Raw genomic sequence first — 57671 nt, forward strand, 5'->3', positions numbered from 1 at the left:
TTGACAAACTTTTCAAAGAACTCATTTTATTTACTGCCAGAGCCGCTTAGGCGTGGCGAATTTTTAACGAACTATTGATAAAATAAAAGATGTTTTGAATTTATTCATGGTAAATGGTTTTGCAGTTTCATACATGAACTTGGCTAGAAGAAGTTATTCATGTAAATCTGGTAAAGTTGACCAGGCTATTATCTCATATAATGGAGATGTATATAAATGTAGTGGTAGAGATTTTACCAATGAATTGCGAGAAGGAGTTTTGCAGGATAATGGCTGTATCAAGTGGGATAACCTAAAGTTGGAGAAAAGATTATCGCAAACAACGTATGATAATGAGTACTGTATATCATGTAAATTATTACCTTTGTGTTGGGGACCTTGCAATCAAAAATTGTTAGAAACTCCAGGGAATATTCTAAGGTATTGCCAATTGAGGAATATGGAATTGAGTCTGGATGAATATGTGGAGTATCGATTTAATAACGAACTACTTAAAATGAATATGTATGAAAGCACGCCTTGACAAACTAATCATATTGATAGCAGTCTGTTGTTGCCCGTTGGTTGTTTTCTCCCAATACACCTTGTCAGGGACAGTAAAGAATGATAAATCTTTGGTGATGCCTGAAACGGTTGTGACCTTGCAACAGGCCGATTCATTGGTAGGCATGACACTGGTAGATTCGAAAGGGAGATATAAATTTACTGATTTGCACAAAGGGAAATACACTTTAAGCTTGTCGTGCCCCGAGTATCAGCCGATAGAGGAAACCTTTGATTTGACAGGTGATAAAAGGATAGTCTATGTGATTTATCCGGTGAAAAACATACAGTTGAAAGAAGTTTCTATTGTTGCCGACAAAAGTCATCTGATCTCTCATACGGCAAATAGTGATATCTTTTATTTGTCGGCAGAAGCCAGGAAAAAACAGAATCCTTATGAGGCATTGAGAGAAATTCCCAAATTGGTGGTGAATGAATCGGATCGTTCTATAAAGATGGTGGATGGGGCTACTCCTTTAATCTTGATAAATGGACATAAGGTCAATTCGGGCATTAATAGCATTGATCCGAAAGAGGTGGAGGCGGTGGAGGTGATCAATAACCCTTCTGCACGCTACCTGAAAGACGGGGTACAATGTGTGGTCAATATTAAGATGAAACAGAAAACTGCCGCTTATCAGACATACAATATGAATACACGCCACATGATTCCGGTTTTGTTTGGGTATACGGGAGGTTATTATGAATTAGGCAACAGCAAGGCGTCTTTAAGCCTAAATGCTTCTCATTTCTATTTTCATCATGATGATTCGGAGTGGAATACGATACAACAGAATACGGGGTATGAGAAAACCGCTGTCAGTAAAAAACGTTCTAATATAAGTAATCCTTATGTGGCTTTGAACGGTGACTGGATTTGTTCGCCCAAAGATTATCTGGCTATGAGTGCCATCTATTACCATTATTCTTCTAAAAGTGAAGAGGAGGGTGGGGGAATTCTGACCCAAAATAAAGAGAGAGAAGCATATAAATCTTTTGTGGATAATAAATCAACCAGTTATGTAGGAAGTTTTAACTTGTATCATAAGCATACCTTTCATAAAAGTAAAACATTGGAAACGACTCTGCATCTGAACATGAATGGGAATGATATGAAAGGGATTAGAAAAGAGGAATATCCATCCTTGGAGTATAGAAATCAATATGATTTTGACAACTTTCGCTGGTCCGGAGGATTGGAACTGGATTATTCTTTTGATTGGCTCGGCCAGAATTTTGATTTCGGAAGTTATACTCGTTTTTTGAAAGACCGTATTAAACAGATTAGTGCGGGATATCCTACTTTCTATCATAGGGAATGGAGTGAATATGCTTATGTTTCGATGAATGGAAATATCAAGAGCAGTTTTTTTTATATGCTTTCGTTAGGTACGGATCTTATTTTCAAGAAAGCAGGTGAAGTGAAACACGATTATAGCAAATTGACTGCTGCTGTATCAGGAACTTATAAATTTAATGGCATACACTCTGTACGTTTGAATTATAATCTTTCCAATCTGTCTCCTGAGGTAATGTATCTGAATCCCTACAACACTTCTACCGACAGTTTGGAAGTGACTCGGGGAAATCCTTTTTTAATGCCTGCCCGGAATCATATTTTTAGATTTTGCTATATGTATAATCAGCATGGATTTTATGTGGAACCTTTTGTGAAATACAGGTTGTCGGTAGACCGGATTGTGCCGATAGGGTATACAGAGGACAATATATATACGCAGACATATAAAAACACGGATACTTTCCGGCAACTGGATGCCGGTATCAATATGAACTATAATAATCAAAAATGGGGAGGTGTAGGTGGAAATATAGGGTATGATACTCATTTCTATACTCATCAGCATGGAAAGGGCTCTCTTTATGTTAATCTTAATACGTATGGACATTATAAAAGATTGTCATGGAATCTTTATGGGAATTATCGGCCTTTCAGCTATGGTGTGAATAACAAACGGAAACATTATGGGTCTGAATCGGAACTGACGGTAACTTGGTGTGTGAACAAACATTTGGGAATTACTGGAAATATGAGGTATTTGTTGGGCACTTTGGGATATGATTCCACTACGCACGAAGGAACTTATTACAATTTCTTATCCGGCAGGATGAAGGACCGAAGTTTCTGCTTTTCATTAGGATTCAATTATTATATGCAAGGAAAGAATTTCAAATATAGGAATAAGAAGAGTTTGCAGAGTACGGAGCAGGGGATAAAGTTGTGAAATAATTTTTGTTTGATATGTTGCAGGCACGGGATGCGTATGATATTAGAATCGCGGGAACGTTTACGAAGAGCGCATGAGGAATGCGCGAAACTTGAGAGTGTCATCTGATGTCATAGTACAGGCTACAGGGCTTCCTGAAGAAGAAATAAAAGCCCTTTAATTGAATTGCAAAGGGTTTGGCCGGAAAGAATAGTTTCTATTCGTATTCGTGTTTCCGTTTCGGATTCATCGGAAACCAGCCTTTCAGCACGCGTTCGCGTTGCTCGAATATCTCCTTGATAGTCCAGAAAGAAGAGAAGGAGAAGACACCCAATAAAGAGGAAATCAGGATGTCACTGATAAGCACAGTCCCTATAATGCCTGCTATGCCCAGTACCAAAAATATCCACCAGCACCGTGTACCCCAATAATATTCGGCCTTGACCACGATGGGGTGGAAAAGACCGATTATTAAAAAGGTACAAATGCCGATGGCAATACCGCCTAAATGGTATTCATTCAGCCATTCCATTCTTTCTTAGCTTTGAATGGGTATTTCTTTTTTGATGCTCTGCTCCAGAGAGATCAGGGTCTCGGTAGCCGTAACGCCGGGAATTTCCTGAATCTTTGAGTTCAGCAAGTCCATCAAATGCTCGTTATCGCGTGAATAAAGTTTGGTCAGCATGGTATAGGGACCTGTAGTGAAGTGGCATTCCACAATTTCGGGAATCTTCTTCAGTTCTGCCACTACGTTTTTGTACATGGAACCTTTTTCCAGCTTGATTCCTACGTATGTACAGGTTCTATACCCTAAACTCTTAGGGTTCACATGATATCCTGAACCGATAATAACTCCCAAATCAATTAATCTTTGCACACGCTGATGAATGGCTGCGCGTGAAACTCCACATTCTGCTGCGACATCTTTAAACGGGATGCGGGCATTTTGGGATATAATTTCTAGAATTTGTCTGTCGAGGCTATCAATTTTCTCCATAATATACCGATTTTAATGTTATCAATCTGTAAGCAAATATAGGAATACTTTTTAATTTATCTACTATTTTGCAAGAAAAAACAGGATTTCTTTGAAAAAAAGTGCAATAAGAGGAGCTAATCACCTATTTTCTTCTCTATTTCGCCGATTTTCCCTCTTCTTTCAAATGAGAAGGTATCGCTATGTGTATCTAAATAGTTCAACAGGAATAGCGATTTTCTTAACAAATATTTTTGTTCTTCGGACTCTTTCAACAAAGCATCCTGATAGAGCAGTTCGGATAACATGTCGATGCGCGTGAGCAATTCCTCGCCACCATAGTTCTGTCCCATCTCGTTCAGTATATATTCCGCATCCTGATCATAATAGAAGGTGGAAGGATGATTGAAGTAGGCACGATAAATGCTTTGAAGTTGCAATTGCAGCTCGGGACCGTCCTTTTTATCTCTTTCTTCTACCAACTTTTCCAATGCTTCGAAAAATTGTTGAAGCAACCGCATAATGTAATCTCTTTGCAGCATGTTAATTGTCCTCTTCGTTTTTATGGGTTAGTGTTACTAATACTTTATCTATCCGGGCTCCGTCCATGTCGACTATTTCCAGTGTGAAGTCATTCCATTCCATGGATTCACCGGTCTTGGGAATGTGGCCTAGTTGTTGCAGGATGAGACCGCTCAACGTGTTGTAATTATAATCGGGGTATAAATCCTCCATTTCGAAATGACTCAGAAAGTCATAGAAAGAACATTGGCCGTCTATCAACCAGCTTCCGTCCTTGCGGGGAACGATATCGGGGTCTTCCGAGTCACTGGGCAAGGTGCCTACCAGGGCTTCCAGAATGTCCTTCATGGTGATGATGCCTTGCAGACTGCCGAATTCATCACAGATTAATCCGTATTTGATGTTGTGCTGGCGTATTTGTTCCAATACTTTATATACATCCATGTTTTCGTGGAAGTATTGTGCCGGACGGATCACATCACGCAGATTGAATTCGCAACTGTTCAGCTTCCCGAAGAGGTCTTTCAGGTAAACTACTCCGATGATGTTGTCCAGGGTGTTTCCTTGAGTTACAGGGTAAACTTGGTACAGGTGTTGGCATACGATGTCATACAGCTGCTTGTTGTTCATGTCTATGTCAATGGATACGATGTCGCTGCGATAGGTCATGATGGTGTTGATACTGCGGTCGCCCAGGGAGAAGACGCGGTCCACAATATCCTGTTCCACTTCCTGCACTTCACCGTTCTCGGTTCCTTCGTCTATCATGGATTTGATTTCCTCTTCAGTCACTTTTTCTTCCGCTGTATTGATATGCAGCAGGTTGAAGATAAGTGAAGTGCTTTTGGCAAGTATCCATACAAAAGGAGAGGCGATGACGGACAGCCAGTACATGGGACGTGCCAATAGCTTGGCAGCACGGGTGGAGGCACTCATGCCAATGCGTTTGGGCACCAGCTCGCCAAAGATAATAGTGAGGTAAGTGACCAGGATGACAATCAGGGTTTGAGCCAATAAATAGGCATATGTGGCGGGTACGCCGGCGTCAGTCAGTATGTTCCCAAAATCGGTGGCCAGCACGTCGCCGGAGTAAATACCGGTCAATATACCAATCAGGGTGATTCCGATTTGGATGGTGGATAAAAACTTGTCCGGGTCATTGGCAAGCTTTAAAGCGATACGCGCTGTAGAGCTTCCATGACGGATATCATTGGACAAACTACTTTTACGCGCTGAGATCAGGGCGATTTCGGACATGGCGAATACCCCGTTTAATAAGATAAGTGCGATAATAATGGCAATTTCCATGTAAGAATTTACGTTTTGTTTTGCTAACAAATGTACTAAGAATTGTGTTTTCTCTTTCTTCTTTTAGATTTAATTAATGAATTATCTGTCATTTGCGCTATCTTTGCGGTGTCTATACTTAGAAAGGAGTAATTATGCATCCGTTGGAACTATTCAAATATTGTCCGAAGTGTGGTTCGCCGCACTTTGAAGTGAACAATGAGAAATCAAAGCGTTGTGCCGATTGTGGCTTTGTGTATTATTTCAATTCCAGTGCCGCTACTGTAGCTTTTATCTTGAATGATAAGAATGAGTTGTTGGTGTGCCGCAGGGGAAAAGAACCGGCGAAGGGAACATTGGACCTGTCCGGCGGGTTTATTGATATGCATGAAACCGGCGAGGAAGGTGTGGCACGCGAGGTGTTGGAAGAAACCGGCTTGCAGGTGGAGGAGGCTGTTTATCAGTTCTCATTGCCCAACACTTATCTTTATTCAGGATTTCTGGTACATACATTGGATCTGTTCTTTCTTTGTAAAGTGAAAGATACCAGCCGGATAAAGGCGATGGATGATGTGGCGGAGTCTTTCTGGCTTCCCTTGAATGAAGTGAATCCCGAAGAATTCGGGCTGGATTCTGTGCGTGAAGGAGTCCGGCGTTTTTTGAAAGAACATAAACTTTAATGATAAGATATGAAAAGAAAAACCTTATTGATGGCCGCATTGATGGGAGGCTGTTCCTTGCAGGGAATGGCGCAGCAGATCACTCCCAAGGATGTGGCAGGTGACAAGGAATATAACCGGGTATGCCGGGAATATGAGTTGAAAGGCGGGGACAGCATGGAGCTGTTACAGGCTTATCTGGACAAATATCCTGATTCCCGCCATAAAAACAGGGTGCTGTCACTGATTGCCTCTGCTTATTTTATGGAGGGAAAATACAAGGAGGCCATTGCCCTGTTCCGGTCGTGTGATCTGGAGGCTTTGCCTGATAAGGAAAGAGATGATTGTGCCATGCGTCTGGCCACCTCTTATCTGAAAGAAGACAATCTGCGTGAAGCGGCTGTATGGTTTACCTTGCTGAAAGAGGTAAGCCCATTGTATCAGGATGACGCTGTCTATAATCTGGCTTATATTGATTATGTGGAGAAACGCTATGACAAGGCGCTGAAAAGTTTCCAGTCTTTGCAGAATGATGCCGTATATGCAGCATTGGTTCCTTATTATATAGGAGAGATTTATTTGGTGAAAGGAAATTATCAGCAGGCCCGTACTGTGGCAAAAGCGTATCTGGAGCAATATCCGGCTAAAAAGGATGTTCCTCAGATGGAACGGATTTGGGGAGAGGCTTGTTTCGGATTGAATGATTACCAAGCGGCGATACCTCCTTTGGAAAGATACCGTGAAAGTGTTTCCCACCCGCAGCGTAAGCCTTTGTATGAACTCGGTATGAGTTATTATTATACTGGTGTTTATTCCAAGGCTGCCGCTACTTTGGGGGAAATGGCTTCGGTACATGATGCCTTGTCACAGAATGCTTATCTACACATGGGGCTGGCTTATTTGAACTTGAAGGAGAGGAACAGGGCACGCATGGCATTCGAGCAGGCTGCCAATTTCAGTTTTGATCCGAAAGTAAAGGAACAGGCTCTTTATAATTATGCTTTGTGTATTCATGAAACCTCTTATTCTCCATTTGCCGAATCGGTAACCGTGTTTGAGCGTTTTCTGAATGAGTTCCCGAATTCACCTTATACGGAGCGTGTCAATGATTATTTGATAGAGGTGTATATGAATACCCGCAGTTATGAAGCTGCTTTAAAATCTATAGCAAAGATTGAGCATCCGGGCACACGCATTATGGAGGCCAAGCAGAAGATTTTGTTCCGGCTGGGCACACAGGCATTTGCGAATGCCCGTTTCCAGGAGGCTCTGGAGTTCTTCAACCAATCGCTTGCTGTGGGGCAATACAATCAGGCGACAAAGGCGGACGCTTATTTCTGGAGGGGGGAATCCAATTATCGTCTGGACCGTTTTCCGCAGGCGGGTAACGATTACCGCTTGTATCTGGAATTTGCCACCAGCAAGAACGGACAGGAATATGGTTTGGCGCTCTATAACTTGGGATATACTTATTTCAAACAGAAAAATTATGGAAATGCGGGCACTTGGTTTACCCGTTTTGTGGACAGGGGAAGTATCAATGAGCGCACCATGCAGGCAGATGCCTATAACCGCATAGGTGACTGCAACTTCTATGACCGCCGTTTTGAGCAGGCTCGTCAGGATTATGCCCGTGCGGTGGAGATTGATCCGTCACTGGGGGATTACTCTTTGTATCAGGAGGCGTTTGTGCGTGGTTTGCAACGTGATTACAATGGAAAAGTGCAGACGTTGAACCGCTTGATTTCGGATTATCCGGAATCACAATACATGGATGATGCCCTTTACGAGCAGGGACGTGCTTTTGTGCAGATGGAGGATAATGCCAATGCCATTGCCCGTTTCAATATTCTGGTGAAGAAATTTCCGGAGAGCAATGTCGCACGGCGGGCGGCTAACGAGATCGGTTTGCTATACTATCAGGATGACAAGTATCCTGAAGCCATCCAGGCTTATAAGCAGGTCATAGCCGGTTATCCGGGCAGTGAGGAGGCGCGTTTGGCGCAGCGTGACTTGAAATCGATCTATATTGATTTGAATAAGGTGGATGAGTATGCCAATTTTGCTTCAACTATCCCCGGCGGTGCCAACTTTGATGTGAATGAGCGTGACTCATTGACCTATGTGGCTGCCGAAAGGGTATATATGCGGGGTGAGGTCGCCGAGGCCCGCAACAGCTTTACCCGTTATTTACAGACTTTCCCCGAAGGTGCTTTCAGTCTGAATGCCAACTATTATATCGGTTTGATAGACTATAATCAGAAAGCTTATGAAAGTGCAGCCCGGCATTTGGATAAAGTATTGGAATATCCCAACAACAAATATTCTGAAGATGCCATGTTGATGGGGGCCGAAATGGCTTATACGGCGAAGGATTATGAAAAAGCCTTGCATATTTACAAGCAATTGAAAGATAAAGCCGCTTCTATGGAGCGTCGCCGGCTTGCAAAAACCGGAATGTTACGCAGTGCGCATATGCTGGGAAATGAGGAAGAGATTATCTTTGCCGCAACAGATTTGCTGGCCGATACTAAACTGGCGCCGGAATTGTCTAACGAGGCACATTATTACCGTGCAAAAGCTTATTTGGATGCCGGCAAGACGGATGGAGCTATGGAAGATTTGAAGGTCTTGGCGAAAGACACCCGTAATGTATATGGAGCGGAGGCCAAATATAAAGTCGCCCAGATTTACTTTGACGGCGGACAAACGGATAAGGCGGAGCAGGAGGTGCTGAATTACATTGAGGTAAGTACACCGCATACCTATTGGCTGGCACGCAGCTTTGTGTTATTGGCTGATGTGTATATGAAGTTGGGGCGTAACTTGGATGCTAAACAATATTTGCTTTCATTGAAGCAGAACTATCAGGCCGATGATGATATTGCCGGAATGATTGAAAGCAGACTGGAGAAATTGAAAACAGAGAATTAAAAATTAAAAAATAAGTGCTGAATATGATAAGTAAGAAATTGTCAATTGTCCATTGTCAATTGTCCATTATATTGGCTTTTTTGCCTCTGTCTGTTGCATATGCGCAGCAAGATAGTACGTTGAACCGCACTGTGGTGGTAGAGAATGAGTATAATCCCAATATCATGGATGCCTCAAAGATTAATGTCCTGCCTAGGGTGGAGGAGCCGGCTGTAATGAAGAAAGGCATAGAATATGCTACAGCCTTGCGCCCTGTTTCGGCCTGGACGTATGAAAGTATGTCTCCTATAACCCGTGAATGGGCTATGAACCGCGCGAAACGTGGATATGTCCGTGCCGGATATGGAAATTATGGGAATGTGGATTTTAAGGCTGGGTATCTGTGGGATATCACCGGAAAGGACCGTCTGAAAGTCGGGGTATCTCTGGATGGCATGAACGGAAAGCTGAAGCATTGGAATGCTGAGGATTGGAAATCACGTTTTTATTCTACTGAGTTCCGTTTGGACTATTCTCATGATTTCAGCAAGGTAACTTTGAATTTAGGTGGCGGCCTGCAATCACAAGTGTTTAACTATATGCCTGATTCCGAAATGCATACGGCTTCTGCCAGAGCTACTGATAAACAGCATCATACTTTAGGCGATTTTCACATAGGTGTTTCTTCCAGAGATGAATCGCTTCCTTTGCAATTCACTTTGCAGACCGGATTGAAGTATTTTGGTATCAAATATCCGCTGGATTATTCAGGCAATGCATCTACAGGTAAGGAGAAGATTGTCCACACTGAAGGAGATGTATGGGGCAAGCTGGATAATGAGCAACGGGTAGGCATCCGTTTCGAGATGGATAACCTGTTTTATTCTTCGGACAGTTTAATGGGCAACTATACTTCACTGGGTTTGAATCCTTATTATATGTTGGAAAGTGATGACTGGCGGGTCCGTGTCGGTGCTCATGTGGATTGGCAGTCGGGAGAGGACAGTGGTATTGATGTGTCTCCTGACGTGAAAGCCGAATACTTGTTCTCGGAGAGTTATGTGCTTTATTTACATGCGCTGGGAGGGCGTGAACTGAATGATTATCGCCGGTTGAATGCTTTTTCACCTTATTGGTCTTTAAACGCCCGGATGCCTTCTACCTATGTGCCACTGAATGCTACATTGGGTTTTAAAGCATCTCCGGTAAATGGTTTGTGGTTTAATGTCTTTGGTGGATATCGGATCAGTAAAGATGAGTTGTTTTGCAATCTGGTGGATGCGGACGGGTATTATTTTACTCATTTCTTGCAGGATAAAGCGAAAACCGCGTATGGAGGTGCTGAATTGAAATACGGTTATAAGGACTGGTTTGACGCTTCATTGAAAGGTACATTTTATAGCTGGAAGACAGACAATGAAAATGAAGAGCTGTATTTAGTGACCAAGCCCAAGTTTGAATTGAATTTCTATGCTGAGGCTAAGGTGTTTGAAGGATTGAAGGTTAATTTGGGCTATGAATATGTACAGCGGAAAGAATATGTGATAGAAGAAGGGAATAGCAGCAAGGATTTTGGTTTGGGCAAAATCAGCAATTTGAGTGTGGGAGCCAGTTATACTTTCCTGAAAGATCTGTCTGTTTTTGGGCGTGTGAATAATCTGTTGAATAAACAATATTATTATGAGTACGGTTATCCTGCTGAAAAACTGAATGTTCTAGCCGGGCTTTCTTTGGCTTTTTAGTTAAATAGGCACTCGGAAAGGATTTTTTTAAGAAAAAAAAGCAGAAACATACCTTATTATATAGGTGTGCTTCTGCTTTTTTTCTACTTTTGCCCCAAAATAAAATGGAATACATAGTATTATGCAAAAAAATCTAGTAATAGTTGAGTCACCCGCCAAGGCTAAAACCATTGAGAAATTCTTGGGCAATGATTATAAAGTCCTTTCCAGTTACGGGCATATCCGGGATTTGAAAAAGAAGGAGTTTAGTATCGATGTAGAGAATGGGTTTGAGCCGACTTACGAGATACCGGCAGATAAAAAGAAATTGGTAGCCGAATTGAAAGCGGAGGCAAAGAAAGCTGATATGGTATGGCTTGCATCCGATGAGGACCGTGAAGGAGAAGCTATTTCATGGCACTTGTTTGAAGTCTTGGGGCTGGACCCTGAGAAGACCAAGCGCATTGTATTCCACGAGATAACCAAAACAGCGATACTAAAGGCCATCGAAAATCCGCGTGACATTGATGTGAATCTGGTAAATGCCCAGCAGGCACGCCGTATTCTGGATAGAATTGTAGGTTTTGAACTCTCACCGGTATTGTGGAAGAAGGTAAAGCCTGCTCTTTCTGCCGGACGTGTGCAATCTGTTGCCGTTCGTTTGATTGTGGAACGTGAACGTGAGGTGCATGCTTTTGTCAGTGAGCCGTCTTATCGCGTTACAGCAGTGTTTGAAGTACCTGATGTCGATGGAAATGAAGTTGAAGTGAAAGCGGAATTGTCCAACCGTTTCAAGACCAAGGAAGAAGCACAGGCTTTCCTTGAAACTTGTAAGGATGCGCAGTTCTCTATTGAAGATATAACAACCCGCCCTGTGAAGAAATCGCCGGCGGCACCGTTTACTACTTCTACGTTGCAGCAGGAAGCTGCCCGTAAGTTGGGATTTACAGTAGCGCAGACCATGATGGTGGCACAGCGTCTGTATGAAAACGGACAAATTACCTATATGCGTACGGATTCGGTGAACCTTTCGGATCTGGCTTTGAATACCAGCAAGCAGACTATCTTGTCCCTGATGGGAGAAAGATACGTCAAAGTCCGTAAGTTTGCCACCAAGACTAAAGGAGCACAGGAAGCACATGAGGCTATCCGTCCTACCTATATGGAGAATGAAACGGTGAACGGAACCGGTCAGGAACAGAAATTGTATGAACTGATCTGGAAACGTACCATCGCTTCACAGATGGCAGATGCGGAGTTGGAGAAAACAACGGCTACTATTGTAATCAGCAACAGTAGCGAGAAATTTATCGCTACCGGCGAGGTGATTACTTTTGACGGTTTCCTGCGTGTATACAAGGAATCATACGATGATGACAATGAGCAGGAAGACGAGGGCCGTCTGTTGCCGCCTCTGAGCAAAGGGGAAAAACTGATAAGAAAAGAAATCCTGGCGACTCAGCGCTTTACCCAATGTCCGCCCCGTTATACGGAAGCCAGCCTGGTACGCAAACTGGAAGAGTTGGGCATCGGTCGTCCATCTACATATGCACCTACCATTTCTACTGTGCAGCAACGCGGTTATGTAGAAAAAGGAAACAGTGAAGGTGTGAAACGCCCGTATGATATCTTGAAACTGAAAGGCGGCAAGATTACGGAAACTACCAAGACAGAGATGACGGGAAATGAAAAGGCCAAGTTGTTGCCTACTGATACCGGTATCGTGGTAAACGATTTCCTGATGGAATACTTTCCTGAAATCATGGACTTTAATTTTACAGCGAATGTGGAGAAAGAGTTCGATGAAGTGGCGGAAGGAGAAAAGGAATGGACTGGTATGATGGACAGTTTCTATAAAGGCTTCCATCCGTTGGTAGATAAGACCATTCACTCTAAGACTGAGCATAAGGTGGGTGAGAGGGTATTGGGAACAGATCCTGTAAGCGGTAAGCCGGTATCGGTTAAGATCGGTCGTTTCGGTCCGGTTATTCAGATTGGTACTGCCGATGATGAGGAAAAACCGCGTTTTGCGCAGTTGGCAAAGGGATTGTCGATGGAAACCATTACGTTGGAAGAAGCATTGGATGCGTTCAAGCTTCCCCGTACGTTGGGGGATTATGACGGACATACGGTAACGGTAGGAGTAGGGCGTTTCGGACCATACGTGCGCTATGACAAACTGTTTGTTTCTATTCCTAAAGGAACGGATCCGATGGAGATTTCTTTGGATGAGGCGGTAGAGTTGATCAAGAATAAGATAGAAGCGCAGGAGAAGAAGTTTATTAAAGTATTCGATGCTGACCCTGATATGCAGGTCTTGAACGGACGTTACGGCCCATACATCAGTTATCAGAAAAAGAATTATAAGATTCCTGAGAATGTAGAACCGGCAGATTTAAGTCTGGAGGCTTGTTTTAAGGTGATTGAATTGCAGAAAAGCAAGGCGGAAACGCGTAAAACGAAAGCGGCTTCAAGAAACAGGGGAACCGTGAATATGGAAGAGGAGTCCGAAAAGCCCGAAGAATCCGCAAAAAGTAAGGCGGCTTCCAAGGTAAAGGGCACTGCAAAAGCAAAAAAATGACACGTATATTTTTAATAGGATATATGGGCGCGGGCAAAACGACTCTAGGTAAGGCGTTTGCCCGTGAAATGAGTCTGAATTTCATTGATTTGGACTGGTTTATCGAGGAACGTTTCCATAAAACCGTTCAACAGCTGTTCTTGGAACGCGGAGAAGACGGATTCCGGGAACTGGAACGGAAAATGTTGCACGAAGTGGCCGAGTTTGAAGATGTGGTTGTTTCGACCGGTGGAGGAACACCTTGTTTTTTTGATAACATGGAGTATATGAATGATTGCGGTGATACGGTGTTTCTGGATGTGGAACCTGCCGTATTGTTCCGCCGTCTGAGAGTGGCCAAGCAGCAACGTCCATTGTTAGCAAATAAAAGTGATGAGGAACTGATGGATTTTATCTGTGAGGCGTTACAGAAAAGACATCCGTTTTATTCAAAGGCGAAACATCTGTTTAAGGCTGATGAGCTGGAGGATAAAAGACAAATTCAAGCCTCTGTTGACAGCTTGAGAAAGAAATTGAATAAATAATTATATATAGTAAAATACACACTCTTTGTACAGAAGAAGAAATGAGAAAATGGCGTATTGAAGATTCGGAAGAACTCTACAACATAACAGGGTGGGGAACTTCGTACTTTGGTATCAATGACAAAGGTCATGTAGTGGTAACTCCTCGTAAGGACGGCGTTGAGGTCGATTTGAAAGAGTTGGTCGATGAGTTGCAATTGCGGGATGTGGCAGCTCCTATGCTGGTCCGTTTTCCGGATATTCTGGATAATCGTATTGAAAAAATCGCGAACTGCTTTAAGCAGGCATCTGATGAGTATGGGTATAAGGCCCAGAATTTTATCATTTATCCTATCAAGGTAAATCAGATGCGTCCTGTAGTGGAAGAAATCATCAGTCATGGAAAGAAATTCAATTTGGGACTGGAAGCCGGTTCCAAACCTGAACTTCATGCGGTGATAGCTGTGAATACAGATTCGGATTCATTGATTATCTGTAACGGATATAAGGACGAAAGTTATATCGAGCTGGCTCTGCTGGCACAGAAGATGGGGAAACGCATTTTCTTGGTAGTGGAGAAAATGAATGAATTACGCCTGATAGCCAAAATGGCAAAGCAGCTGAATGTGCGTCCTAACATAGGTATCCGCATTAAGCTGGCTTCTTCGGGAAGTGGTAAATGGGAAGATAGCGGAGGAGATGCCAGTAAGTTTGGCTTGACATCCAGTGAATTGCTGGAAGCGCTTGATTTTCTGGAAAAGAAAGACATGAAGGACTGTCTGAAACTGATTCATTTTCATATAGGCAGCCAGGTGACTAAAATACGCCGTATCAAGACAGCTCTGCGTGAGGCATCGCAATTCTATGTGCAGTTGCATGTGATGGGATTTAATGTGGAATTTGTGGATATCGGCGGCGGTTTGGGTGTGGATTACGACGGAACTCGTTCTGCCAATAGTGAAAGCAGTGTGAACTACTCTATTCAGGAGTATGTGAATGACTCTATCTCTACACTGGTGGATGCCAGTGACAAGAATGGAATTCCTCATCCGAATATTATTACCGAAAGCGGACGTTCACTGACCGCCCATCACTCCGTGCTGATTTTCGAGGTGCTGGAAACGGCGACTCTGCCCGAAATGGATGAGGATTTCGAAGTGGGTGAAAATGATCATGAACTGGTACATGAACTTTATGAGATATGGGATAATCTGAATCAGAGCCGTATGGTGGAGGCTTGGCACGATGCACAGCAGATACGTGAGGAAGCACTTGATTTATTCAGCCACGGTATTGTGGATTTGAAGACCCGTGCCCAGATAGAGCGTCTGTACTGGTCGGTGACCCGTGAGATCAATCAGATTGCTTCGGGGCTGAAACATGCGCCCGATGAGTTCCGCAAACTGGACAAACTGCTGGCTGATAAATATTTTTGTAATTTCTCGTTGTTCCAGTCGTTGCCGGACTCGTGGGCGATAGATCAGATATTCCCTATCATGCCTATCCAGCGTCTGGATGAGAAGCCCGACAGAAATGCTACCTTGCAGGATATCACTTGTGATTCGGATGGAAAGATTGCCAATTTTATCTCTACCCGTTATGTATCGCATGACCTGCCGGTACATTCGTTGAAGGGAAAAGACGCTTATTATATAGGTGTATTTTTGGTTGGTGCTTATCAGGAGATTCTGGGTGATATGCACAATTTGTTTGGAGATACCAATGCGGTGCATGTTACGGTGGATGACAAAGGGTATTCTATTGATCAGGTAATTGATGGTGAAACGGTGGCCGAGGTTTTGGATTATGTACAATATAACCCGAAGAAATTGGTGCGTACACTGGAAACCTGGGTGACCAAATCAGTGAAGGAAGGAAGAATTTCTGTAGAGGAAGGAAAAGAATTCCTCTCTAATTATCGTTCCGGGTTGTACGGATATACTTATTTGGAATAATAGCATGAAAGAGAAACTGACTATCATAAAAGTAGGTGGAAAAATTGTAGAGGAAGAGTCTACACTTAATCAGTTGTTGGCTGATTTCTCTGCTATAGAAGGTTATAAGTTGTTGGTACACGGTGGCGGGCGCTCTGCTACCAGACTGGCGGCACAACTAGGGATTGAAAGCAAGATGGTGAATGGCCGCCGCATTACGGATGCAGAAACGCTGAAAGTGGTAACCATGGTATATGGCGGACTGGTGAACAAGAATATTGTAGCCGGTCTTCAGGCAAAAGGTGTGAATGCCATTGGACTGACCGGAGCCGATATGAATGTGATCCGTTCGGTAAAGCGTCCGGTAAAAGATGTGGACTATGGCTTTGTTGGTGATGTGGAGAAAGTAAATGCCGGTTTTCTGGCGACATTGATCCGTCAGGGCATTGTGCCTGTTATGGCTCCATTGACCCATGACGGTAAAGGAAGCATGCTGAATACCAATGCTGATACCATTGCCGGAGAAACCGCCAAAGCATTGGCGTCCTTGTTTGATGTGACATTGGTTTATTGCTTTGAGAAAAAGGGCGTATTGCGTGACGAAAATGATGATGACAGTGTAATTCCTGTCATTACTCCTGAAGAGTTTAAAGAATTTGTAGCGCAAGGCATTATTCAAGGAGGGATGATTCCCAAGCTGGAAAATTCTTTTTCTGCTATTGATGCAGGAGTCAGTCAGGTGGTAATAACCTTAGCATCAGCCATTAATGAAGGAAGTGGAACCGTAATCAAAAAATAATTCAAAAAAAACAGGCGGGTGAGTGTAACTTTAGTGTAACTCACCCGTCATTATTACAGAGCAATGCGAGAGATCAGTTTCCGAAACGATATTCTGCCCCTGAAAGACAAGCTCTACAGGTTGGCGCTTCGTATTACGCTGAATAGTGCTGAAGCGGAGGATGTGGTGCAGGATACGATGATCAGGGTATGGAACAAGCGGGATGAATGGCCGCAGTTTGAATCCATCGAGGCATATTGCCTGACCATTGCTCGTAACTTGGCAATTGACCGCAGCCAGAAGATGGAAGCGCAGAATTTGCAACTGACCTCTGAAGTGCGGGAGATGCCTGATACATTGACGCCTTATGACCGGTTGGCGCAGAACGAACAAATACAGTTGGTTCACCGTCTGGTCAATGAGCTTCCCGAAAGACAGCGTACAACTATGCAGTTGAGGGATGTGGAAGGAAAGAGTTATAAAGAGATTGCAGATATTCTGCAGATTACGGAAGAACAGGTGAAAGTAACCCTTTTCCGTGCCCGGCAGAAGATAAAACAAAGATACACTGAAATAGAGGATTATGGATTATAAATATATTGAACAGCTTTTGGAACGTTATTGGAATTGCGAAACTTCATTGGAAGAAGAGCAAATACTACGTTCATTCTTTCGTCAGAAGGAAGTGCCTGCTCATTTACTCCGTTACAAGCAGTTGTTTGCTTATCAGGATGTGGAGAAGGAGAAAGGTTTGGGCGATGATTTTGATACCAGAATCCTGACCCGGATAGAAAGACCGGTGGTAAAAGCGCAACGTCTGACTATGCGTACGCGCTTTATGCCTCTGTTTAAAGCGGCTGCAATGATTGCCGTGTTGTTTCTTATGGGTACAGTGATGCAACACGCTATGGAAGGCGGTGATAGTGATACGGTATCGGTACACGATGAGTATCAGGATTCTACTACCGATCCCCAAGTGGCATACGAACCTGTATTGCCTACAGATACGGTGACAAAGATTACCGCTGATGATACCGGTACAGGGACAGGGAAAACAAATTAGAACATTTTCATTTGCTTTTATATAAATATGATAGTTAGTGCTTATTAAAACAACTTTTTAATTCGAGGCTGTGAAGTTTCAATTCTCTCAAATTTTAAATTAACTAACTAAATAATTTTAAAAAGGATTACCGCGTGAGCAGTAATCCTTTTTTGCTTGGTAGATAATTTAATGTAAAGAGAGAGTTATGAAATGAGTTATTTGCTCTTAACGCTTCCGATTCCGGATTTTTTTAGTCCGGTAACCCGAGGGTCACCGTAGTAGTTTACACTTCCTACTCCCTGGGCACTGATATTTATCGTCCCGGATGCATAACAAGAAACACTTCCCACACCGTTTTGTTCAACTACAACATCAGAAACAATCATGTCTTTTGCTTTCAGGCTGCCTACTCCTTCCAAATAATATGTCGCATGACCGGCCTGTCCCTTTAAATTGATACTGCCTACTCCTTCTTGGGATACTTTGATGCAACGTGCCATTAATGCATTTGCTTCAATACTCCCCACACCTTCGGCACTGATAGAAAGATCTGTTACTTTCACGCTGTCTTTCAGATAAATACTTCCTACACCTCTTTGCTTGATATTGCATAAAACCGGACTGGTAATTGAGATATTGATTTTTGAACTTTTGAAGTTTTTGAATTTGTCTTTATCCATACTGATACTCAGCGTACTGTCTTTGACCATGACAATGAGTTGGGGGATGTAATTATCCGGACCGTCGGCTTCTACTTTGGTCACATTCCCTTGAGTAAAGACAATGTTGGCAGGTGCTTTGTTCTCTATCTTATTGAAAGGAGTTACGCTATATTTTTTGGTCATTTTACTCTTGCTGGGTTTCGGGCCTGATGATATGTGGAAACAGCCTGTCATCATTGTGATTGTCAGAAAAAGACTGAAAAAATAAATAGTTTTTGTTCTCATGGTAATATATATATTTAATTGGTTTCTGTTAATTAGACGGTGAAGATTCCTGGAAAGTTGCAAATCTCTGCCTTTTTTTATTGGAAAGCTGTATCTTTGTATCCGTATGGCAACTAAAAGAGTACTTCCGGATAAAGATTTTGACCGTATTATAGTGCGTACACACAAGCTGGCGCGTAATGTTACTATGCGGGTAAAGCCCGATGGACTGCATGTTACTGTTCCTCCTTATAGTTTAAGCAGCAAAGTGCTGGAGGTGGTGGAGCAATACAGGCAACGTCTGTTGGAGGACTGGAGGAAAGTGAGCAAGAAACCGATTGATCTAAATTTTCGTATTCACACTCCCTGTTTCCGTTTATGGCTGGAGCAAGGTAACTTTACTTGCTTTTCCGTACGTTTTACCGAGGAGGGAGTCAAGATTATCTGTCCGCGGAATGTGGATTTTTCTTTACCTGAAGTACAAAGGCTGGTACGTAATGCCATCATCCGTGCCATGAAGAAAAATGCACAAGAGTATCTGCCACCTCTTTTATCTGCCTTGTCCGAACAGTATCATTTGCCATTTAAACGTGTGAAGATTACCGGCAGCAGGGGAAGATGGGGAAGTTGTTCGGGGACAGGCAGTATCAATCTTTCCTGTTATTTGATGTTGTTGCCTCCCCATTTGATGGACTATGTACTGTTACACGAATTGTCTCATACCAAGGAAATGAATCACGGTCCTCGTTTTTGGGAATTGCTGGATAGTATGACAGGAGGGAGAGCTCGTGCCTTGCGTGCGGAGTTACGCAGATTTAATACTGATTTTTAGAACCATTAAATAGAATTACAATGAAAAACAGATTTTTAAGCATGCTTATTGGGGCTGTCTTGTTCGTTCTTTCAGCAGCGGCCGAAAATTATCCTTATCGGAGTGATGTGCTTTGGGTAACTGTACCCGATCATGCCGACTGGTTGTACAAGACAGGCGAGAAAGCGAAGATCGAGGTTCAGTTCTATAAATATGGTATTCCGCAAGATGGTGTGGAGGTTTTATATGAGTTGGGAGGCGACATGATGCCTTCGGATACCAAGGGAACTGTAAAACTGAAGAATGGAAAAGCGGTTATTTCTATGGGGACAATGAAAGAGCCCGGTTTTCGTGATTGTCGTCTGACGGCTAAACTAGGAGGTAAAACTTATTCCCACCATATCAAAGTCGGCTTCTCTCCTGAGAAGCTTCAACCCTATACCCAGTTGCCTTCTGATTTTAATGAATTCTGGAATAAGACTAAGGCGGAAGCAGCCCGGTTCCCTCTGACTTATACCAAAGAGTACGTAGAGAAATATTCTACGGACAAAATAGACTGTTACTTGATCAGACTTCAGCTGAATAAGCAGAACCAGTGTATTTATGGTTATCTGTTCTATCCTAAGGCGGAAGGAAAGTATCCGGTAGTACTGTGTCCTCCGGGAGCAGGTATCAAGACGATCAAAGGGCCTATGAGGCATAAATATTATGCGGAAGAAGGCTGTATCCGCTTTGAGATAGAAATCCACGGCTTGAATCCGGAGCTGGATGAGGACACTTTCGGCGAAATAAGCCGCGCTTTCAGTAGTCGGGAAAACGGTTATTTGGTAAACGGCTTGGATAGCCGTGAAAATTATTATATGAAACGGGTTTATCTGGCTTGTGTCCGCAGCATTGATTTGCTGACTTCATTACCTGAATGGGATGGTAAAAATGTTATTGTGCAAGGGGGGAGCCAAGGGGGAGCTTTGGCTTTGATTACGGCAGGACTTGACAAGCGTGTTACGGCATGTGTGGCAAACCATCCCGCTTTAAGTGATATGGCAGGTTACAAAGCCGGTCGTGCCGGGGGATATCCTCATCTTTTTAAGAATACGGTAGATATGGATACACCTGCCAAGATGAAGACCCTTGCATATTATGATGTGGTGAATTTTGCCAAACAGATTACTGTTCCTGTTTATATGACATGGGGATTCAATGACAATACTTGTCCTCCTACTACCAGTTACATTGTCTATAATGTACTGAACTGTCCGAAAGAGGCGTTGATTACTCCAGTCAACGAGCACTGGACTTCTGAAGACACAGAATACGGGCATTTGCTTTGGATAAAGAAACACTTGAAATAAATCGATGGAAATAGATGTTTTTAAGATTATAATTGCTATATTTGTTTAGCATAGTGTAGCAACTATCTGTATTTTGATGTTGAACCCTTAAATCGCAAACAGATATGACCGACCTCACCATTCTAATCGCTGTTATTGCATTGGCATTGTGGCCGCTTGCATTTTTAGTTCTTCGCATCCGTCATGAGCGTAAAAAACGTAGAGACCGTTTGGACCGTATGACAAAGGAAGACTTGGAGGATATCGGTACGGAAGAGCTGGTTATAGCTGTGCTCAAAAAGATAGGCTGTCAGCCGGAAACCAATGAGGAAGGACATATTGTCTTTAAATATCAAGGTGATGATTTTTATATTGCGGTGGAAGATGAGGCCCGGTTCATCATGATATGGAATCCGTGGTGGGCGTCTATCAGTATGGATAATCCGGCTTTACCTTACTTAAAAGAGATTGTCAATCTGGTCAATGTGGATTCGTTGGTGACCACTGTCTTTACGGCGGATGAGGATGAGAAAAACGTGGGGCTTCATTCCAAATGTCATACGGTCTTTACTCCCAAAGAAGGCCAATTGGACGAATATCTGAAAGCTATGCTCGATCATTTCTTTGTTACTCACGATGCTATCAAGCAAAATTTGCAGCAACTGGGTAGTGCCGCTTCGGAAAGTGTTAATAAGGAACGGACAAAGGTGAAAGGATTTGCTGCTTATAAAGAGAACAGTACGCCACTGTCTTCTGTCGAAGAAGAGAAAAAATAAGGAATGTTTTCATTCGTTCCGGCTTTTATGAAAGTTGCTTTGATGTATGGTTCAAAGCAACTTTATTTGTGTTTATACTTATGCTAAATCCTTTTTCTCTTAAGGATTTTTTTTCTTATCTTTAAGTCCTTGCTTCTTGAAATCCTGAAGTTCAACAAGAAGGAAGATAAGATGGAGGGCATGTTTGACAAATGCCTGTTCGTTCTGCGTAATCTATCTTCCCTTCTTGAGCGTCTGTGTGCGTTGCAGAGCCGTGTATTCGATCGTTTTTTCGAGGCTGCCGAGATTGCGAAATTCACCTCTAGGGAGTTTGGTGAACATTGGGAAAATTTGAAGAGCTTCCGTGATTGGTATAGCGTAATGTCTACCCAATTGAAGAAAGGACGTGAGGAGGACCTTAAAGAGGGACTCGAAACAGGTCTTTAGGAAGGATTTGAAACAGGTCGTAAGGAAGAATGCTAAAAATGAAACAGGTCGGTATTGCATTTGATGTAAATTGCCCAAGTTACCGGTTTATCGGCTCAGGAAATAATGTTTCTTTAAGTTCTTTTCTGGAGAAATTGACTTCGTAAAGTGATTAAGTTGGCTTGATGCTTGAAACTTGTTGACCGATTTCCGTTCAAAGAGTTTGTTCAAATTATTTCGGTGAATCTTTTTTAAGGAGAGAATCTCTTTTTTGTGATAGTAATCAATTGATTAACAATTGATTGTTTCCTTCTTTTATATATGCTTATTTGTATATCTCTTACCAAGAGATATACATTTTCTGTGCAAAAATAAGCAAAGTTTTGAGAACTAATACATTTTTGGCAAAAAAAATAGGAATTTATATAAAAAATAAGCTTCCAAGTCCATTTTTATACTCCTTTATCCTATTTGAAATAGGATATAATATGTTGATATATTGTTCATTAGTTACTTTCTATAGATCTCTTGGTAAGAGATCTATAGAAAATGTCGTTTTTAAGTTCCTTTATTATATGATAAAGTATGTCTTTGAAGCGATGAGAATGAATGAAATTAACATAGAGCAGATGGAATATCTATTTCTAAGACGTAAACGAAGTAGCGCCGTTTCCGAGCGGCAGAAGAACTTGCTTTTCAAGGCCGCCCAGCGGCATTGGGAGGAGGAGTTTGTCGGCAAGGAAGCGAATATTCGTAAAGTGGACTGCCGTATATATAAAGCTATATTGTACCAGCTTGAGATACGTCAGATATTCCTTGACACTTCGCTTTCGCTGAAAAAACTGAGCGATTTGCTTGAAACAAACCAGACCTACCTGAGTAATGTAGTAAACAAATACTTTGGCTGTAACTTGAAGGAGCTTGTGAACGGCTATCGTGTGGAATATGCCAAGGAGCTTCTTAGTTTCGGTCGTTGTGCATTGAATGACTTGCCTCGTAGTTGCGGTTTCGCTTCTAAAAGCGCTTTCTATTCAGCTTTCAGTAAGGTTGCGGGTGTGTCACCTTTGTCTTATCAGTCACGGGAAAGGAGGAAACGGGAACTACAGGTAATAAACGAACTAAGATATTAATAATGAGATTAATATGTATAATCAATTTTAGTTTTTTAAATTTATAAATTTAAAGTTTTTCTATTATGAACAAAAAGTTTTTAAGTGCAATCCTGTTCGGAGCCTTGATGGTTTCGTCAACGGGAACATTTGTGTCTTGTAAAGACTATGATGATGACATTGACAACATCAATAAAGAGTTGTCGACTCTTAAAGGAGATCTGAGTGCTTTACAGGCAAAAGTAAATGAAGGCAAATGGATTACAAGTTTGGCTCCAACTACTGGTGGTTTTACCGTAACTTTTTCGGATAACACTTCTTATACCATTACGAATGGTAAAGATGGTGCTGCTGGTGCTGATGCTGTGAAATGGGAGATTGGTACTGACGGTTTCTGGTATAAGAATGATGTAAAGACCGAGTATCAGGCTGTTGGTCAAGCTGGCGAAGCTGGTGTTGCTGGTGTATCTCCTTATATCGGTGAAAACGGTAACTGGTTTGCTTATAACACCGAGACAAAAGAAGTGGAAGATACAGGTATCTCTGCTGCCGGAACCAGTACCTACGTGGTGAAGAATGGTGATAACTATGAATTGCATGTGTATAACCAGACTACCGGGGAATATGAGTCAATCGTTCTTCCTGCTACTGCCGCTGCAGCTGCTTTGAACGTGGTGTTTATGCCGACATATAGTGATATGCAGACTAAAGTAGTTGCTATCAATATTTCTGTTGGTGACGATCTTAACGATAAGAACCATTTGTGGGATAATAATGTTTCATTGACTAACGATATTGTTTTCAACTATCGTGTTTCTCCTGCAAGTATTGATTTGGCAAAAGCAAATATTGGTTTCTTGGTAAATGAAGTACAGTCAAGAGCTGCAGGTTCTATCTTAGATGTTGCTGACAAATCGTTTGCTGATGGTGTTTTGACTGTAAAAGCTAAAGCTGGTGAAGCATTCTCTTTGAAGAATAAGAAATATGCTGTGGCTTTACAGGTTCAGAATGATGCACAGAGCGCAATTTCTACTTACCATTTGCTTACATCTCAAACAATCGATCGTAGAAACTTGACAGTATTCGAAGCTCGTAAGGATGATAATGGAGATGAATCCTATATGAATTGGAGTACCACTATTCCGATGAACCTTTTATATACAGGTGAACTGAATGTTGCTGATACTTTAAGTGTTGGCGACTACACTTCTTATAATTCATACAAAGATTTGAGAAAATACGGTTTTGCTCCTTACTACGAAGTAGCTAAGAAAGCTGGTGAAGACAAAGGCAATTATTTCACTGTAGAAAATGGTGTTATCAAAACGAATGGACAAATTTCTTCTGTAGGTCATAATTGTACTTTCATCGTATCTGTATATGATAAGAAAGACGGATATAAATTGGCTGAAAAAGAATTGACTGTATCGTCAGTTGAGAAGATTGCTACTACTAAGACTTATACCAAATCTGAAACTCATGAATTAACTCTTGAATCAAAAGATTATAGATTCAAGTTTGATATGAATGATGTATATAATACATTGGGCATGTCTTCTCAAACATTCTGGAGTGCAGGATATACTCGTGAATATTATATTTGGGATGCAGAAAGAAGTGAATATGTACAAACAATCAGTAGTAATGGTGTTATTTCTGCTGGCACAGCATATGAAAACAATGAAAACTTCTTGTATGTAGATGTTAAGAATATCTTGACTAAGGAGCAGCTTGGCAAGTACAAAGTAGTATTTAAGATTGGTAATACAGGTGCAGAAGTTGTTTATGAGGTTAAGGTAGTATATCCTGAAGTAACTTTGGTTAAAGACAATGATTACTGGAAAGACGGTTATATGATTAATGCCGGTAAACTTGTAGGTTCTAATTATGTCATGTCTGGTGACTTACGTCGCGGATATAAGAATAAAGACCTTGATTTGGTATTTGAAACAGTAGCTGGTGAAACTCGTACAGATTTTGATTTGACTAACAATATCCTGACCTATACAGGATCTTGCAATGATAAAGAAGGTAACCGTATCAACATTTCTAAGATCGATCCGGTTGATGTAATGGTATTTGTTCTGATTAATGGCCAGAAGATTGACAATGGTACTAAGATCCAGGTTAAGTTTGCTGACCCGTTGAAGAATATCACTTTGAAGAAAGATGCCAAGTTTGAAACTACAGACAAGAAGAATCCTGCCGATAAATTGCAGTTGAATTCTGCAATCAACTTGGTAAGCATTGCTGGTGAAAAAGTAATTGAAAACGGTACGATGGATGCTACTATTGCCGGTTACTATAATGCTCAGGCAGCTAAGTTCGAAGTATCGGAAGAGGATGCTGCTAAGGGAGCTAGTGTAAATGCTACAACGGGTGAATTTACATGGCAGAATGATGGTGTAGCTTTGACAGCCAACAAGACTATCAATGTGAAAGTTACGGTTACATACACTTGGGGTGTTGCGGTTGGTACAATTCCTGTAACTGTAAAATCTAACCTCTAATCTGAATTTAGATGATTAAAAAATAATCATACTATAAAGTAAAAGTCCGCTTCTCCTTCGTGAGAAGCAACTTCTACCCAAAGTAGAAATTATAAATTCTTTCAAGCGGGGAAAGCATACGTATCCGGCAACGGGCGTTTCTTTCCCCGCTTTTTTTTAAAGGAAATGACTCTGAAGAATAGTTTGTTTCTTTCCCGCTTAGAGTCTGTTCATTGAATTTGTAATCAATAAATTGTATATACCATGAATAAAATAGAAGAGATAAAGAAAAAAATCAGGGATTTGAAGTTAAAGCAGAAGATGACAACTGGGCGTTTGGAATGGAACGATATACAGAGAGAAATAGACATTTTGAATAATGAGTTAAAGCAACTAGAAACAGACAAACCACAATATGGAAAATAGATTATACTTGTACAACTTAGGTATAAAGACATTTGGCGGCTTTGCAACACTGGGTGGGGTTATACAGGCTTTGCAACTATTTACGCAGCCTGATCTTGATATTAAATCAATTTTGCTTTCGTTTCCTGCGTGGGTAGTATATGTATTTGTATGCCTGACTATTATTTTTGCTATGTTGAGGGAACGGTACAAATCGATGAGTCAAAGGGTGGAAGTATTGAATGTTAAATTGAACGAGCAAGATGCAATGATTCGTTCATTGCAGGAAATGATGAAAATTGTGCCATTCAAAGGACGCTTTTTCTTGACCACAGAGTATTTATACAATGAATTGGGGGAATATATACAGAATAACATTGATATTGATTCAATAGAGATAAAGAATACAATAGAAAAAAGAGGTATGGGAAACAAGAGAGATTCCTTTGTCCGATTAAATATAAGAGGTGTTGTTTCGCATAAAATCAGTACATTCCAACTGCTGGTGGCAGGTGATACCATTGTTAACTTTGAAGATATAAACATACAAGCGTTCGAGCGTGTTGGTGGGAAGCAGAAAAAATTATGTGCAAGAATTGCTGATAACGGACAGGATTCTTTGTTGAAGCAGGTTGTTGTTTCTTATGGCAAAGTAAAAAGTCCCGGTAGTATTGTTGATTTGATGATTGAATGGTGCTGGCCTAATATGTTGAATATTACAGATTGCGACTATACTACATTGCCTAATTTTTTGGCAGGTACGGTGAAACATCTGAAAATGTCTTTGGAATGTAAAGAAGATATAGGTTTTAAATCGGCAAGTATATATAAATATAAAGTCGGTATGGATAAGGCCCAGTTGATTTTGGACGTTGATATGTCCGAAATCACAGATACGATATCTTATGAAGAAGATAATCCGTTAATGAATTCTACTTATATATTGTATTACGAAGTTGCCAGATGATTGGAAATCTGAAAAAATATATAGATAAGGCATCTTTTATGGAACATATAGATGCCAAGCTGCGGCAGAATGAACCTATGATTATAGATTCATTCGTCAGTAATAAATGTAATCTGAAATGTAGGCATTGTTATTTTGGAGATGCCCGGCCCATATCAGAGTCGGTTTCTTTGGCAAGATGGAGAAGTTTTCTTGATGAAGCTATTGGAATGGGTATGAAACATTTTCATTTTTCGGGTAAAGAATCTTTTTTGGATAATAGAATCTTTGATATCCTGAATCTTTTAGCGGAATATAAGGAAGATAGGAGAATATTTTATGGAGTTGTTTCAAATGGAATGAGTATGGATATTCAGGGGTATGACGAAGTTCTTGCAACCAACATCTCATACCTTGAAATTAGTCTTGAGGGCTCTGGAAAATACAATGATTTGATAAGGGGTGAGAATGGATACAATACGGTTTATGAGTTGATTGAAAATGTGGAGCATCGAGATAAAATAAACATTACTTCTACTATTTTTGATGATAATGGAGCTGATTTATTATCCATGTTGCTTGCATATTGGAAATTAGGAGTTGATAAATTTAATTTTGCTCCTATCATGTATTATTCACCATTTGAAATGAAACCATTGAAAAGTTTGTCGTGTGAATCCTTGCTTGGTTTTGTTTCACTCTGTCTTGATTTTATGAATAATGATAACAGTCCGGATGCTATTGATATAAGGATTTGTATGACGAAAGCAATGGCGTATGAACTGTTTCTGAAAGAAAATATATTAACCGGAAAAATAGAGGAATATATATACAGAGGCAATAAAATGAAATATCAGAGGGGAAATAAGGTGTTGGAGTTTAGTTATCCTTTACTCAGCATTCCATTCCTTAATGAATTGGTCGTTACTCATGATGGTTACATTATATCCTGTGCAGATGATATTCATTATAAGTATCTTGATAAGATCGCTTTACCGAACGTGAATATAGTAAAAAACAGTTTTGCAGAAATATTGCAAGCGAGAAACGAATTTATTTTGTGTTATTTAGACAAAGAATTATCTTAATATACTAAATGTTTATAATTATGAAGACACAAGAAATTGTAGATGTTTGGGTGGGTGAAAGCACTCAGCCGGATTACGGTTATGAATTGAGTGATAGGTGTATAATAACGAAAAGTTCAAATGCTGTCGCTAGCGGAGCAGGAAGCAAAGGCTTGTTTTCGTATAAAAGTACTAAACTGAAAAGTGCTGAATGTAAAATCAATCAGAGTTTACGGGATGTTGATAATGGAGCAGGAAGCAAAGGTTTGTTTAGTGTGAATGTTGATTAGTAAGCATGGCTTTGTAGAGAAGTTTGTTTGTTCTTTTTAACCTCTGAACGTGAAGCTAAAATGTTTGACCTCTTTTGCATGTGGCAACAATAAATTGACATAAAGCAAGTAATCATTCCTTTTCTTATAAAAGTGTGCTAAAAACACTTATATCTGAAAACATAACAATTATTTTTGTACGTTTTTTAATTAATGGATTGTTTTTATTCAGGTATGAAGAAGAGTTTGACGGCTTTGGCGTTCGGCACATTGGGATTGGGCATTGCCGAGTTTGTAATGATGGGCATTTTGCCCGATGTAGCGAAGGACTTGCATATAAGTATTCCGCAAGTAGGACATTTTATTTCGGCTTATGCACTAGGTGTGTGCGTAGGAGCACCGGGGATGGTTTTGGTGGCTCGTACCCGTCCGCTGAAACATATTCTGTTAGGTTTGATGGTTATTTATATTTGTGGTAATTTGTGTGCTGCCGCTTCAGTGAATTATTGGATGATGTTGATGATGCGTTTTATTTCCGGATTGCCTCATGGCGCCTTCTTTGGGGTTGGTTCCATTGTGGCGGAAAGAGTGGCTGATAAAGGAAAAAGTTCGCAGGCAGTGGCATTGATGGTGTCGGGTATGACGATTGCCAATCTTTTTGGTGTACCTTTGGGTACGTTCATGAGTAATATAATGTCTTGGCGTATTCCTTTTCTCTTTAATGGAGTATGGGGACTGATTACTTTGTTCTATATTTGGAAATGGGTTCCTTCACTGCCTGCTTTGCCAGATACAGGTTTGAAAGGACAGTTCCGTTTTTTGAAGAATCTGGCTCCATGGTTGTTGATATTTACGACCATGTTCGGAAACGGAGGCATCTTTTGTTGGTATAGTTATGTTACTCCTTTGATGACACATGTGGCAGGTTTCAGTGAGAACAGCATGACTTTTATTATGGTGCTGGCAGGTCTTAGCATGACTGTAGGAAACTTGATGGGTGGAAAGTTTTCTGATCAGTATGGGGCTGCCCGTGTGGTAAAATATACACAGGTTATTATGGCTTCCGGTTTGCTTGCCATTTTCTTTGCGGCTTCTGTTTCTTGGTTGGCAGTAATATTGATGTGTATATGTACGGCAGGATTATTTGCTGTTTCGGCTCCACAACAATTATTGTTACTCCGGAATTCACGCGGAGGAGAAATGATGGGAGCGGCCTGTGTGCAAGTCGCTTTTAATTTGGGCAATGCCATTGGTGCTTATGCCGGTGGGCTACCCATAGATGCCGGATTGGGTTATCGGTATCCGGCTTTGGTGGGTGTCTTTATCGTATTGATCGGCTTTGTCGCTGTTTCCCTTTATTCCAAAAGGGAATCGGCTTCTCTTTCCAAGATATAAATTACATCTCCACTCTTTTTAACCTCTACCCGGCTACCTTCCGGATTCAGGTTGAAAGGTGTGGTCTTGTCTGTTTTGTTATCTACGACCATCAGTACATTATCTTCGGCAAAGCGTTTTATCTCCACTTTCAGGTTGGCGTCGGGCATGGTTTGGTCCAGTAGCAGACTGTCATTTAGATATACCGCTATACTGTCTCCGGCAAAACTGTTAGTCAGTTCTATGTTGTAGACTCCTTCATAAGTCTGTACTTTGTCAGCCTTGCGTTGGAAACGGAAGGACATATACAAAAAAATGATAATAACGGCAAAGACTCCAAAAGCCAGCATACCGTTACCTATCATGAACTGCTTGTTCGTATTTAAACTGTTTTTATCCATAGTGTTATAAGTTTCTGCAAAACTACAATTTTTTAATAGAATATTTTGTAGCACTGGTAGATAATTTGTATCTTTGCACCGAAATGGATGAATGGTGGGGCTTGATTAAGCCCTTTTTTTGTTCTTAATAGTGAATAAATGATAGATAAAAATGTAGTAACCCGGATTGTTGACGAGTGGCTGGAAGGTAAAGATTACTTTTTGGTAGATGTCACGGTGAGCCCGGATGACAAAATTGTGGTAGAAATTGACCATGCCGAGGGAGTATGGATTGACGATTGTGTAGAACTTAGCCGCTATATTGAGTCTAAACTGGACCGTGAAGAAGAGGATTATGAACTGGAAGTGGGTTCGGCCGGTATAGGACAACCTTTCAAGGTATTGCAACAGTACTTGATACACATTGGTAAGGAGGTGGAAATCCTGACTAAAGAGGGAAAGAAGCTGGAAGGTGTATTGAAGGATGCAAATGAAGAGAACTTTACCGTAACCATTGAAAAGAAAGTGAAACCGGAAGGAGCCAAACGCCCCAAACTGGTAGAGGAGGATATTACTTTTGCATATGATGAGATAAAATACACTAAATACTTAATTAGTTTTAAATAATTATGGCCAAAAAAGAAGAAACAATCAGCTTGATTGATACATTTTCGGAATTTAAGGAATTAAAGAATATTGATAGAACAACTATGGTGAGTGTACTCGAAGAGTCTTTCCGTAGTGTGATCGCGAAAATGTTTGGCACTGATGAAAATTACGACGTTATTGTGAACCCTGACAAGGGAGATTTTGAAATATGGCGTAACCGTGAAGTTGTAGCAGATGAGGATTTGACGAATCCCAATATGCAGATCTCATTGACCGAGGCACAGAAAATTGATGCGTCTTATGAGGTGGGTGAGGAAGTGACCGATGAAGTAATCTTTGCCAAGTTTGGTCGCCGTGCCATTCTGAACTTGCGTCAGACACTGGCATCGAAGATTTTAGAACTGGAGAAAGATAGCTTGTATAATAAATATATTGATAGGGTGGGTACTGTAATCAGTGCGGAAGTCTATCAGATATGGAAGAAAGAAATGTTGTTGCTGGATGATGAAGGCAACGAACTGCTTTTGCCCAAGACTGAACAGATTCCGAGTGACTTCTACCGTAAAGGCGAAACTGCCCGTGCCGTAGTGGCCCGTGTAGATAATAAAAATAATAATCCGAAGATTATTCTGAGCCGTACTTCACCTGTGTTCTTGCAACGCCTGTTTGAAATGGAAGTACCCGAAATCAATGACGGGTTGATCACTATCAAGAAGATTGCGCGCATTCCCGGAGAACGTGCTAAGATAGCAGTTGAGTCGTATGACGACCGTATAGACCCGGTAGGTGCCTGCGTAGGTGTAAAAGGATCACGTATCCACGGTATTGTGCGTGAGTTGCGTAATGAAAATATCGACGTGATCAACTATACTTCTAACATTCAGTTGTTCATTCAGCGTGCGTTGAGTCCGGCTAAGATTTCTTCTATTGTGTTGCACGAAGAAGAGAAAAAAGCAGAAGTATATCTGAAACCGGAAGAAGTGTCTTTGGCAATCGGTAAGGGGGGAATGAATATCAAACTCGCCAGTATGCTTACCGAATATACGATTGATGTGTACCGCGAATTGGATGAGAGCGCGATGGATGAGGATATCTACCTTGATGAATTCAAGGATGAAATTGATGAGTGGGTTATCACAGCCATCAAGAATATTGGATTGGATACAGCCAAGGCTGTATTGAATGCTCCGCGCGAGATGTTGATAGAAAAAGCGGACCTGGAAGAAAACACGGTTGATGACGTGTTGAGAGTTTTAAGAGCTGAATTTGAAGAGTAACTCTTCAGTCCCGGCTCGTAGTTAATAATTAAAAAACGAGTATGACGATTAGACTGAACAAAGTAACAAGAGATTTAAATGTAGGAATAACGACGGTAGTTGAATTCTTGCAGAAGAAGGGCTATACCATTGAGGCTAGTCCTAATGCGAAAATTACCGAAGAACAATATGCTGTACTTGTGAAAGAGTTCAGCACAGATAAAAATTTAAAAATAGAGTCTGAAAAATTTAGTCAGGAAAGACAGAACAAGGACCGCAACAAAGCTTCTATCTCTATCGAAGGTTTTGAATCTAAGAAAGAGAAAGAAGAGGTGGTGAAAACTGTTATTCCTGAAGAGGCACGCCCCAAACTGAAGCAAGTGGGTAAAATAGATCTGGACAATTTGAACAAGAAAACTGCGCCAAAGGTTGTAGAACCAGTTGCGAAAGTTATTGAACAAACTCCGAAAGCAGAACCCGTGGTGGAAAAGGTGGTTGAGAGAAAGGAAACTCCCCAACCCGAGAAGGAAACGCCGAAGCCTGTGGTGGTAGAGGAAAAGAAACCGGAACCTGCTCCTCAACCTGCTCCTGCTCCAGTTCTGGAAGAGAAGAAAGAGCCTAAAATTGAAAAGACGGAAGAAAAGACACCCCAGGTGAAAGAGATGGAAAAAGAAACACCCGAAGCAGCACCCGTTCAGGAAAAAGAAGAAGACGATGTATTTAAAATTCGTCCTACTGAATTTAAATCGAAAATTAATGTAGTAGGTCAGATTGATCTGGCTGCATTGAATCAGTCTACCCGTCCGAAAAAGAAATCGAAGGAAGAAAAACGGAAAGAGAGAGAAGAGAAAGATAAGCAGCGTCAGGAACAGCGTAAACTGATGAAGGATGCTATTATCAAAGAAATCCGTAAGGGAGACGATAAGATTTCTAAAAACTCGGTTAACGATGATGCCGCAAAGAAGAAAAAACGCAATAGAATAAATAAGGAACGTGTGGATATAAATGCTGCCGGTACAACAAATGCTGGAGGAGCATCTAATAATAACCAACGTAACGATAACGCTAACAGACCGAATAGGAACAATAACTCCAAACCTAATGGCAATAACAATCAGGGTGGAGGCAAATTTAATAAAGACCGTTTCAAGAAACCTGTTGTAAAAGCGGAAGTTAGTGATGAAGATGTGGCAAAGCAGGTTAAGGAAACATTGGCACGTCTGACTAACAAGACTAAGAACAAGGCTGCCAAGTATCGTAAGGAGAAACGTGAAAATGTTCAGAACCGCCTGATGGAACAGGAGGAGATGGAACAGGAAGATAGCAAAATATTGAAACTGACCGAGTTCGTTACTGCGAACGAATTGGCAAGTATGATGGATATTCCTGTTACTCAGGTTATCGCTACTTGTATGAGTATCGGTATCATGGTCTCTATCAATCAGCGTCTGGATGCCGAGACAATCAACCTGGTAGCGGAAGAATTCGGATACAAGACAGAATATGTAAGTGCTGAGGTAGCACAGGCTATTACAGAAGAGGAAGATAACGAAGAAGATTTGCAGCCGCGTGCTCCGATTGTGACAGTAATGGGACATGTTGACCATGGTAAGACTTCATTACTGGACTATATTCGTAAAGCAAATGTAATTGCCGGTGAGGCAGGTGGTATCACCCAGCATATCGGTGCTTACAATGTGAAATTGGAAGACGGACGTCATATTACATTCTTGGATACTCCGGGTCACGAGGCATTTACCGCCATGCGTGCCCGTGGTGCGAAAGTGACGGATATTGCTATTATTATTGTAGCTGCCGATGATAATGTGATGCCGCAGACCAAAGAGGCGATTAATCATGCTATGGCTGCCGGTGTGCCTATCGTATTTGCTATTAATAAGGTGGATAAGCCGCACGCCAATCCGGATAAGATTAAGGAAGAACTGGCTGCCATGAACTTCCTGGTGGAAGAGTGGGGTGGTAAGTATCAGTCGCAAGATATTTCGGCAAAGAAAGGTACAGGTGTACACGATTTGTTGGAAAAAGTATTGCTGGAAGCTGAAATGTTGGATTTGAAGGCTAATCCCGACCGCAAGGCAACCGGTTCTATCATTGAATCGTCGTTGGACAAGGGACGCGGTTATGTGGCTACTATGTTGGTGGCAAACGGTACGCTGAAAATGGGGGATATAGTCTTGGCTGGTACTAGTTATGGTAAGGTGAAAGCCATGTTTAATGAACGTAACCAGCGCATCAAGGAGGCCGGTCCTTCCGAACCGGTATTGATTCTGGGACTGAACGGTGCTCCTGCGGCAGGTGATACTTTCCATGTGATTGATACGGAACAAGAGGCTCGTGACATTGCCAACAAGCGTGAACAGTTGCAGCGTGAGCAGGGCTTGCGTACTCAGAAACTGCTGACATTGGATGAAGTGGGCCGTCGTTTGGCTTTGGGTGATTTCCATGAGCTGAATGTGATTGTTAAAGGTGACGTGGACGGTTCTGTCGAAGCGTTGAGCGACTCATTGATAAAACTGTCTACAGAACAGGTACAGGTTAATGTGATCCACAAAGGTGTCGGTCAGATTTCCGAGTCGGATGTGACTTTGGCTGCTGCATCAGATGCGATTATTGTAGGTTTCCAGGTTCGTCCTTCAAGTTCTGCCGGCAAACTGGCTGAGCAGGAGGGTGTGGATATCCGCAAATATTCTGTTATCTATGATGCGATTGAAGAAGTGAAGGCTGCTATGGAAGGTATGCTGGCACCTACTTTGAAGGAACAGATTACTGCAACCATCGAAGTGCGTGAAGTCTTCAATATTACCAAGGTCGGTTTGGTTGCCGGTGCTATGGTGAAGACAGGTAAGGTGAAACGTTCTGATAAGGCACGCTTGATTCGTGATGGTATTGTAGTCTTTACCGGTGCTATCAATGCTTTGAAGCGTTTCAAGGATGATGTGAAAGAAGTAGGTACTAACTTTGAATGTGGTATCAGTCTGACAAACTGTAACGATATCAAGGTCGGTGATATTATTGAAGCTTACGAAGAAGTAGAGGTTAAACAGACTTTGTAATACACTGAAGTCTGAGAATATAGATGGTAATGTCATCCTGAGCATAGCGAAGGATCTGGCACCTCGCCCAGCGCGTGGGCTGGCAGATTCTTCGCTTTGTTCAGAATGGCATTACTGCTTTTTGTAATAACGATAAAGATGGCGACAATAGATATTATTATATTGGCTATGATTGGTGTGGGTGTCATTATGGGATTAATAAAAGGATTTGTGAAGCAGATGGCGTCTATTGTAGGGTTGATAGCCGGATTGCTGATGGCTCGTGCCTTGTTTGGCATTGTTGCCGAAAGGTTGGCGCCGGTTCTAGGTACTTCGACGACTGTAGCACAGGTCTTGGCTTTTATATTGATCTGGATAGCTGTACCTTTAGGTTTTGCGTTCGTCGCCTCTTTGTTGACAAAAGCATTGGATGCTGTGCACCTGGGATGGCTGAACCGTTGGTTAGGCAGCGGATTGGGAGCATTGAAGTATATGATACTGATAGGGTTAGCTATTCATGTGATAGAATATATAGATCCGAACAATGAGATGATCAGTGCAACAAAAAAGAAGGAATCAGTGTTATATTATTCTATGAGGGACTTGTCCGGTATCTTTTTTCCGGTATTTAAGAATGTAACAGAACAATTAATAGAAATATAAGATAGATATGCAAGAAGAACCCAATAAATATGTGAAAGAGCTGACGCAGGAGAAGTACAAATATGGCTTCACCACAGAAGTTCACACAGATATTATAGAAAGGGGATTGAATGAGGATGTTATCCGCTTGATTTCTGCAAAGAAGAACGAGCCGGAGTGGTTGCTGGAGTTTCGCCTGAAAGCATACCGCTACTGGTTGACCATGGAGATGCCTGCATGGGCACACCTCACTATCCCTGAAATAGATTATCAGGCTATATCCTATTATGCGGACCCTACAAAGAAAAAAGAAGGACCGAAAAGTATGGATGAGGTAGATCCTGAGTTGATTAAAACTTTCAATAAATTAGGTATTCCTTTGGAGGAGCAAATGGCGTTGAGCGGTATGGCAGTAGATGCTGTCATGGACTCTGTATCCGTCAAGACTACATTTAAAGAAACCTTGTTGGAAAAAGGGATTATTTTTTGTTCGTTCAGTGAAGCGGTGCGTGAGCATCCCGATTTGGTGAAGAAATATCTGGGTTCGGTGGTCGGGCCGCGGGATAATTTCTTTGCAGCCTTGAACTCGGCAGTATTCAGTGACGGATCGTTTGTATATATTCCGAAAGGAGTGCGTTGTCCTATGGAACTCTCCACTTATTTCCGTATCAATGCAGCCAATACCGGTCAGTTTGAGCGTACACTGATTGTTGCGGATGATGATAGTTATGTTTCTTATCTGGAAGGATGTACGGCCCCTATGCGGGATGAGAACCAATTACATGCGGCCATAGTGGAGATTGTGGTGCACGACCGTGCGGAAGTGAAATATTCTACCGTACAGAACTGGTATCCGGGAGATGCCGAAGGCAAAGGAGGAGTATATAACTTTGTGACAAAACGCGGTCATTGCAAAGGAGTGGATAGCAAATTGAGCTGGACACAGGTGGAAACCGGATCGGCCATTACTTGGAAATATCCCAGTTGTATCCTGAGTGGAGATAATTCTACTGCTGAATTCTATTCGGTGGCAGTAACGAATAACTATCAGCAGGCTGATACGGGGACTAAAATGATTCATTTAGGCAGAAATACCCGTAGTACCATTGTTAGTAAAGGAATCAGTGCCGGAAAGAGCCAGAACTCTTATCGTGGTCTGGTACGTGTGGCTCAGAAAGCAGACAATGCCCGTAATTACAGTCAGTGTGACTCTTTGTTGCTGGGGAGCCAGTGTGGTGCTCATACATTCCCATATATGGATATTCATAACGAGACAGCTGTGGTGGAACATGAGGCGACAACCAGCAAGATCAGCGAAGACCAGTTGTTTTATTGCAATCAGCGCGGTATTCCTACGGAAGACGCTATTGGGTTGATTGTCAATGGATATGCAAAAGAAGTACTGAATAAACTTCCAATGGAGTTTGCGGTGGAGGCACAGAAGCTGCTGGCTATTTCTCTAGAGGGAAGTGTAGGATAAATGAAGAACTAAGAATTTAATAGAATTATGTTAGAGATAAAAGACTTACATGCCAGTGTCAATGGCAAAGAAATATTGAAAGGTATTAATCTAAGCATAAAGAAAGGTGAAGTTCATGCTATTATGGGACCCAACGGTTCCGGAAAGAGTACCCTTTCGTCTGTGTTGGTAGGCAATCCGGCTTTTGAGGTAACGAAAGGTTCGGTGACTTTTGAAGGAAAAGATTTGTTGGCTTTGAGTCCTGAGGATCGCAGTCATGAAGGTCTGTTTTTGTCTTTCCAATATCCGGTGGAGATTCCCGGAGTCAGTATGGTGAACTTTATGCGTGCGGCGGTAAACGAGCAGCGTAAATATAAAGGCCTCCCTGCATTGACAGCCAGTGAGTTCTTGAAGCTGATGCGCGAGAAGCGGGCTGTGGTGGAATTGGATAATAAATTGGCAAACCGTTCGGTAAACGAGGGATTCAGCGGTGGTGAGAAGAAGCGCAATGAGATCTTCCAGATGGCTATGCTGGAACCTAAGTTGAGCATTTTGGATGAAACGGATTCCGGTCTTGATATTGATGCGTTGCGTATTGTAGCCGAGGGTGTGAACAAACTGAAAACTCCCGAAACAAGTTGTATCGTCATTACGCACTATCAACGGTTGCTGGATTATATCAAACCCGATATTGTACATGTATTGTATAAAGGACGTATTGTGAAGACTGCGGGTCCCGAATTGGCTTTGGAACTGGAAGAGCGTGGTTACGACTGGATAAAAGCCGAGTTGGGAGAATAATAATTTGATGCCTAAAGAAGAAAGTGATTATGAGAGCAGAACAACAATATATTGATCTCTTTTCTCAATGTGAGGCGATGATTTGCCGGCATAGTGCCGAGGTGCTGAACGCTCCCCGTGCGCAAGCTTTCGCAGATTTCGAAAAATTAGGTTTCCCTACCCGCAAACAGGAGAAGTATAAATATACGGATGTGAGCAAGTTGTTCGAGCCGGATTATGGTTTGAATTTGAACAGACTTGACATTCCGGTGAATCCGTATGAAGTGTTCAAGTGCGATGTACCTAATATGAGTACCGCTCTTTATTTTGTAGTAAACGATGCTTTTTATCGTAAGGCTTTGCCGAAGGCACAATTGCCGGAAGGAGTGTTGCTTGGCAGCTTGAAAGAACTGTCTGAACAATATCCGGCTTTGGTCAAGCAGTATTATGGCAAGTTGGCAGATACTTCCAAGGATGGTGTGACCGCCTTCAATACTACTTTTGCTCAGGATGGCTTTATGCTGTATGTGCCGAAAGGCGTGGTGGTGGACAAACCCATTCAACTGGTGAACATATTGCGTGCTGATGTTAATTTTATGGTGAACCGCCGTGTGCTGGTTGTGCTGGAAGAAGGTGCGCAGGCTCGTCTGTTGATTTGTGATCATGCCATGGATAATGTAAATTTCCTTTCTACTCAGGTTATTGAGGTCTTTGCAAAAGAAAATGCTACTTTCGATCTTTATGAACTGGAAGAAACCCATACCAGCACAGTGCGTTTCAGTAACCTCTATGTGAACCAGGAGGCAGACAGTAATGTGCTTTTGAATGGTATGACTTTGCATAACGGTACTACGCGTAATACAACTGAAGTAACTTTGGCCGGACGTGGAGCTGAGATCAATTTGTGTGGTATGGTCATTGCCGATAAGAATGAACAGGTGGACAATCATACTTTCATTGACCACAAGGTTGCTGATTGCACTAGTAATGAGCTGTTTAAATATGTATTGGATGATCAGGCGACAGGTGCGTTTGCCGGAAAAGTATTGGTACGTGAAGGAGCACAACATACTAATTCCCAACAAACCAACCGCAACCTCTGTGCTACTCGTGATGCCCATATGTACACTCAGCCGCAACTGGAAATTTATGCGGATGACGTAAAGTGCTCTCACGGAGCTACTGTCGGTCAGCTGGATGAAAATGCGTTGTTCTATATGCAACAGCGTGGTATCAGTCTGAAGGAAGCACGTTTATTGCTTATGTTTGCTTTTGTCAATGAAGTAATAGATACGATCCGCCTGGATGCATTGAAAGACCGTTTGCATCTGTTGGTGGAAAAACGTTTCCGTGGTGAGTTGAATAAATGTCAGGGATGTGCGATATGTAAATAAGACGCCATGTACGATATACAAAAAATAAGAGAAGATTTTCCGATATTAGATCGGGAGGTGTATGGAAAGCCGCTTATTTATCTGGATAATGGGGCTACCACTCAGAAACCGCGCCAAGTGGTTGAAGCCATAACCGATGAATATTATTCGGTCAATGCCAATGTGCATCGTGGTGTGCATTTCCTGTCTCAGCAGGCTACCGAGTTGCATGAAGCTTCTCGTGAGACTGTACGTCGTTTTATCAATGCACGCAGTAGCAATGAAATCGTGTTTACACGGGGCACGACGGAGAGTATCAACCTGTTGGCTTCTTCTTTTGCCGACAGTCAGATGAAGGAAGGTGATGAAGTGATTGTTTCTGTCATGGAGCATCATAGCAATATTGTACCTTGGCAGTTACAGGCTGCGCGTAAAGGAATCGTGCTGAAAGTGATTCCCATGAATGACAGGGGAGAACTGTTGTTGGATGAATATGAGAAACTCTTTTCGGAACGGACCAAGCTGGTGAGTTTCGCTCATGTAAGTAATGTGTTGGGCACTGTCAATCCGGCGAAAGAGATGATTGCGACTGCCCATGCACACGGTGTTCCCGTTTTGATTGACGGGGCGCAGAGTGTTCCTCACATGAAAGTGGATGTCCAGGATTTGGATGCCGACTTTTTTGCTTTCAGCGGACATAAGATATATGGTCCTACCGGTGTGGGGGTGCTTTATGGAAAGGAAGAGTGGCTGGATAAGCTTCCACCTTACCAGGGGGGAGGCGAGATGATACAAAGTGTCAGCTTCGAGAAAACGACTTTTAATGAATTGCCGTTTAAGTTTGAAGCGGGAACTCCCGATTATATCGGCACTACCGCCTTGGCAAAAGCGTTGGATTATGTATCTGCCATTGGTATGGAGAACATTGCCGCCCATGAGCATGAACTGACCCTATATGCCATGCAGCGTCTGAAAGAAATAAACGGGATGCGTATCTTCGGAGAGGCTGAGCATAAGAGCAGTGTCATTTCTTTCTTGGTAGGAAATATTCATCATTTGGATATGGGTACGTTGCTTGACCGTCTGGGCATTGCCGTACGTACCGGGCATCATTGTGCTCAGCCTTTGATGATTCGTATGGGGATTGAGGGAACTGTACGTGCTTCTTTCGGTTTGTATAATACCAAGGAGGAGATAGATATGCTGGCTGCCGGCATTGAGCGCGTCAGCAGGATGTTTTGATTTCTCCAAACGAAATAAGTCGCCTGCCATTGATAAACATTATATTAATGGCAGGCTTTTTTTGTATAACAAGAATCAGCGGAACTTCCCACAAGATTGGGAGAAACTTCTCACAAGATTTGCCGCATCTTGTAACAAGATATCAGGCATCCCGGTTTCTTGCGTCTTTTTATGTTCTTTTCTGTGGGCATATTCCTCTTCCGGTGGGAAATATGCCCCTCCCGAAGAATTGCCCCAAAAATCCTTCAGAAGTTTCAGCCTCTCCGCAAACTGCCTGTTCATGGGCTTTCCGGCTGAAGGATTGGCTCTTAAAATTCTTCAGCCGGGTATTTATTCTTTCAGCCGGCATATACGTTTTTTCAGCTATGGCTGTGTACTTTCCGGCATCTTCGGAGTTTTCCCCATGTACCTGCGTGCTTTTCACCTTTCGGCCATTGGGTACGCTGAAGAATTTTTTTTCAGTCTGAAAGATTTCGAGGTATCAATTCTTCAGCCGGAATGCCGATGAACAAAGCGTTTGCGGAGAGGCTGAAACTTCTGAAGGAAAAATAAGTGTTTTGCTATGTGTATATAAAGAAACAGGAGAAACAACAGGACGTATTAATAAAAGCTCTTGATGTTTTTTTAATATGTCCTGTTGTTTTTAAAAAAGGGGCAGATGTTTTGAAGTTTCCTGTTGTGAAGTGTGAACACATACGGATGTATAGGCTGAAGGATATATCATGTTGCAGCCGGAAGATATATAATCTTACACCTGTAACATTCTACTCATTCATTGGAGAATTTTTATCACTTCTGAAAAGAGTGTATTGGGGGTAACAGGTAATACGATATAAAAGTAGGGGGCCGCATTCATCACGAGTGCAGCCCTCCTTGGTATTGTATTATTTATATTAAGGTAAAAAGAGAGAGTTTATTTGCCGTAATCATCGTATAACATCAGCAAATGTGATGAACTCCAACTGAAATGGGGAGCTTTTAACAATTCACCGGTGTGTGTGCCATAGTTTTCATGTATCGGTGCGCCTTCTTTCAAGCCTTGCAGACGGTCGAATACCTGGAGGGTGTATTCATCCGCCATCTTGTTATATCCATAATTGCGCAGGCCGCGGATAGCGAAGTAAGTCTGGTCCAACCAGATAGGACCACGCCAGTAGCCGCGCGGATTGTACTTCGGATGGTCTGCTGCCACTGTGGGGAAGGGAATGTATGTAGAAAACTTGGCTGTATCGGTCAGCAGGGGCAGCATGGCTTTTACCTGATCGGCCGTGGCAACTTTTGTCCATAAGGGGGTGTATGCTTCGCATCCCGGTTCCTGTATGAAGCTTCCGTCTTTTAAGCGGCGATCGAAGAAGAAACCTTTTTCTTTGTCGAAGAAATAATCGGCTACCTGACTGCTGTAATCCGGACCATCGAAAGTTACTCCCAAAATACCGGCGAACTTTTTCAATAACTTGCATTCCAAAGCCAGATAGGCATTCAGGTCAACACTTTCCTGATCCATGCTCCATGCATCCTCCGCACCGTCATTTTTCAGCATCTTGGCATCATCGAAACGGATGGCGTTATCCATGCCGCTTTCCCATGCTGCTGCTTCCAGTGTACCATCGGTGGAACCGTATTCACACATACCGTTGCGGTTATGGTCACGCTTGTTGTACCACCATTTGTAATAGGCCATCAATTGCGGATACATTTCGCTGATGAATGCCGTATCATTGGTATGGGTGAATATTTCGTCTACAGCCCAGGATACGAGAGGAGGTTTGCTGTCGCGTGCATTGTTCTCGGCAGGATCGGTATAGATGCAGTCTATAATCATGCCGTCCGGTTGCTGGTAGTCAAACATGGCGCGGATGTTGTCTTTGGCAAGTTCAGGATCGAATTTTGCCAGGGCGGCAGAGAAACGCCAGGTGTCCCAAGCCCAGAATCCTACGAAGTAGTATGCGGCATGACTCGGAACAATTCCTTCGTGGAGCAATCCGCCACGGTGGGTACGCCAGTTGCTGATAAGTGTAACAACTGCTTTCACGGCGATACGGTCATACTCAGGTTTCATATCTTTGCGCAGAATCTTGGTGAGATAACCTTCCCAGCGTTCTTTGTTGGCTTTGAGCCCTTCCTGCGGATTGCTTAGAGCCAATTGCGCTTTCTGTAATCCGGCAGAAAGTTCTTTTTCTCCGGTATAGAAAGAAATGGCTACGTAGGTGTCGTGTTCGCTGCCATTGATTTTTGCCTGGTAATTATTGTCAGTGCCCTTTACGCTAACATCCGGGGTAAAAGTTAATGCTACAATCTCACCGGAGGGATGACGGGCGATGACGGTATTCTGGTCAGTGCTCACTTGGATATCTTTTCCCCATTGGCTGGCCGTAAAGGAAAGCTCTTTTCCTGCATCGGAGTGAATGCGGAGCAGTGCGGTAGAAGCATTCAGGAAGTTCAAACGCTGAATGATTCTGCCTTCCTCCGAACTGGCCGAGAGATATAACTCACCGGGAAAATAACAGGTGGAGTCCGGAGTGAATACTGCATTTGCATCATCGTTATAACCTACGGTGACAGCGGATTGCGCCATCCATTGGCGCCGGTTCATGTCCAGACTGAACGGACCGCAGAAACCGTTCACCCAGTGATCTTTTTGCGGAAGGGTGAATCCCATCCAGGAACCGGCGTCTGTAAACCATCCCCCGCAACGTGTCAGTGTATCGGGGGTATAGGCTATATCCAGTATGTTATTGAATTCATATCTTTTGCCTGTGGGGGTGTTCTCACCGGCAGGTGTGCAGGCCGTTGTGAGACCTGCGACTACTGCTGTGAGAAGAATGATTTTGGTAAATTTATATTTCATGTCATTTCGTTATTATTTTAAAACCATTTCTTATGCGCTTTTTCAGCGGCATCGTCTTGATTGCTCAAAGGTTGCATGGTAAAGCTGTATTGCCATTCGTGCGGAGTGATGGTATATTCCGGATGTACTTGCGCTCCCCAGGTATTATCTCCACCTACCCCCATATGACGGTGGTCGATGTTTAACCATATCATGTCTTTCTTCATAATACTTCCACCATGACGGCGTTCGGTATTGAATGCCACATAGTCAATATCCTCCAACGGGAAATTCCATGCGCTGACATTCAGCGGTTCCTCACCTGTGATTAACAGGCCTTCCCCTGCTTTATTACGCAATGCAACCCATCGTACATCGGTTTTGTTGCCGGTTTCCTGGGCACGGACATACGGATGGAATTGTTCCCATACTGTAGCGGTATAGAGCCCGATAGGATAACCCGTCTTGCGGTCTGCATAGTTTTCTTGTGGTCCGCGGCCCAACCAGGTCATCACATCGTATTCTGCCGGAAGAATCATACGCATACCCAGGCGTGGTATTTCAGGAAGGGATTTGTTGCCGGGTACAAAGTGCATACTTACTTTGACTGCTCCATTGGGTCGTACTTGATAGACGGTCTGCAAAGTTGATTCTTGTGCTTCCAGTTTATAATTTACAGTAACGGTTGCCAGTTGTTTGTTTGAATCTTCTTTCAGGTCGATACTTTGTAACTTGGCGTTCTTGCCTGCAAATTTCCAGATGCCGCAACGCTCCAGGTGGTTGTTGGCAACATCATTATCGGTCAATGCACGCCAGAAGTTGGGTTGCAAACCCTCTTTTATCAGATTCTTCCCGTTATATAAGAGTTCTGTCATTTCACCATCAGCAGTAGAGAATGCGATACGGAAGTTCTCTCCTGTCAAGGTAATGGCATCTGGAGTACGTTCGGTATTTACAGTTTTGTCTACTAGTTCCCGGGCAGTCCATGTAGCATTCAGCAGCCGTTCTCCTTCCGGATTCAGTTGCCATTGCTCCATGGCTACCTGATGTCCCTTCGGAACTAATGGGGCTTCCTTTTTGGTAAATGCTTCCAATTTCAGGAAGTATTCTTTTCCATCGTTAGGAATCAAGTTCATCGGGATAGTGATGAAGGCAGAAGAACGGGCGGCCATAACCGGGAAATCCATTTCACCGCTTTGTACAGCTTTTCCGTCTGTTTCTACAGTCCAGTGTAGTTTGTAATCCTCCAAACCGATAAAATCATGCCAGTTAGTCACTTTAATTTGCTTGGTGGTAAAGGCAACCGGCTCAAAATGAATATATTGATATACTTTTTTCACTTCCCAGATGTGCGGATGAAGTGAACGGTCGGCAGCTACCAATCCGTTGGCACAGAAGTTGGAGTCATTAGGAACACCCACGAAGCCCATATCGCCTCCGTAAGCCCAAATCTTGTTTCCGTTCTTGTCTTTGATATCAAAAGTAGCGTCTACCCAGTCCCATATGAAACCACCTTGCAACTGGTCATATTTATAAATCAAATCCCAATAGTCTTGCAGGTTACCTACACTGTTACCCATGGCGTGGGCATATTCACATAGAATCATCGGGCGTGCGTCGCGTTGGTTTACATGACGGCGGAGCGCCCAGACACGTGCATACATCGGACAATAAATGTCAGATTTGGCATCATAACCACCTCCTTCATATTGTACAGGGCGGGTAGGGTCAAACTTCTTGGTCCAGTCATATAACGTTTCAAAGTGTTTTCCGTAGCCGGACTCATTTCCCATTGACCAAGTGACAATGGCAGTGATATTGCGGTCCCTCAGCACCATGCGGCTCATGCGTTGCATAAACGGTACTTCCCAATCGGGATTATTAGCCAGTGTGCCATCTTTATGCGCCTGCATACCATGGCTTTCAATGTTTGCTTCATCTACCAGATACAAACCGTATTCGTTACACAATGCATACCATTCATAGCGGTTGGGGTAATGGCAAGTGCGTACAGCATTCAGGTTGAATTGTTTCATCAACTGAATGTCTTTTATCATGCTCTCTACGGTGATGGTACGACCATGATGCGGATCGTGTTCATGGCGGTTTACTCCTTTAAACAATACGGCTACCCCATTTATCAGTTGCATGCCGTTACGCATTTCCACAGAACGGAAACCGAAAGGCTGTGTGAATGATTCCAAGGCTTTTCCTTGAGCGTCGTAGGTGCTGACTACCAATGTATAAAGATTGGGTGTTTCGGCATTCCAAGGCAATATGGCCGGGAACAAGTGTTTCTGAGCGAATAAAGTATCTGTAGCAGAAGTTATTTCCTTTTTATGCTGGTAAATTACATTGCCTTTGTTCATAACCTTCACTTCCACGGTTCCTCCCGGATGAGGCTTGTGGAGTGTGATATTCAGATTAAAATCTCCGTCTTTATAACCATTTGTCAGTCCGGCTACCAGTTTGAAGTCTTGTACACGGCTTTGAGGACGGGCATAGAGATATACATCGCGTTCAATACCGCTATATTTCCAGTAATCCTGATCCTCCAGGTAGGAACCGTCACTATAACGGAAAACTTTAACGGCCAGTTTGTTCTTTCCGGCTTTTAAGAACGGAGTAATATTGAAATGAGCCGGAAGACGGCTGTCTTCACTGTATCCTGCCAATTTACCGTTTACCCAGCAATAAAAAGCGGACTCAACTCCTTCAAAATCAAGGAAGATATCCATTCCTTTCCAATGGGCCGGTACGGTAAATTCACGTATGTATGCTCCTACCGGATTGTAATCGGTTGGAACATGAGGCGGATTGGCAGGGAAGGGGTAAGCTACGTCAGTATAGATGGGGGAGTCAAATCCTTGCAGTTCCCAGCTTCCCGGAACCTGTATGTCTTTCCAGCGTTTGGTGTTATACCCCATTTTATAAAAATCTGTCGGGCATTCCTCATTGTTTTTAGAGAATAAGAACTTCCAGGTTCCGTCTAGTGAAATGCGGCGTTCTGTAGCAGGGTTTACTGCAAAACGCTGGGCGGCAGGTAAAGCCTGTTGTTTCAGTGCATTGGCCTCATTCGTATAAGGAATGAAATGGGCATGGGCAGGTTCACGGTTTATTTCATTTATTTGTGGATTCTGCCAGGGCACATTTTCACCCCAGGCGGAAGCACAAACAAACAACAGTGTAAGAACAGTATGAAGAGAGTGTTTCATGGTTATTGTTATTTTAAATAGAACAGAAAAGAGTCACAAGAAAAGGTACGCTGAAGTCTACTACAAAGCCGTGAAATATAGAAACCACTACGAAACTTTGACCGGAATAGCGGGTGATGATGGGTAATGTTGTATCCATCGTAGTGGCTCCTCCGGCAGAAATAGGGGCTAGATTGCCAAACCAGCGTACTAGCAACGGGGCAAAAAGCAAAGTGATAATCTCACGTGTGATATTGGATAATAATGCAATGGTTCCCAACTCCGGACCTTTATATTCTGTAATAAAGATACTGGATAGAGAGTAATAGCCGAAACCGGCACCTACTGCCATACAGTCTGTTACTGAGCGGTGCGAGAGAAACAGACTGACCACTGCGCATCCTGCCAGTGTTCCCAATATGGTCATGACCGGTAGAAAGATCAGGCGGGGGTTTAATGAACGGAAATTACGTAAAGTCTGCGGATCATTACCTACACTGACTCCTACACTGAACATTAACGCACACAAGGCGTAGAAACTTAGCTTACTTTGTGTAAAGTCGTATGGAATAAGGTGATATACCCCACAAAGAGCTCCCAGTACAAAGAATCCGACGATAATCAAACTTCCTTTCATACTTGTCCCTCCTTATTTCTTTTGTAAAGTACATACCATAAAGCCCATGCTGCTGTAACACTGCCCAGCACTGCTGCCAAGGTGATGACAATGGCTTCCAACCCTATAGTGTGCAGACCATTGATAATTTTCTGATTGCCGCCTACATCTATACCCAATAAAAAGAGTAGCAACCAAATAAGAACGGTGATGACTTTGTGTATTCCTGAAAGCTTCTGCTTGCGAAGCAGGAAGCCGAGGAGCATCCCCGTGAGCATTAATCCAATAATTGTAAACATATCTATGTCGTTTTATTTATAGGCAAAGATACTTCATTTTTAGATTACAAGGCGGTATCACTGTAGCGAAAACCGCCTTGTTGCCTAATTATATCTAACCAAAAAAGAAAATACTTATTTTAAGGCATCATTAGCATTCAGCTCTGTAAGAGGAGTGGGGTAGAATGAATTTTTGTCTTCATTGAAGCCTGTTCTTCCGGCAGCTTGCAGGGCTGAGGACAGTTTGCCCCAACGGCGGAGATCATACCAACGATAGTTCTCAAGAGGGAATTCAATCATGCGCTCGTGTTCAATTTGCGCGCGGACTGCTTCTTGAGAAGTACCTGTCATGGGTGGCATATCCCCGTGAACGCTTCTTACTTCATTGATTAAAGGAATAGCTTGTTCGGGATGTCCCTGTTCATTCAATGCTTCGGCTTTCATTAACAGTACGTTGGCATAACGCATCAAAGGAACATTGATTGCAGAATAGTTTTGGTTTAAACCTTCATAGGTCGAGGGCATGAATTTACGGAAGGCTACGCGTTCTTTGTTGTCGAACCAGTCATTATAGTCGTAGCCATAGACACGTCCGTTACCATCGTTATAATAGTCACAATTAAAAAATAATGTTGCATACATACGCGAGTCATAACGTCCTGTAGTAGCCGTTTCCCCTTCTTTTTTGAATTCACTAATCAATGTTTGACTGGGAAGAATCTCATCCCATCCCCCAAGTTCGGAAACACCGATCCATCGATGGAACTGAGTACGATAAGTAGCTCCGTTTGCAGAACTCATAGAGAATTGAATTTCAAAAATCGATTCTTTACTGTTCTTATTATCCCCGCTGAACATAGTGCTGAAATTATTAACCAGTTCATATCCTTTTACTTGGTTGAATGCTTCTATAGCACTGGCCAGATAAGAGTCTTTGTTGGTTGCCTCTTCATAGGCGCGTGTCAGATAGGCGAAACCAAGATATGCATAAGCAGAACCGCTTGTGGCACGGCCTACATTATCAGCGTCACGTGTTGCAGGCAGACTGGTTGCACGTTTCAAGTCTTCAATGATGAAATTCCATGCATCCTCACGGGAAGAAAGGGGCTTGCTTAATTCAGCCGGGTCAGTGATATATTTATCACGAACTATGATTTCTTTCCAGTTCAATAAAAGTTGCATGTGGTAATAAGCGCGGATAAAGTAGCCTTCATTGACCAATTGTTCGCGTGTTGCTGCATCTATATTCTCATCGGGTATTTCTGCGGTTTTTTCAATTACCTGATTAGCAAAACTGATGCCTTTATAGTAGCATTGCCAGTAATAACTGAACTGAGAGTTACCATTGGTGTAGGTATAGTTGCCTAATTCCACCCAGTTCGGGTAATTCAGAGCATCGCTTCCTAATTGGATAATATCTTCACGATAGGCTTCTACCGGCCATTTGATTTCCGGGAAAGACCACATGTCACCCGAATAAGTCATCAGGTAAAGTTGGGAGTATGCGGCGGCAAGTCCGGCTTCAGCATCAGACTGGTTACGCCAAAAACTGCTTGATGTCAACTGGTCAGGAGATTCTACCGTGAGATAATCGTCACAAGCGCTAAATAAACTTGCAATGCAGATACTTGCTATGTATAATAGTTTCTTCATTTTCTTATTACTTTAAAGGATTAGAATGTAAGTTGAGCTCCAACGGTGAATGAACGGGTAAACGGATAAATCAATTTATCAACACCGGTATTCAACACACTGGCACGAGAGAATTCAGGATCTATACCATCATAGCCTGTGATAGTGAACAAGTTTTCACCACTTACATAGAAACGCAGTTTCTCAATATAGAATTTCTGCATGAGTGATTTGGGTAAAGTATAACCTAACTGTGCCTGACGCAGACGGACAAAATCACCGTTTTCAAGGAATCTGTCTGATTCTTTCATGTTGCCGTTCGGATCTTGATATACCGCGCGGGGAACATCCGTATTTCTATTGTCAGGAGTCCATGCATTCAATGTAGACTTCAGCATATTTGATTTAGAATTCATTCCTTCATAGAAATATTTGTTTCCGTTATACAATTTGAAGTTCCATGCGCTGCCAAGTACGATTGAAAGATCAAATCCTTTATAGCCGAATGACAAGTTTAAGTTCGCTTCCAATGTCGGGATACCTGAGCCACAGTATTCTTTGTCACCGGCGTCTATGCTTCCATTACCATCTAAATCTTTAAAACGGATATCACCCGGTTGGGCATTAGGCTGTAATAATTGTCCATCCTTGTTTACATGGGCATTTACTTCATCCATACTTTGGAAGATACCGTCTGTTCTATAAAGATAGAATGCACCGATAGGTTTGCCCACTCTGGTTTCTGTCGGGAAATGCTCCGTTCCATATTTCAATCCTTCACCCTGAAGAACTTGGTCTGCATCTGACAATTCAACCACTTTATTTTTGGTGGTGCTCATATTGAAACCGATATTGTAATCAAAGTCTTTTATAGCATCTCCCCAGTTTAATTCAAGTTCGAAACCGGTATTGCGTATCTTTCCGACATTCAGGGTGGGGTTAGTCATACCTGCTGAAGGAGGTAGAACTTTTGTTATCAACAGATCTTCTGTTTGGTTATAGTAGTAGTTTAATGTACCGGTTAATTTGCTGTTAAAGAAGCCGAAATCGAAACCAATATTTTTGGTATCCGTTGTTTCCCATTTCAAAGAACGGTTTTCCAATCCGCGAGCGATGCTTCCTGCCCATGCGTTATCACCGTTGCCTTTCACGTATCCTTGATACATTTCATTGTATGTACTAATCAGCGCAAGGAAGTCATAATATCCCAAAGCATTTTCATTACCTAAACGTCCCCAACTGACACGGAACTTCAAATTATTCAATGCAATGTCTTTCGGGAAGAATTCTTCCTGACTGATTCTCCAGCCTAATGCCACTGATGGGAAGCAACCCCAACGGTTGTCTTTACCAAACTTGGATGAACCGTCATAACGTACAGTTGCCTGTACCAGGTAGCGGTCATTATAATTATAGTTCAGTCGGCCGAAGAAAGAGGCGCGGTTATATTTCCATTTTGTTCCGCTACCATCAAATGTGCCACCTGCTCCTGCACCTACAGTTGAGAAAGATGGATCAAGAAATCCGCCCGGAATTTCACTGGTTATCAATTTTCCGTCTTCTACTTTATAAACAGTGGTTTTACCTTCTACCCCAACAGAATTCCATGTATATTTGCGGGCAGTCATGGAAGTACCTGCCATTGCATTGACGTTGTGTTTTCCAAATGTCTTATTAAAACTTAATACATTTTCCCATACATGTTCCTCCCAGTATCCTGTGGTTTCGCTATGATAAGGATAGTCACGTTTGGCTTTTGGGTCGGCAACATAGGCCGGAGTATGATAAGTCTGACGTTGGTGCTCACCTCTGTATGCATAGCTTGTCTTGAAATTCAGCCATGGGGTGAAGTTCATGGTCAAGGCAACATTGGCTGTGGTATGATATTTTTTGTCGGTAGATTTTTCATAATGCTGGTCAGCCATAACATTACGGTTACTGGGCAGATCGTCAAAGTCACTTAAGCCGAAGCCATACTCTCTTGTATCATCATAGATAGGAACAAGCGGAGAAATCATGTACATTTCTTTAATGGAATATTCGGGTTGTTTGCTATCCGTAAATTTGAAAGCGATGTTAGCATCAATATCAAATATATATTTGCTCATGTGGAGTTTCAAACGTGCATTATCTTGACGGTAATTGTTACCTAAGAAAATACCTTTTTCGTCAGCATGGTTATATGAAAGTGAATATTGAGCATTTTCAGAACCGCCACGGATGCTGAACATATAGTTTTGTGAAACACCACCTCTTAGCATGGCATCCTGCCAGTCTGTATCTATTCCTGTGTTTTTATTTACAAATGCGGGCATAGTAACCTCTGTATCATCTGGATACTGGTTCATGTAGTTCTGATACATTTGTTTATGAACACTTTTGTATTCTTCGGCATTTAGCAGTTCCAGCTTTTTGGCTACGCTTGTAAAGCTTACATAAGTGCTGAAATCAATTTTCATGTCACCCTTTTTACCGTTTTTGGTAGTTACGATAATGACACCATTTGCAGCAACCGAACCATAGATGGCAGCGGCTGCACCATCTTTCAGTACTTCCATTGACTGAATATCTTGCGGATTCACATTTTCAATATCACCGGGAAAACCATCAATGATATAAAGAGGTTGGTTGTCACCAAACGTTTTGACACCACGGATTTTAACCTGCACACCTGCACCGGCATTACCACCAGCCTTCATAATGTTTACACCTGCAATCTTACCTTGCAATGCTTCTGCAGGGTTGGTTGTGGTGCGCTTTACCAAATCGTCTACATCTACTGAGGAAATAGCACCGGTCATATCACTTTTCTTCATGGTACCATAGCCCACTACTACAACTTCATCCAGCATCTCAGTATCTTCTTTCAAAGTCACCCGGATGTTGGTCTTTCCGTTTACAGGGACTTCTTGTGTTGCATAGCCCACATAAGAAATAATAATAGTGGCTTTGGGGGATACGCTTAATGCAAAGTTACCGTCAAAGTCTGTGATGACCCCGTTGGTTGTACCTTTCTCTACTACACTGGCGCCAATAATAGGTTCGTTGGCAGCATCGGTAACCAGACCAGTCAGCTGAATCGTCTGTGCTAATGTACCGAAGGGAGTCATAAAAGCAAAGAGTAGAATCAATAGCATGATTCTTTCCTTGAAATAATTCTTTTTACTCATGTGAATAAATTTTAAGGTTAATAATTGTTTTTCACATCGCTAAGTAATAGGTTGTATGTGCAAATTCCTAATTATTATACCCTACAAATGAACTACAATGAATAAAAAAACTCTTTTTTTTAATCTACAAATATGAATGTAATATATTGATATATAGTGATCTATATAAAGAGATAATATCTACAAAATGCTGTTTGATAAAAACTGTAAAAATATAGGTTCTTTAAATATTTTGTAGATAGTCTGTCAAGTCATCCTCCGAAGATAAGTTTAGAGATTTACGTAAACGATATCGATTCATGTTGATTGTTTTGGGAACATTTCCTGTGAGCATCGAGATTTCTTTGGTAGATAGATTTACCCGTAATAAAGTAGCTAGATATCTTTCTCCTTGTGTTAAATTGGGATGCCGTTCGGATAGCCGTTGAAGGAACTCCTGGTTCTTTTCTTCAACATTCATCAGCAAGGTGCTGTTCGTCTTATCTCCATTCTGATATTGGCTGATGAAAGCATTGACTTTCTTCAGATGAGGAATCAATGCCTGTTGGTCCATCTTATATCCTTGCTTTATCATTTCTCTGATTTTCTCCAGCATTTCATTGCGGCTATGCAGGAATACAGCAAAACTGGTAGCTTCCTGGCGACTGTTGTATAATGCGCTTTGTACAGATTTTAATTCGAGTTCTTGCTGTCGTACTTTAAGTTCTGCCAATTCGTGTTCCGATTGCTCCAGATTATAGCGGGTAACCATTAACTGCATATTCTTTTTGCGTTTATACCATTGGTATAGAAATATACTGAGTACTATCAATGAGATGAATATGATTACTAATACAAACAGGTTCCGTTTCAGCAGTTCTATTTCATAAGCTTGCTCTCTTAGTTCTGCTTTCCTTTGTTGGTTTTGATATTGTTTATGGGAAATTTCCTGTTCTACGATGCGTAATTTACTTCCACTTTGCAATTCTTTGCTAAGGGTATATAGTTGTATCAGGCATTTATAAGCGTTTTTATGGTCTCCAAGGGCATCGTATACCCAAGATAAATATTCGTAATTATCACAAATCAGTTCTTTGGCACTGATGGAAGAAGCGACCTCGTATGCTTTTTGTAAAGCCATCAAGGCATTGTTATATTGTTTTGCATAGAAGTATTGTTTTCCCATATTGTTATAGTTTTCCCCTAATGACCATTGAGAATTCAAGTTCTTGTTGATGACAATGGCCTCATTAATTAAACTTAGCTTTTCATTAAAATCACCCTCATATAAACATAGATTATTCAAATTGGCGGATATCCCTCTTAAATTTTTCTGACTGCGGTTTATTATAAGGGCTTGTTTGAGGAATTGTTCAGCTGTGTTGAACTCATTCATGGAATAATGGATGATGCCACGATCATTGTAGCATAGTGCGATAGAAATGGAATCTCCGATGGATTTAAAGATTGAGATGGCTTTCTCATTCATTTCGATCGCTTTGTTATAGTCGGTCAGTTTACAATAGAGTGCTCCTATCAGTGCGTAAATTTGTCCATTCAGCTCTTTATTGGCAGGAGTTGCATACTCCAATGCGTCATATAGATTTTTGATGCTCACATCAAAATTGCCTAATAGCTTTTCTGCCTGACTGTAATAGAACATTGCTTCGGCTTTTTGATCATTTTGCCTTTCTTCAGGAAACAATTCAATAACCTTGGCAGCATAGTAACTGGCCTGCTTCGGATTATTGTATAAGGCTTCAACCGACTTTTTAATCAGTGCCTCGGCTTCTTGTTGTTTATTACGGGCATTAGCCCATGAGAGATTCAGCAGGCAAAGGAGAATATATACAAGTAGGTTGTTTTTCATAATCAAGCGTATTTTTGCAAAAATAGTGATTTTCTTTGTAAAAAGACACTCTTGTTTCTCTTTTAAAAGAATATCTTTGCAAGCAACAATAAAGATGAGTTATGTTATTACCTTATTTGAATAAAGATCTGATAGAGGCCGGTTGTGATGAGGCGGGCAGGGGATGTCTGGCAGGATCTGTATATGCAGCTGCTGTTATTTTACCTGTAGATTTTAAGAATGAATTGCTGAATGATTCCAAGCAACTGACGGAGCATCAGCGTTATGCGCTGCGAGAGATTGTGGAAAGAGAAGCATTGGCATGGGCTGTAGGTGTAGTGACTCCTGAAGAGATAGACGAGATAAATATCCTTAATGCGTCTTTTCTGGCAATGCATCGTGCTGTGGATCAATTGAAAATTCGTCCCCAACATTTGTTGATTGATGGGAATCGTTTTAAAAAGTATCAGGATTTGCCGCATACTACTGTGGTAAAAGGAGATGGAAAATATCTTTCTATTGCCGCTGCATCTATTCTGGCGAAAACCTATCGTGATGATTATATGAATGAACTGCATAAAGAATATCCTTTTTATGATTGGAATAGTAATAAAGGTTATCCTACTAAAAAGCATCGTGCGGCTATCCGTGAACATGGAACAACGCCATATCATCGGATGACTTTTAATTTGTTGGGAACAGATCCCCAATTAGAGATTCCTTTCTAATTTGAAGAATATATAGGAGGATGGGATAACTTCTTTACATTTCATTCTACTTGGTTGAAAATAAAGCGAAGAATCTGTTTGATTCATATGAGTCGTAACAGATTCTTCGTTTCACTTTTTTACAATGGTCTTATTCAGCATATCAATATTTTCCCCGTTGATAAGAGCGATGTCCATAAATAGTGATTACCACAAAACAGATAAATGGCAGGATAAATGAAACATTTACGGCTGGCATATTCCAAATGGTATTCATATCAATAATACTTGCTTGTAAAGGAGGAAGTACGGAACCTCCTAAAATAGCCATAATCAGGCCGGCTGCTCCAAACTTTGCATCATCTCCCAATCCGGTAAGCGCTATGCCATAGATCGTGGGGAACATTAATGACATACAGGCTGAAACAGCTACCAGGCAGTACATACCCCAGATATCCTGGAAGAAGATGACTCCGGCGGTGAAGCAGCAACCCGCAATGGCAAGTATGGCCAATAATTTACCTGGATTGAGGTAGCGCAAGATGAAGGTACAGATAAAACGGCTGATACAGAAAATAACCATCGCGATGATATTATATTCTTGTGATAGTACTTCGGCAGCTTTTTCCTCCATACCTTGTGACATGAACAGGCGTGTGCCGTATTGGATGATGAAGGTCCAACACATAATCTGCGCACCTACATAGAAGAATTGTGCCACCACTCCTTCGCGGTAATGATGGATGGAGAAGATACGCTTCAGTGTGGGACCGAAATTGATACTGTGAGACTGGTCACCATTTTTGGGCATTTGGGTAAAACGTATCACTAGAAGCATAACTAATATGACTATTCCGATAGTGAGATAAGGAGCGATCAGTACGGACAGGTCCGCATCTCTTACCATTGCAAATTCTGCCGGGTTTAGTTGGGCTCGTTCTGCCGTATCCATCGGATTTAGTTTCGCCTGGATAAAGTTCATGGCTACATACATTCCCAGTAAAGAGCCCATAGGGTTAAACGATTGTGCCAGATTGAGACGTCGGGTAGCGGTAGCTTCTGTTCCCATGGACAAGATGTAAGGGTTGGAACTGGTTTCAAGGAAGGAGAGTCCGCAGGTCAGAATAAAATAAGCTAATAAGAACGGATAGTAGCTGCCTGTCATTTTAGCGGGAAAGAATAATAAGGCTCCTACGGCATAAAGTCCCAATCCCAGCAGGATACCGGCTTTATAAGAGTATTTACGGATAAACATAGCTGCCGGAAAAGCCATGGCGAAATATCCGCCATAGAAGGCAACTTGCACCAATGCGCCATCGGTGACACTCATCCGGAAGATTTTAGAGAATGCTTTTACCATCGGATTGGTGATATCATTGGCGAATCCCCACAGGGCGAAGCAGCAGGTGACTAATATAAACGGTAGCACGTAGCTGACTCCATCTTTGTACAGGATGGGTTGATCTGTATCTTTCATTTCTTAAATTAAAGATTGAGAATTAAAAATTAAGAAATGAGAATTGAAAACAAAAAGGAGAGGCATATAACCTTTTCTCTGTTTTTAATTTTCAATTCTCAATTTATTAACTATTTATAAATGGGTCCGTAAGTTGAGCAAGCTCTGTAGTCGGAACCTTCCTTATCCATACCGAAGGCATTCCATGATGCCGGGCGGAAAATCTTGTCGTCTTCTACATTATGCATACAAACAGGAATACGTAGCATAGATGCCAGAGTTATTAAATCCTGTCCGATGTGTCCATAGCTGATGGCGCCGTGGTTGGCTCCCCAGTTGTTCATTACCGAATAGACATCACGGAATGCAGGTTTGTCGCATAGGCGGGGTACAAACCAAGTAGTAGGCCATGTGGGGTCTGTCCGCATGTTCAGTACCTGATGGATTTCCGGATCAATATCTACTGTCCAGCCTTCTGCCAGTTGCAATACTGGGCCTAAGCCTTTTACCAGATTAAGACGCATCATGGTGACAGGCATACCGCCTTTAGACAAGAAATTGGAAGAGAAACCGCCTCCACGGAAATAGTCGCGATCTGCCGGATACCAGGTTGTAGCTTTCAGACAAGCTTCGACATCGGCTTCAGTCATTTCCCAGTTGGGCTTCATGCAGGGCTCTCCCGCTTCATTATGGCTCTCACCGGTAGCGTCCAGAGTGGTTGCACCAGAGTTGATAAGATGGATGATACCGTTTTTAGCCATTCCGGTAAGTTCTTTGCCGGTGACACGTTTTACCGCTTCGGGACTCCAGTAAGTACGGATGTCGGAGAACATCTGTCCACAGCCACTCAGCAGGTGACCGAATAACATGGCAACACCATTGCAAGCATCATTTTCGGTAGCCAGAACGTATGCTTCGCGAATGCCGTTCCAGTCGAAAGTGGTGTTGAGCAGTGCTTCACTGAAGTCACCGTTTGGTTTCCAGTCAGTCCATTGGCGTTGCCCCTGGAAGCCGGCTGCGATGGCATTATGGCCGATAGCTTCTTCTTTGAATCCCATTTCAAGCAATTTCGGGTTGCCGACCATCAAGTCACGCATGATGATAGTCATTTTTACAATAAATTCCCAGTCGGCATCCTTCTCTTCACGGGTTTTGCGCTTTTCGGGACGGTTCTTAAAGTCTTCCCCTTCGTTGGGCTTGCAATATTTTTCAGTCCAGGCCATTGCCTTGGCATATTCTTCATGGTCATAGATTCCTTCTTCCATACGGCGCAGGATCTCAGTTTCGTCCACGCTTTCATTACGTATTCCCAGATATTCCTGGAAAAAGTCAGGATCGACAATAGAGCCGGCGATACCCATGCAGACACTACCGAAAGAAAGATAGCTTTTTCCGCGCATATTGGCTACAGCCATGGCGGCACGGGCGAAACGCAATAGTTTTTCTGCTACATCGGCCGGAATCGTGTTGTCATCCAAATCTTGTACATCGTGTCCGTAAATACCGAATGCAGGCAGCCCTTTTTGTGCGTGCCCGGCTAATACGGCAGCCAGATAAACGGCTCCCGGACGCTC

Annotated in this window: 47 protein-coding genes (1 of these 47 running past the window's edge); 32 read left to right on the forward strand and 15 right to left on the reverse strand. The window is 42.2% G+C overall.

Going from position 1 to position 57671, the window contains the following annotated elements; all coding sequences use genetic code 11:
• Positions 1 to 133 precede the first annotated feature (133 nt).
• Both AB5062_RS03375 and AB5062_RS03380 read left to right on the forward strand, forming a co-directional pair.
• The gene (locus AB5062_RS03375) at positions 134 to 523 is read left to right on the forward strand and encodes an SPASM domain-containing protein (protein WP_368328352.1); all 390 of its coding nucleotides are present in this window, start codon (positions 134 to 136) and stop codon (positions 521 to 523) included.
• Positions 507 to 2786, forward strand: coding sequence for a TonB-dependent receptor (locus AB5062_RS03380; RefSeq protein ID WP_032952200.1), 2280 nt, complete (start codon positions 507 to 509; stop codon positions 2784 to 2786). Before AB5062_RS03375 ends, AB5062_RS03380 begins: the two co-directional genes overlap by 17 nt.
• A 199-nt stretch (positions 2787 to 2985) precedes the next feature.
• Here the strand turns inward: AB5062_RS03380 and AB5062_RS03385 are convergent, their stop codons facing one another.
• The 4 genes from AB5062_RS03385 to AB5062_RS03400 form a co-directional block, all read right to left on the reverse strand.
• Complete coding sequence (locus AB5062_RS03385) at positions 2986 to 3300, reverse strand: DUF4491 family protein (RefSeq protein WP_005838797.1); 315 nt, start codon at positions 3298 to 3300, stop codon at positions 2986 to 2988.
• A 6-nt stretch (positions 3301 to 3306) separates the two neighbouring features.
• Entirely contained in the window at positions 3307 to 3765 is a 459-nt protein-coding gene (locus AB5062_RS03390; RefSeq protein WP_005838800.1) for an Lrp/AsnC family transcriptional regulator, read from the reverse strand.
• A gap of 116 nt (positions 3766 to 3881) precedes the next feature.
• The gene (locus AB5062_RS03395; protein WP_005838801.1) at positions 3882 to 4265 is read right to left on the reverse strand and encodes a hypothetical protein; all 384 of its coding nucleotides are present in this window, start codon (positions 4263 to 4265) and stop codon (positions 3882 to 3884) included.
• A gap of 22 nt (positions 4266 to 4287) precedes the next feature.
• A complete protein-coding gene (locus AB5062_RS03400) occupies positions 4288 to 5574 on the reverse strand; it encodes a hemolysin family protein (RefSeq protein WP_005838803.1) in 1287 nt (428 codons plus the stop codon).
• 134 nt (positions 5575 to 5708) lie between these two features.
• Here AB5062_RS03400 and AB5062_RS03405 point away from each other — a divergent pair, with 134 nt between their 5' ends.
• The 9 genes from AB5062_RS03405 (at position 5709) to AB5062_RS03445 (ending at position 17705) form a co-directional block, all read left to right on the forward strand.
• Complete coding sequence (locus AB5062_RS03405; RefSeq protein WP_022508618.1) at positions 5709 to 6233, forward strand: NUDIX domain-containing protein; 525 nt, start codon at positions 5709 to 5711, stop codon at positions 6231 to 6233.
• Between the two features lie 9 nt (positions 6234 to 6242).
• Positions 6243 to 9146, forward strand: coding sequence for a tetratricopeptide repeat protein (locus AB5062_RS03410; protein ID WP_011965142.1), 2904 nt, complete (start codon positions 6243 to 6245; stop codon positions 9144 to 9146).
• A 23-nt stretch (positions 9147 to 9169) separates the two neighbouring features.
• Positions 9170 to 10867, forward strand: coding sequence for a TonB-dependent receptor (locus AB5062_RS03415; protein WP_032952201.1), 1698 nt, complete (start codon positions 9170 to 9172; stop codon positions 10865 to 10867).
• A 121-nt stretch (positions 10868 to 10988) separates the two neighbouring features.
• Positions 10989 to 13427: a type I DNA topoisomerase gene (topA, locus tag AB5062_RS03420; RefSeq protein WP_005838811.1), complete on the forward strand. Its 2439-nt coding sequence runs from the start codon at positions 10989 to 10991 to the stop codon at positions 13425 to 13427.
• Positions 13424 to 13951, forward strand: a complete 528-nt coding sequence (locus AB5062_RS03425) for a shikimate kinase (RefSeq protein ID WP_005838813.1) — start codon at positions 13424 to 13426, stop codon at positions 13949 to 13951. Before topA ends, AB5062_RS03425 begins: the two co-directional genes overlap by 4 nt.
• 41 nt (positions 13952 to 13992) lie before the next feature.
• Positions 13993 to 15885 (forward strand): biosynthetic arginine decarboxylase, encoded by a 1893-nt coding sequence (gene speA / locus AB5062_RS03430; RefSeq protein WP_005838815.1) that lies wholly within the window; start codon positions 13993 to 13995, stop codon positions 15883 to 15885.
• A 4-nt stretch (positions 15886 to 15889) separates the two neighbouring features.
• On the forward strand, positions 15890 to 16663 hold the full coding sequence (argB, locus tag AB5062_RS03435; RefSeq protein ID WP_005849685.1) for an acetylglutamate kinase: 774 nt from the start codon (positions 15890 to 15892) through the stop codon (positions 16661 to 16663).
• A gap of 63 nt (positions 16664 to 16726) precedes the next feature.
• Positions 16727 to 17236, forward strand: a complete 510-nt coding sequence (locus AB5062_RS03440; protein ID WP_005838819.1) for an RNA polymerase sigma factor — start codon at positions 16727 to 16729, stop codon at positions 17234 to 17236.
• Complete coding sequence (locus tag AB5062_RS03445; RefSeq protein ID WP_005849684.1) at positions 17226 to 17705, forward strand: hypothetical protein; 480 nt, start codon at positions 17226 to 17228, stop codon at positions 17703 to 17705. Before AB5062_RS03440 ends, AB5062_RS03445 begins: the two co-directional genes overlap by 11 nt.
• A gap of 197 nt (positions 17706 to 17902) precedes the next feature.
• On the opposite strand, the gene AB5062_RS03450 is transcribed toward AB5062_RS03445, so the two are convergent.
• The gene (locus tag AB5062_RS03450) at positions 17903 to 18634 is read right to left on the reverse strand and encodes a head GIN domain-containing protein (RefSeq protein WP_011965144.1); all 732 of its coding nucleotides are present in this window, start codon (positions 18632 to 18634) and stop codon (positions 17903 to 17905) included.
• Between the two features lie 106 nt (positions 18635 to 18740).
• Here AB5062_RS03450 and AB5062_RS03455 point away from each other — a divergent pair, with 106 nt between their 5' ends.
• The 11 genes from AB5062_RS03455 (at position 18741) to araJ (ending at position 29616) form a co-directional block, all read left to right on the forward strand.
• Positions 18741 to 19445: a M48 family metallopeptidase gene (locus AB5062_RS03455; protein ID WP_011965145.1), complete on the forward strand. Its 705-nt coding sequence runs from the start codon at positions 18741 to 18743 to the stop codon at positions 19443 to 19445.
• A gap of 20 nt (positions 19446 to 19465) precedes the next feature.
• Positions 19466 to 20776 carry an acetylxylan esterase gene (locus AB5062_RS03460; RefSeq protein ID WP_005849681.1) on the forward strand — a complete coding sequence of 437 codons (1311 nt, stop codon included), beginning with the start codon at positions 19466 to 19468 and terminating at the stop codon, positions 20774 to 20776.
• Between the two features lie 104 nt (positions 20777 to 20880).
• Positions 20881 to 21531 (forward strand): YbjN domain-containing protein, encoded by a 651-nt coding sequence (locus AB5062_RS03465; protein ID WP_032944181.1) that lies wholly within the window; start codon positions 20881 to 20883, stop codon positions 21529 to 21531.
• Positions 21532 to 21702: 171 nt separating this feature from the next.
• A complete protein-coding gene (locus tag AB5062_RS03470) occupies positions 21703 to 21957 on the forward strand; it encodes a hypothetical protein (protein ID WP_011965148.1) in 255 nt (84 codons plus the stop codon).
• 608 nt (positions 21958 to 22565) lie between these two features.
• Entirely contained in the window at positions 22566 to 23066 is a 501-nt protein-coding gene (locus AB5062_RS03475; protein ID WP_032934128.1) for an AraC family transcriptional regulator, read from the forward strand.
• Between the two features lie 65 nt (positions 23067 to 23131).
• Positions 23132 to 25555: a PL29 family lyase N-terminal domain-containing protein gene (locus AB5062_RS03480; RefSeq protein WP_368326836.1), complete on the forward strand. Its 2424-nt coding sequence runs from the start codon at positions 23132 to 23134 to the stop codon at positions 25553 to 25555.
• 243 nt (positions 25556 to 25798) lie between these two features.
• The gene (locus AB5062_RS03485; protein ID WP_005849674.1) at positions 25799 to 25960 is read left to right on the forward strand and encodes a hypothetical protein; all 162 of its coding nucleotides are present in this window, start codon (positions 25799 to 25801) and stop codon (positions 25958 to 25960) included.
• Entirely contained in the window at positions 25950 to 26906 is a 957-nt protein-coding gene (locus tag AB5062_RS03490; protein WP_005838840.1) for a hypothetical protein, read from the forward strand. The genes AB5062_RS03485 and AB5062_RS03490 overlap by 11 nt, the downstream gene beginning before the upstream one ends.
• A complete protein-coding gene (locus AB5062_RS03495) occupies positions 26903 to 27973 on the forward strand; it encodes a radical SAM protein (RefSeq protein ID WP_007854970.1) in 1071 nt (356 codons plus the stop codon). The genes AB5062_RS03490 and AB5062_RS03495 overlap by 4 nt, the downstream gene beginning before the upstream one ends.
• A 20-nt stretch (positions 27974 to 27993) precedes the next feature.
• Complete coding sequence (locus tag AB5062_RS03500) at positions 27994 to 28242, forward strand: hypothetical protein (protein WP_032952220.1); 249 nt, start codon at positions 27994 to 27996, stop codon at positions 28240 to 28242.
• A 213-nt stretch (positions 28243 to 28455) separates the two neighbouring features.
• Positions 28456 to 29616: an MFS transporter AraJ gene (gene araJ, locus AB5062_RS03505; RefSeq protein ID WP_032952221.1), complete on the forward strand. Its 1161-nt coding sequence runs from the start codon at positions 28456 to 28458 to the stop codon at positions 29614 to 29616.
• On the opposite strand, the gene AB5062_RS03510 is transcribed toward araJ, so the two are convergent.
• Positions 29577 to 29996, reverse strand: coding sequence for a hypothetical protein (locus AB5062_RS03510; RefSeq protein WP_005838848.1), 420 nt, complete (start codon positions 29994 to 29996; stop codon positions 29577 to 29579). The two genes, araJ and AB5062_RS03510, sit on opposite strands and share 40 nt — an antisense overlap.
• Positions 29997 to 30134: 138 nt before the next feature.
• Between AB5062_RS03510 and rimP the strand changes: the two genes are divergently transcribed.
• From rimP to AB5062_RS03555, 9 genes are all read left to right on the forward strand, one after another.
• Positions 30135 to 30602: a ribosome assembly cofactor RimP gene (gene rimP / locus AB5062_RS03515; RefSeq protein WP_005838850.1), complete on the forward strand. Its 468-nt coding sequence runs from the start codon at positions 30135 to 30137 to the stop codon at positions 30600 to 30602.
• 2 nt (positions 30603 to 30604) lie between these two features.
• Entirely contained in the window at positions 30605 to 31861 is a 1257-nt protein-coding gene (gene nusA, locus AB5062_RS03520) for a transcription termination factor NusA (protein ID WP_005838852.1), read from the forward strand.
• A gap of 41 nt (positions 31862 to 31902) precedes the next feature.
• Positions 31903 to 34914: a translation initiation factor IF-2 gene (gene infB / locus AB5062_RS03525; RefSeq protein WP_005838853.1), complete on the forward strand. Its 3012-nt coding sequence runs from the start codon at positions 31903 to 31905 to the stop codon at positions 34912 to 34914.
• Positions 34915 to 35052: 138 nt separating this feature from the next.
• On the forward strand, positions 35053 to 35556 hold the full coding sequence (locus tag AB5062_RS03530; RefSeq protein WP_005849667.1) for a CvpA family protein: 504 nt from the start codon (positions 35053 to 35055) through the stop codon (positions 35554 to 35556).
• A gap of 7 nt (positions 35557 to 35563) precedes the next feature.
• A complete protein-coding gene (gene sufB, locus AB5062_RS03535; protein WP_005838858.1) occupies positions 35564 to 37015 on the forward strand; it encodes a Fe-S cluster assembly protein SufB in 1452 nt (483 codons plus the stop codon).
• 27 nt (positions 37016 to 37042) lie between these two features.
• Positions 37043 to 37795 carry a Fe-S cluster assembly ATPase SufC gene (sufC, locus tag AB5062_RS03540; RefSeq protein ID WP_005838860.1) on the forward strand — a complete coding sequence of 251 codons (753 nt, stop codon included), beginning with the start codon at positions 37043 to 37045 and terminating at the stop codon, positions 37793 to 37795.
• A 29-nt stretch (positions 37796 to 37824) separates the two neighbouring features.
• On the forward strand, positions 37825 to 39168 hold the full coding sequence (gene sufD / locus AB5062_RS03545; protein WP_005838862.1) for a Fe-S cluster assembly protein SufD: 1344 nt from the start codon (positions 37825 to 37827) through the stop codon (positions 39166 to 39168).
• A gap of 6 nt (positions 39169 to 39174) precedes the next feature.
• A complete protein-coding gene (locus tag AB5062_RS03550) occupies positions 39175 to 40389 on the forward strand; it encodes an aminotransferase class V-fold PLP-dependent enzyme (protein ID WP_005838864.1) in 1215 nt (404 codons plus the stop codon).
• Between the two features lie 61 nt (positions 40390 to 40450).
• Positions 40451 to 40897: a hypothetical protein gene (locus AB5062_RS03555; protein ID WP_224205254.1), complete on the forward strand. Its 447-nt coding sequence runs from the start codon at positions 40451 to 40453 to the stop codon at positions 40895 to 40897.
• Between the two features lie 405 nt (positions 40898 to 41302).
• Here AB5062_RS03555 and AB5062_RS03560 read toward each other — a convergent pair whose 3' ends face one another.
• The 7 genes from AB5062_RS03560 to AB5062_RS03590 form a co-directional block, all read right to left on the reverse strand.
• Positions 41303 to 43237, reverse strand: coding sequence for a trehalase family glycosidase (locus AB5062_RS03560; RefSeq protein ID WP_032952203.1), 1935 nt, complete (start codon positions 43235 to 43237; stop codon positions 41303 to 41305).
• 17 nt (positions 43238 to 43254) lie between these two features.
• On the reverse strand, positions 43255 to 46431 hold the full coding sequence (locus AB5062_RS03565; protein ID WP_032952204.1) for a glycoside hydrolase family 2 TIM barrel-domain containing protein: 3177 nt from the start codon (positions 46429 to 46431) through the stop codon (positions 43255 to 43257).
• Between the two features lie 13 nt (positions 46432 to 46444).
• A complete protein-coding gene (locus AB5062_RS03570) occupies positions 46445 to 47047 on the reverse strand; it encodes a lysine exporter LysO family protein (RefSeq protein ID WP_005838876.1) in 603 nt (200 codons plus the stop codon).
• A complete protein-coding gene (locus tag AB5062_RS03575; protein WP_005838878.1) occupies positions 47044 to 47325 on the reverse strand; it encodes a LysO family transporter in 282 nt (93 codons plus the stop codon). The genes AB5062_RS03570 and AB5062_RS03575 overlap by 4 nt, the downstream gene beginning before the upstream one ends.
• 114 nt (positions 47326 to 47439) lie before the next feature.
• Positions 47440 to 48957, reverse strand: coding sequence for a RagB/SusD family nutrient uptake outer membrane protein (locus AB5062_RS03580; protein WP_005838880.1), 1518 nt, complete (start codon positions 48955 to 48957; stop codon positions 47440 to 47442).
• Between the two features lie 20 nt (positions 48958 to 48977).
• Positions 48978 to 52106 (reverse strand): TonB-dependent receptor, encoded by a 3129-nt coding sequence (locus AB5062_RS03585; protein ID WP_032952205.1) that lies wholly within the window; start codon positions 52104 to 52106, stop codon positions 48978 to 48980.
• 223 nt (positions 52107 to 52329) lie between these two features.
• Positions 52330 to 53955, reverse strand: a complete 1626-nt coding sequence (locus AB5062_RS03590; RefSeq protein ID WP_032952206.1) for a tetratricopeptide repeat protein — start codon at positions 53953 to 53955, stop codon at positions 52330 to 52332.
• Between the two features lie 101 nt (positions 53956 to 54056).
• Here AB5062_RS03590 and AB5062_RS03595 point away from each other — a divergent pair, with 101 nt between their 5' ends.
• A complete protein-coding gene (locus tag AB5062_RS03595) occupies positions 54057 to 54662 on the forward strand; it encodes a ribonuclease HII (RefSeq protein WP_005838886.1) in 606 nt (201 codons plus the stop codon).
• 142 nt (positions 54663 to 54804) lie between these two features.
• On the opposite strand, the gene fucP is transcribed toward AB5062_RS03595, so the two are convergent.
• Positions 54805 to 56118, reverse strand: a complete 1314-nt coding sequence (fucP, locus tag AB5062_RS03600) for an L-fucose:H+ symporter permease (protein WP_005849652.1) — start codon at positions 56116 to 56118, stop codon at positions 54805 to 54807.
• 110 nt (positions 56119 to 56228) lie between these two features.
• On the reverse strand, positions 56229 to 57671 hold the 3' portion of the coding sequence (fucI, locus tag AB5062_RS03605; RefSeq protein ID WP_005849650.1) for an L-fucose isomerase. The gene runs 333 nt beyond the window's last position; 1443 of the gene's 1776 nt are visible here — the last part of the coding sequence; its start codon lies off the right edge, out of view; its stop codon occupies positions 56229 to 56231.

The sequence above is a fragment of the Phocaeicola sp. RTP21359st1_B8_RTP21360_211022 genome (assembly GCF_040911965.1).
GTDB classification, from domain to species: domain Bacteria; phylum Bacteroidota; class Bacteroidia; order Bacteroidales; family Bacteroidaceae; genus Phocaeicola; species Phocaeicola vulgatus.

Excerpts from the sequence above, each read along its gene's own strand:
- AB5062_RS03375 (WP_368328352.1), top strand. The coding sequence starts at position 134 with ATGAACTTGGCTAGAAGAAGTTATTCATGTAAATCTGGTAAAGTTGAC.
- AB5062_RS03380 (WP_032952200.1), top strand. The coding sequence starts at position 507 with ATGAAAGCACGCCTTGACAAACTAATCATATTGATAGCAGTCTGTTGT.
- AB5062_RS03385 (WP_005838797.1), bottom strand. The coding sequence starts at position 3,300 with ATGGAATGGCTGAATGAATACCATTTAGGCGGTATTGCCATCGGCATT.
- AB5062_RS03390 (WP_005838800.1), bottom strand. The coding sequence starts at position 3,765 with ATGGAGAAAATTGATAGCCTCGACAGACAAATTCTAGAAATTATATCC.
- AB5062_RS03395 (WP_005838801.1), bottom strand. The coding sequence starts at position 4,265 with ATGCGGTTGCTTCAACAATTTTTCGAAGCATTGGAAAAGTTGGTAGAA.
- AB5062_RS03400 (WP_005838803.1), bottom strand. The coding sequence starts at position 5,574 with ATGGAAATTGCCATTATTATCGCACTTATCTTATTAAACGGGGTATTC.
- AB5062_RS03405 (WP_022508618.1), top strand. The coding sequence starts at position 5,709 with ATGCATCCGTTGGAACTATTCAAATATTGTCCGAAGTGTGGTTCGCCG.
- AB5062_RS03410 (WP_011965142.1), top strand. The coding sequence starts at position 6,243 with ATGAAAAGAAAAACCTTATTGATGGCCGCATTGATGGGAGGCTGTTCC.
- AB5062_RS03415 (WP_032952201.1), top strand. The coding sequence starts at position 9,170 with ATGATAAGTAAGAAATTGTCAATTGTCCATTGTCAATTGTCCATTATA.
- topA (WP_005838811.1), top strand. The coding sequence starts at position 10,989 with ATGCAAAAAAATCTAGTAATAGTTGAGTCACCCGCCAAGGCTAAAACC.
- AB5062_RS03425 (WP_005838813.1), top strand. The coding sequence starts at position 13,424 with ATGACACGTATATTTTTAATAGGATATATGGGCGCGGGCAAAACGACT.
- speA (WP_005838815.1), top strand. The coding sequence starts at position 13,993 with ATGAGAAAATGGCGTATTGAAGATTCGGAAGAACTCTACAACATAACA.
- argB (WP_005849685.1), top strand. The coding sequence starts at position 15,890 with ATGAAAGAGAAACTGACTATCATAAAAGTAGGTGGAAAAATTGTAGAG.
- AB5062_RS03440 (WP_005838819.1), top strand. The coding sequence starts at position 16,727 with ATGCGAGAGATCAGTTTCCGAAACGATATTCTGCCCCTGAAAGACAAG.
- AB5062_RS03445 (WP_005849684.1), top strand. The coding sequence starts at position 17,226 with ATGGATTATAAATATATTGAACAGCTTTTGGAACGTTATTGGAATTGC.
- AB5062_RS03450 (WP_011965144.1), bottom strand. The coding sequence starts at position 18,634 with ATGAGAACAAAAACTATTTATTTTTTCAGTCTTTTTCTGACAATCACA.
- AB5062_RS03455 (WP_011965145.1), top strand. The coding sequence starts at position 18,741 with ATGGCAACTAAAAGAGTACTTCCGGATAAAGATTTTGACCGTATTATA.
- AB5062_RS03460 (WP_005849681.1), top strand. The coding sequence starts at position 19,466 with ATGAAAAACAGATTTTTAAGCATGCTTATTGGGGCTGTCTTGTTCGTT.
- AB5062_RS03465 (WP_032944181.1), top strand. The coding sequence starts at position 20,881 with ATGACCGACCTCACCATTCTAATCGCTGTTATTGCATTGGCATTGTGG.
- AB5062_RS03470 (WP_011965148.1), top strand. The coding sequence starts at position 21,703 with ATGGAGGGCATGTTTGACAAATGCCTGTTCGTTCTGCGTAATCTATCT.
- AB5062_RS03475 (WP_032934128.1), top strand. The coding sequence starts at position 22,566 with ATGGAATATCTATTTCTAAGACGTAAACGAAGTAGCGCCGTTTCCGAG.
- AB5062_RS03480 (WP_368326836.1), top strand. The coding sequence starts at position 23,132 with ATGAACAAAAAGTTTTTAAGTGCAATCCTGTTCGGAGCCTTGATGGTT.
- AB5062_RS03485 (WP_005849674.1), top strand. The coding sequence starts at position 25,799 with ATGAATAAAATAGAAGAGATAAAGAAAAAAATCAGGGATTTGAAGTTA.
- AB5062_RS03490 (WP_005838840.1), top strand. The coding sequence starts at position 25,950 with ATGGAAAATAGATTATACTTGTACAACTTAGGTATAAAGACATTTGGC.
- AB5062_RS03495 (WP_007854970.1), top strand. The coding sequence starts at position 26,903 with ATGATTGGAAATCTGAAAAAATATATAGATAAGGCATCTTTTATGGAA.
- AB5062_RS03500 (WP_032952220.1), top strand. The coding sequence starts at position 27,994 with ATGAAGACACAAGAAATTGTAGATGTTTGGGTGGGTGAAAGCACTCAG.
- araJ (WP_032952221.1), top strand. The coding sequence starts at position 28,456 with ATGAAGAAGAGTTTGACGGCTTTGGCGTTCGGCACATTGGGATTGGGC.
- AB5062_RS03510 (WP_005838848.1), bottom strand. The coding sequence starts at position 29,996 with ATGGATAAAAACAGTTTAAATACGAACAAGCAGTTCATGATAGGTAAC.
- rimP (WP_005838850.1), top strand. The coding sequence starts at position 30,135 with ATGATAGATAAAAATGTAGTAACCCGGATTGTTGACGAGTGGCTGGAA.
- nusA (WP_005838852.1), top strand. The coding sequence starts at position 30,605 with ATGGCCAAAAAAGAAGAAACAATCAGCTTGATTGATACATTTTCGGAA.
- infB (WP_005838853.1), top strand. The coding sequence starts at position 31,903 with ATGACGATTAGACTGAACAAAGTAACAAGAGATTTAAATGTAGGAATA.
- AB5062_RS03530 (WP_005849667.1), top strand. The coding sequence starts at position 35,053 with ATGGCGACAATAGATATTATTATATTGGCTATGATTGGTGTGGGTGTC.
- sufB (WP_005838858.1), top strand. The coding sequence starts at position 35,564 with ATGCAAGAAGAACCCAATAAATATGTGAAAGAGCTGACGCAGGAGAAG.
- sufC (WP_005838860.1), top strand. The coding sequence starts at position 37,043 with ATGTTAGAGATAAAAGACTTACATGCCAGTGTCAATGGCAAAGAAATA.
- sufD (WP_005838862.1), top strand. The coding sequence starts at position 37,825 with ATGAGAGCAGAACAACAATATATTGATCTCTTTTCTCAATGTGAGGCG.
- AB5062_RS03550 (WP_005838864.1), top strand. The coding sequence starts at position 39,175 with ATGTACGATATACAAAAAATAAGAGAAGATTTTCCGATATTAGATCGG.
- AB5062_RS03560 (WP_032952203.1), bottom strand. The coding sequence starts at position 43,237 with ATGAAATATAAATTTACCAAAATCATTCTTCTCACAGCAGTAGTCGCA.
- AB5062_RS03565 (WP_032952204.1), bottom strand. The coding sequence starts at position 46,431 with ATGAAACACTCTCTTCATACTGTTCTTACACTGTTGTTTGTTTGTGCT.
- AB5062_RS03570 (WP_005838876.1), bottom strand. The coding sequence starts at position 47,047 with ATGAAAGGAAGTTTGATTATCGTCGGATTCTTTGTACTGGGAGCTCTT.
- AB5062_RS03575 (WP_005838878.1), bottom strand. The coding sequence starts at position 47,325 with ATGTTTACAATTATTGGATTAATGCTCACGGGGATGCTCCTCGGCTTC.
- AB5062_RS03580 (WP_005838880.1), bottom strand. The coding sequence starts at position 48,957 with ATGAAGAAACTATTATACATAGCAAGTATCTGCATTGCAAGTTTATTT.
- AB5062_RS03585 (WP_032952205.1), bottom strand. The coding sequence starts at position 52,106 with ATGAGTAAAAAGAATTATTTCAAGGAAAGAATCATGCTATTGATTCTA.
- AB5062_RS03590 (WP_032952206.1), bottom strand. The coding sequence starts at position 53,955 with ATGAAAAACAACCTACTTGTATATATTCTCCTTTGCCTGCTGAATCTC.
- AB5062_RS03595 (WP_005838886.1), top strand. The coding sequence starts at position 54,057 with ATGTTATTACCTTATTTGAATAAAGATCTGATAGAGGCCGGTTGTGAT.
- fucP (WP_005849652.1), bottom strand. The coding sequence starts at position 56,118 with ATGAAAGATACAGATCAACCCATCCTGTACAAAGATGGAGTCAGCTAC.